The following is a 57,671-nucleotide window of genomic DNA, read 5'->3' on the forward strand; positions in this document are numbered from 1 at the left end:
GCAAGATGGATCTCTTTGACGGAGTGAGGGTCAATTGCATCAAGGTAAACCTGGCAATCAAAATCGAGGTTGAAGCTGCTGACATAAATATTGTTGAGATCGAGCAGAAGTCCGCATCCGGTGCGTTTCTGGACTGAACTCAGAAACGCCCATTCAGGAATCGTTGAGTGGTTAAAGCTCAGGTAGCTGGACGGATTTTCAACCAGTAGCTGGCGGTTCAGGGTTTCCTGTACCTGCTCGACCTTCAGGCAAAAGTGGGTCAGTGCCTCCTCGGTATAGGGCAGGGGTAGCAGGTCGTTGAAGTACTGTCCATTGACTGAACTCCAGCTCAGATGTTCGGAAACGGCTACAGGATTAATGTCATCCACTAGCCGCCTGAGTTGAGCCAGATGCTGTTTATCCAGCTTGTCGGTAGAGCCGAGTGACATTCCGACACCATGGAGGCTGACAGGATAGAGGCTGGCGATATCCCTGAGCTGCTGCCGGGCGACCGAGTGGGGAGTAAAGAAGTTCTCGCTGTGAACTTCCAGCCAGCCGATCTCTGGCTTCTCAGAAATAAACTGATGGATGTGGGGGGAGCGAAGCCCTAGCCCTACCATCTTGTGAGGGGATAGCTTGCTCACAGGTAATGATCAGATTGGTAGGTGGCTAAGGATTTTTTGATTGGATTGAACCGCCAGTAAGACGATCACACAAGCCTTTTGGAACCATAAGGAAAGCATCTTTCTGACTGTCGGTTTTCGATGAACCGGCACAAGAGGTGGTTTTGGTGGCGCAGTCATTTTTGCCTGCTTTTGCTACTCCATAGCACTTTTCTTTTTCTGCGGCTAACACGTTTGAGGTTGTTAAGGCGGTACCGGCTAGCGCGACCAAGCTGGTTACAGCGGTTGCGAGGGCAATGTTGGTGGCCTTTTTCATGCTCACCCCTCCTACGATACTGTGGAGAATTTTCAGGCAGGTGTCGCTATGAGAATTGACATCCTCTCCCTGCTGGTTCGCAGGGAGATTCCTTTACAGGGTGCTACTTTCTCACGATTTTGCACAGGTTTCTGCTTCATGGGTACGACACACAGGACTTACATTACCTCCACAGACTTTACTTCCCCTCTGCCCGAGGGTAGGTCTACAACGAGACGAAAATATCATAGCACATACCAGCCCTGACGGGCTGAAGAAATTCATCTCCCTGCTATTTCGCAGGGAGTTCTCTGAAGCCATGCCTTTCAGTCATCAAACTCAATTCATTTTCTGAGAAACATTTCTGCAAAGTGTCCTTAATAGTACTAATCTGTCAAGGTTCATCTCAATAATCATAGTCAGTTGTCGTTTTCTATAACAAGTTTGACCATGGTTATTGAGATGAACCCGCAGGATTATTTTCATTGATGGTTAATGTCGTCCCTATGAGCATCAGTTAATAAACTTTTGATTCCATAGGGATATGTCTAAACCCCTTGCAGACCAAGGGGTTAAGGAGGCTGGTCAAGTGATCCACGCTATACACAGGCTAATAGACAAAAACCTAAAACATAATCAGTTTTTTTATGCATATAAAAAATAATCGCATCGTTGCTTCTTTATTATTACCGTTTCATTATAATTTGTGGGCATTGCCCTTAGCTGAAAAAGCTGAACATGAGCAATGCGAAACGTCTGTGCATTTGTTCTCAGAAAATAATTATATTGTGAAGTACGATTTCCTTAGCTCATTATGTGAACATAAACAAACTTACAACTTTTTATTCTCAGATGATAAGTTCGAAGGTTTATTTACACTGTCATTTTCATCTATCTCAGATCGACCCGATCTAAGGGGGACTCTTACAGACTCTTTTTATACGGCAAGAGTACATGAATTCTCACTGGTTCCGGGTGCGAACAATACCTATAATTTTACACCAGTTCGGGATTACGGAAAGACTTTCTCCATTAACTTATACGACAAAAATCTTTTGTTAAGCCCTGAAAACTCCGGCTTCATAAAGTCAGATTATCATTCAACATCAGTAGTCCTGAATTCAAGTCATAAGTGCATAACCCATGACTTTTCTTGCATCTATTCCAGTTGACTCTTTAAATGCCTCATAAGGAGTCTTGTAGCCCAGGCACTTTCTTGGCCTGTTGTTCAGCTTATCCACTGCAATGATGACATCTTTTTCTGTCACGCCATTAAGCTCCATCGACTTGGGGAAATACTGCCTTAGCAAACCATTAGCATTCTCATTCTGGCCTCTTTCCCAAGAATGGTAGGGGGCAGCAAAGTAGCTGTCACATTTTAAAGCTTTGGCAATTGATTCATGCTGAACAAACTCCTTTCCATTGTCGTATGTTATTGTCTTTACAAACCTTTTCAGAGGCTTGAGTACGTCAATTATTCCCTGTTTAACCGCTTTTGCCTTCTTGCCTGGTAGAGGGACAGCAAGGCGAAGCTTGGTTTTTCGTTCATCTAATGTAGCGATGGCTCCTTTATGATTTTTACCTATTACAGTATCAGCTTCCCAGTCACCAACTCGCTCTCTGTTGTTGACCACTTCGGGGCGTTCTTCAATGCCAACCCGATTTGGTATACCGGTTCGGTTATGAGCTGAACCGTATCGCTTTCGATAAGTTTTTTTCTGGTGCCTCAAGTGCTTATAGAGCGAGCCTCCGCGCCGTTTATCATCCGCTACAAATTGATAAATCGTCTCATGATGCAGCTTGATTACACCGTCCTTTTCAAGCCTTCCAGCCACTTGTTCAGGACTCCAATCTGAACGGATATCGTTTGAAATACGTTGTTTAATGTCGTCTGTCAGCTTAATAGCTTTTGGCTTATCTTTGTGCCGCTGCCGAGCTGTGCGATTAGCCTGTTGGTGCCTGTACCCTCTTTGCCCTTTATTGCGGTTTACTTCTCGCGACACGGTAGGCTGTGAACGGCCAAGCTTTTTAGCAATTTTGTTTTGTGAAGTCCCATTTTTGAGTTCAGTTTCGATATAATATCTCTCTTCAGAGCTCAGGTGTGTATAGGCCATCCTTGGCTTCCTCTGTATGGTTTGGTTGCTTTACAGAATACCCCTGAGTTCTGATTCACTTCAAAGGTTCTGAAACAATCCTCTGGTTACAGAGGTTATGCACTTATGATACGAATTCAGGAGTTTTAATTTCTCCTGCCCAATCAGTTAGAACTACAAAGGGAGATTCTGAGTACCCTTTAGTACTATCAAGCAATGCTGAAGGCAGTGTAGACCACACTGTAACAAGCGTGCAATTGAAATTGCTTACTGACGCATATGAACTCCTGAACCCTGACACTATCCTGAAGCTGTATCAAAATAATGATGACAATCTGTACATTCCTGATGGCGGTGCATCAACACGTGACCTGTCATTAGCATTAGAAATTATCAAAAATATGATTCCAGTTTCAATACATATAATTTTTAATGAATCTACAAAAAACAAAATTGACACAATTACACCTGTTTTTAAGTCAGTAGCATCAGAAGTAACACCCATTGAAACATATAGCTTCATTCAAACCACTGAAAATATTTTACGTAGCACCCCTGCTGACAATCGAAAAGAAACGTGGACACTGGTAAAATCAATTTTCCATAGTGCTGAAAATGGAAAGTTGTCCAGGGATCAAACTTATCACCTGAAAGTATTGATTCAAATATATATTGAAAACTTGGCAACACACCTCATCAGTAGCAGTAGATACTCGAATGACAGCGTTGACCAACTAGAAAAACATCAGGAATTTGAATTAACCCAGGACACATTTTTATCCACCGATACAGACAGCACTCTACAAAATACCGAGAAAAAAACACACAGAAACAGGCGATCTATTGATATCAAACCGTTAGAGTCTGAAATCAAAAAGGCTGTTGACGATATTGAATCAGAATTATCTTATCTAAAAAATGAAGGCTATAAATCGGCTCGGGTATTGCAAAATGAGTTCAAAAAGCTGGTTGAGTATTATGAAAAAAATATAGTACCGATGTTAGTGCCTAAAGCAAATACACCCTCCACTCCGGGAACAAGCAGTATATTTCTTAATCATTCAGAGGAAAGCTTAAATCCCCACACCAGGCAAGGAGTCCAACAGTCAGGTAATAATGTCATAGTTTCCGGTAAAACAGAATTTCCCTCAACGGAGCAACCAACAGTCATAACGGAACCTGTAGTGCCGGAACGGACAAAAAACACACATGCAGCTGAACCCGACACAACGGTCAGCCAGCAAAAAACCGTTCAGCCCTCGGCTCTGTCAAACAGGCTGTCAGAGTACCCTGCTACGTTATCCTCAACAACGATTCAGACCGACGGGATGATTAAGCCGGAAATAACCAGTTCTACAGCTAGTCCGACAACGGCAGCACCGGAGCAACCAACAGTCATAACGGAACCTGTAGTGCCGGAACAGGCAAAAAACACACATGCAGCTGAACCCGACACAACGGTCAGCCAACAAAAAACCGTTCAGCCCTCGACTCTGTCAAACAGGCTGTCAGAGTACCCTGCTACGTTATCCTCAACAACGATTCAGACCGACGGGATGATTAAGTCGGAAATAACCAGTTCTACAGCTAGTCCTACAACGGCAGCTAAGTCTTCCACAACTCCGGACATCTCCGTTTCAATACTCGCACTCAAAAAAATACTCAAGAAAAACAGTAAAAATACATTACTGGGAAGATTAAAAAAAGAGCTGAAATCAGACAATGTCAATATATCAGGACGTTATAAAAGCTCTCTTCTGGAATACCTGAATGAAAGCCTGGAACTCTATGAAACAACCATTTTGGTCGAAGCACTTTCTGCGTTTGCCCACGCAATAAAGGACACCCATCCGGTAGCATCGAATTATTTCGACCAACAGCTATCCACACTACTTAAACAATTAGAGGCTTATCAAGATAGCAAGTCACAAAAAGAACGAAAAAGACTCAGAAGGTCAATTATAAAAGATTTGCAAGACATTCTTGAAAATTTTATTAAATTTGAAAGTAGTCCGATTAAATATCAAGAACTGGTAGAATTCATCAAAGGGTTTGAAGAGCAAAGAAATAATTTTATAACCGAAATGTATGGTGATAGCTTTAATGACCCAGTGATAGAAAAACTGTTTGACAAGTCTACAACCTCGGATCAAATAGCATCAAAGATATCAGAATTAAACAATCAAGTTAAAAGTTTTTTAGATAATAATGATTTCTACAATGCTGGAAAAATAACTTTTACGACTAATGCAGCCATTCTTCAGCTTATTAAAAACACTAAATCTACAACACCCTCGGTAAACTTTGAACCTTTTTATAAGAAATCATTGAAAGTATTGCTTGAAGATTTCAACAACTTAAAAGATATGCCAATAGCGACTGATGCCGAAAAACAGATCAGCCAGGTGCTTCGTTTCTCCTTTGTTTATGATACGTTTATCATCTACAAGGGGTACAACGAAATAGACCCCGGCTTTTGTTTCGCAGACGTTCTTCTTTCAGGTGTTGCAGCTGATAATGAAAACCTGCTCTTAGCTATTGATGGATTAGTTAACTCAGTGGTTAATCCGGATAAATACTTCGACAGTATGCCTTTACAAATCAGGCAGATATTCCAGTTTTACTTTATGTCTTTTAAAGGTAAAATGATTTCTGTTAATGAATTTTTAAAGCACAAGCTGAAGTCTAAAAGCCTTTACATGAATAATAATACCGCCCAAATTCATTCCACGAGAGAAGCATTAAATGCTGCAGCAGCATCATTTCAATCCATGAATCAACTCATCGACATACTGGTTAAACCTCTGGAGAATCTGCAGCCCGATGAAACTGGCAAAAACCAGATGATGATCAGGCCAAAGCCAAACCATGTCGCCTACGCTTTAAGCGAAAAACTGGGTCAACAATCATTTCGAATTATTATTACCGATATACAAACCAGCACTCACATCATTTACGCAAAAGATCTGGAGGAACTTCGTACCAAAGCACAAGATAAGCTGAAATCGTTCAGGCTGCATTACGAAATAAAAGAAACACTTACGTCAGGCAGTAGCTCAGCACCCGGTAAATTGCATGAGTATATGGATATTACTTCTGATGCCATTGACGTGATAAAAGGTTTAACACTACTACCGGGCTCGGCTTTGACAATTGAGGATATTGTCACCCATTCTGTGTCAGAACTACCCAGTATAAGCAAGGCGAGAACAGCTGAGTTTGTTAAAAATTACATTCAAAAAGTCACGTCTACAGAAAACAAAGCGAGACTGAAGAAAGCATCGGTCAGTCACGATTTCTCTGAGCCAGACCAGCAGGTTACGACGTCTGATCCGGTCATAAGCCAAATGCGGGAGGTTCTCGCAGCGCTTGAGCAAGCTGACCAGGACCCTCATTACACTATACCTGATGATGTTTTAGCTTTAAGCGCGAACGTCGCAAAGGTATTTAGTGATCTCCATGAAAGCGGTCTTCAGAATCAGGCAGGCGCCAGCAGCGCCCGTAAGGATAAAAGCGGCAAAACCAAAAATAATACCCTCAAAAATATCAAATCTTTGTCTGTATCTTCTACCGCCGATACTTCTGAAGGAATTTCTGAACTGCTGCAACTGGGACTAAAGCGAGACTTTTTAAATATTCTTAGCCCGGAATACGCTGTTGCTGATGCTCCTCGTCAATCTGGAGCTAAAAAATCTAGCAAGAAAAGAGGCAAGAATCGCACTCTGGAAAAATCATTGGAAGGCGCCTCAGGCGTTTTAGGAGGAGCAGGCGGTACGTTAGCGCTCTTGAAATGGCTAAAATCCAGGTCTTCTCAAACTGCAGAGCAGCTTGAAAATACAGAATTAAATAATGTTGATCTCACTGAGGAGGAGGTAACCCAGGAAGAAATTAACGATGCCATCAACGAAGTACTCGGAACGTCTTCAGAAAGAATGCCTGATGTTCCACAAAAAGAACCAGAAGAACCAGAAGAGCTAGAAGAGCCAGAGGAGACAGAAAGTCGTGTGCGGCGACCACAACAAGCAGAAGAGAGTCAGTCCAGAGAACCAGTACGCTGCCGACGATCAACATCAGACTCTTGTCGTAATCAGGATTCAGAAGACGACGATTCTAACACCGAAACCAATAATGATGATGCGGACGCGGACGCTGATTTAGATGTGGCAGATTCTTCTGAATTAGGCGCTGACGGGGCTGCAGCCGCTGGAGAAGGAGAAGACGCAGAAGAAGAGGGAGCAGCAGCAGGGGGAGGTGCAGGTTTAGGGGCATTCAGTTTCCTGGGAAGACTTTTTAGTCATAAAAAATCCAGCAATAATGATGAACATAAGAACAACAAAAACCACAACAATGATGCAAATAACAATAAAAACGAGGCGTTATCTGTTCCTAAACAGACCGTACAACAATCCACTGATGCAACTACTTCAAAACCCTCAACCCTTTTAGTCCATACCAGAAGGGCCAGTACTGCAATCCCGGAGGTAAAAACGGCAACCCCCACCCTCCGGCCAATAATATCCTGGATTCGATCTACCGAGGCAGAGCCGTCCAGCACCATTGGACAGACAAGTCAGACAAGCAGCACACCATCAGCGGAATCAACAACAACCTTCCGGGCTGAATCGACTTCGGCAGACCCCGTCAGCAGCACCGGGCAGACAAGCAGCACACTATCAACGGTGCCAACAACCTTCCGGGCTGAATCGACTTCGGCAGACCCCGTCAGCAGCACCGAACAGACAAGCAGCACACTATCAGCGGCGGCAACAACCTTCCGGGCTGAATCGACTTCGGCAGACCCCGTCAGCAGCACTGGGCAGACAAGCAGCGCACCATCAGCAGCGGCAACAACCTTCCGTGCTGAACCGACTTCGGCAGACCCCGTCAGCAGCACCGGGCAGGCAAGCAGCGCACCATCAGCGGCGGCAACAACCTTCCGGGCTGAATCGACTTCGGCAGACCCCGTCAGCAGCACCAGACAGACAAGCAGCGCACCATCAGCAGCGGCAACAACCTTCCGTGCTGAACCGACTTCAGCAGACCCCGTCAGCAGCACCGGGCAGACAAGCAGCACACTATCAACGGTGCCAACAACCTTCCGGGCTGAATCGACTTCGGCAGACCCCGTCAGCAGCACCGGGCAGACAAGCAGCACACCATCAGCGGAATCAACAACAACCTTCCGGGCTGAATCGACTTCGGCAGACCCCGTCAGCAGCACCGGGCAGACAAGCAGCACACCATCAGCGGAATCAACAACAACCTTCCGTGCTGAACCGACTTCGGCAGACCCCGTCATCAGCACCGGGCAGACAAGCAGCACACTATCAACGGTGCCAACAACCTTCCGGGCTGAATCGACTTCGGCAGACCCCGTCAGCAGCACCGGGCCGACAAGCAGCACACCATCAGCGGAATCAACAATAACCTTCCGGGCTGAATCGACTTCGGCAGACCCCGTCAGCAGCACCGGGCAGGCAAGCAGCGCACCATCAGCGGCGGCAACAACCTTCCGGGCTGAATCGACTTCGGCAGACCCCGTCAGCAGCACCGGGCAGACAAGCAGCACACCATCAGCGGAATCAACAATAACCTTCCGGGCTGAATCGACTTCGGCAGACCCCGTCAGCAGCACCGGGCAGACAAGCAGCGCACCATCAGCGGTGTCAACAACCTTCCGTGCTGAATCGACTTCGGCAGACCCCGTCAGCAGCACCGGGCAGGTAAGCAGCGCACCATCAGCGGCGGCAACAACCTTCCGGGCTGAATCGACTTCGGCAGACCCCGTTAGCAGCACCGGGCAGACAAGCAGCACACTATCAGCAGCGGCAACAACCTTCCGGGCTGAATCGACTTCGGCAGACCCCGTCAGCAGCACCGGGCAGGTAAGCAGCGCACCATCAGCAGCGGCAACAACCTTCCGGGCTGAATCGACTTCGGCAGACCCCGTCAGCAGCACCGGGCAGACAAGCAGCACACCATCAGCGGAATCAACAATAACCTTCCGGGCTGAATCGACTTCGGCAGACCCCGTCAGCAGCACCGGGCAGACAAGCAGCGCACCATCAGCGGTGTCAACAACCTTCCGTGCTGAATCGACTTCGGCAGACCCCGTCAGCAGCACCGGGCAGGTAAGCAGCGCACCATCAGCGGCGGCAACAACCTTCCGAACCCCCACTTCTCAGTACAGGTCTAACAGTTCTCTAACCCATAACCTGCTGACTCAAGTCGAAAAATATACTTCAAGCCAGAAATTGCTGGAACAATTTAAAAACAATGCGCAATCAATCCTTAATGAGTTTGAAAGTCATGCAAAAGAGGTTGCTTCTGCCACCTGGTTACCCACACCAAAAGTCCACAACCATTTTGATGTCTTGCTCCAGAATAAAGCCTTCCTACAAAAAGTTCTCCGCACTCATGTTGTTTCACTCTATGGATATTTAAGATTGACAAGAGCAGATATTTTCAAAATAAAAGAAAATGACACCGATTCTGTCTCAAATAAAGAATCGATAACAAAAACTGTTGAATTGCTGGACCGGGAATTCTTCAAAAATCTTAATACAATGTATAATCATTTTTGCAAATATCGGTATGAACTGTTTAACAATGCCAATTATATACCAGAGACTCTTAGAAAAACTAAGTATTATCAAGATTTTGTTAAAGAATACCATCAAAATTCTGAAGAGCGTTTTTTCAAACTGGTTAAGCTTTTCTTTAACGATGACCCGAAGCAAGGCGATTTACCGATGTACCTGAGGCATTACGTCTCAGTAGCATCTTTGCAAAAAAAGATTAATCATGAAGTTGCTAAGGCCAAAGAAGACATAATCTGGTCTGCAAAAGTCAGTACTTTGAAAATGAAACTGAAACAAGCTTCTATCAAACTGAATAACCCTCATTTTGATATGCAAGTAGGCTGGGGTGATCGCAACAAGCTTGCTATCGAAGAGCTGATTCAAACAGAAAGCTACATTTTTCTGGAAAAAATAGAGTTTGTGCGAAGCGTGTTAACCAAAGAAAAAATACTTACTATTATTCGCTAAACGTTCTTTTGTGCTCTCATGAGAAAGGGATTTCAACGTGTTTTTTTAGCGGCTTTCGCAGCCAAAGCTCTAAGCAGATTATGCTGTTCTGCAGTGACAGAGCCAAAAACAGTTTCATCAAATGAATCATCGGTTGATCTTTGATTTATTTGCTCTGTCAGTGCAGAGACTAAAGCATCATGGAACGGCTCTGTAGGATTGCTTTGTACCGATTCCAGTGGATAAGTCAGGAAGTGTGAAACTGAATTCCGAAGCTGGTGTGATAATTCTGTCGAACCCGACACTCCTCTTTCCAGCTGGGTATAACGATCAACGATTTGGTCAACGCTGTTCACATTTATCTCTTCTGTTTGTTCCGTGAACCGGACTAAGCGACTGTCGCCCGATAGTCGCCCATAAATAGACAGAAGGTTTATATAAGGCCGGATAATATCGGAGGAGGATTCAGCCCCGGAAACGGAATGACTGCGGGCATATAAAAAGTAAAGCTGACTGGCTAAAAAAGAACGGCTAAGAGATGTCGTGTAGACAGGAAGAATAGACGAAACAATGATTGACGATCGCTCCATGAAAGCAAAAACAGCCCGGTTATTCTCGCTGGAAGAATGCAACAGGGAACTCAGTGCCTCCAGTTGCAATAACACATAAATGTTCTCCAGTGTACGATCGATATGATGATCCCAGGCGACACCGGCTCCGACAGAGTCCTGATCCAGCCCTTCCAGGATAGCTCGTAAAGACTCCCTTAAAAGGGATGTTGTATCGCGAACAAGAACCGATTCTCCGCCAGTTGGACCACCCATAACCGGAGACTGAGATACAAGATGAATCAATGTCGCCAGCCGGTTCTGTAAACTATCCCCTGCTCTCTGGTTTCTATACAGCCAGCGTAAAACGTATAACAGAGGGAGCCTGTCTATAGTTTGCCCTGTGTCTCTCACCCAGGTCTGTAACCAGCTACGAACGGTGTCCCTGTCCATCAGTGCTGGTTGCTGCCCACCGGACAAGCTCCCTTGAATTGCAGTTAGCTCGTTTTGCAGAAATTCAAGCAGGTTTTGGTAAAACGGGTCCTGATTCTGAATACGGGTAGTCACTGGAGACTCCGGAGTAGCTACCCCCAATATTCCACCTACTTCACCGGAATCTGGCAGGCTGCTTTGGCCGCGAACCAAAGTCACACACTCAGTCACTGGTACCGGCTGCATGGCTTGAGCTGTGACAGACAGCAAAAAGCAATAACCTGAAACCAAATTAAGGAACTTTGCAAAATACGCCATCTTTGACCCGACTCTTCAGGCTGCTGGCTCAGGCCAGACAAAATCAGGGCGTAAGCCTTCATAGACAGGGCGACCGTCTTTGGGAGTCTCTACGCCGGTGGAGGGGTCAAAAAAAGCATGATAAGTCGCAGGCATCTGTTCAGCGTTGTATCCCATAAGGTTTGGAACAATAGCACGAATACGCCCCTGCTTATCGTTCAGCATAATAGGAGTTCCGCAGGTGGAGCAGGTACAGAGTTCCAGAGGCCCGTCCGGGTTGTTCTTATTAAAAGGTTGTCGATTTAAGTGATCGAGGTGGTCTGAAACAATATCACCGTGTTTGAAGAAAACAACATGAGTGGTGTCCTGTCCGGTGACTTGTTTGCATACCGAGCAATGACAAATGTGGTTGTCAATCGGTTCAGCGTTAGCGTGGGTGTGAATGTGATCACAGCCACCAGAATATTTAGCCATATCCCTATCTCCTTACTACTGAGTTGACAGTTGCCCGGTGAGTATAGGTTATATTGCAGAGTTCATGCGGGTCACTGATTGTGTTAGCCAATCCTCTCCTCACGTTGCTGCTTCGGTCAGTTATGAGTCTGGTGGCAGTCCTGATTCAAGCAACAATATTTCAAGCAACAATATTTCAAGCAACTATATTTCAAGCAACTTTATTTCATGCTGGATTTCATGCTGGTTCACAAAGGTTAAATACCTTTGACGGAACTTTGAGGTCAGTTTTTTATCCAATGCCCTGCTGGTTTCAGCTCAGTCAGCGGCTGGAACCTTTCTAAATGACCTCTGCGAAAAGAACGTTGAATAATGAAACAGGACAACATCAATGATCCTTGTGCAAATTATCATGGGTTCCCGTTCAGACTGGCCCACAATGCAAAAGGCCGCTGAGCTGTTAGATCAGCTTCAGGTTCCCTGGACCGCCAGGGTAGTGTCTGCTCATCGTACCCCTGACCGACTATTCAGCTTTGGCAGGCAAGCTGCGGATAAAGGCTGCAAAGTCATTATTGCCGGTGCTGGTGGTGCTGCCCACCTCCCCGGTATGGTGGCCGCCATGACCCATTTGCCGGTGATTGGTGTTCCTGTCAGAAGCAAGGCTCTGAATGGTCTTGATAGCCTGCTTTCCATTGTCCAGATGCCCAAAGGCGTTGCTGTAGCGACTCAGGCCATTGGTGAAGCCGGTGCAGCCAATGCCGGCCTGATGGCAGCCCAGATTCTTGCCACCTCGGATGACAGTCTTGCCCGGCGCCTGATCGAATGGCGTCGGCAGCAGACCGAGCAGGTGCCGGAGGACGTTGAGTAATGAAGGTTGGTATCGTAGGTTGTGGGCAGCTTTCAAGAATGCTGGCGCTGGCAGGCTGGCCTATGGGCTTCCGGTTCAGCTTTCTCGCTGATCCGGACGAGCCGGTTCGTTGCATAGAAGGACTCGGCTCTGTCGTCCGGCTGGACACAACCATGACAGCCGGTGATGTCTTCAGCGGGCTGGGTAATCCTGATGTGATCACGGTTGAGCGGGAGTCTGTCAATGTTGCCCTGCTACGACAACTGAAGGCATTTTGCCCGGTGTACCCCGATCCGGAGATTGTCTGGGCGATACAGAACCGACATCGGGAAAAAACGCTGGTGGCTGGTCTTGGTATTCCTTTATCGCCGTGGGAAGTGTTCCGGGAGCGTGAGCCGGTTCAGGAGGCTATTGCCAGAATTGGCGGGCTTCCAGTGGTCATTAAATCAACGGAAGATGGTTACGACGGACATAACCAATGGATTATCGACAGCAGTGAACAGTTGGAAGCGTTCGAAAAAGAGCGTGAAGCTTTGCTAGAACGTAAAGACTGGCTTCAGGAATCAGCCACTAAAGGTATCCATGAATGGATTGTCGAAAAGAAAATAGCGTTTGATCGTGAGATTTCAGTGATTGGTGCGCGCACGCCTGATGGTGATATCGCGATGTATACGTCTGGTGAAAATCATCATGACAAAGGCATTCTTGTCCATTCAGTGATTCCGGCTCCTGACCTGTCCGAACAACTACACAATAAAGCCCGGGATTACATCTGTCGTTTGTTGCAGGAAACCGGTTATGTGGGCGTACTGGCGGTCGAGTGCTTTGTTGCAGGTAATGAATTGCTGGTTAATGAGCTGGCACCACGGGTGCATAACAGTGGTCACTGGACGATCGATGGTGCTGCCACCAGTCAGTTTGAAAACCACCTTCGGGCGATTGCCAGCTTACCGCTGGGTAATACTGCTCATCAGGACGGAGTGGTTGGTATGTATAACCTGCTTGGGCAAAAGCATTCAGACGACAGTCAGGCTCCTGATCAGTTAATTACGAAGGGAACGTATTTGCACTGGTACAACAAAACCTCAAGACCCGGACGCAAGCTGGGGCATCTGAATATTCTGGCTGAGAATGAGGAAGAACTGAGTGGTTCTTTTGAGTCTCTGCGGAACCTGTTTCCCCCGTCGGCGTGATACGAACTCATCATTTTTGATCGTGTCACTTTTGTGAAATGGCTGTAATAATAAGGTGTATAACATTGAAATCAGCTAAACCTCCCTTTTTTATTCACACGATAAACTGCCTGTTCTTTCTCACTGCCATTGTCTTTCTGGAAAAGAGTTATGCCTTAACCAGAATATCCATTCTTCCCGGGATAGAGACAACAGTGTTTGATTCAAACAATAAAGGTGCGCTTAAAACGCTGCATCGGCATAAAGCCAGCGATAGCCCTGATGAGTTTCTTTCCATTCCCGGCGAATTAACAGTATCAACCCGGTTCGATGGTAATGCTCTACCCAATGCTGAAGCTTATTTCACGGGATGTTTTAAATCACTACAAAATAACAGTACCCATCAATTGCCACTGAACCTGAGGTTTTATAACGATCAAACAGGTGCTGCACCGGCAGAACCAAGGCCGGTGAAAACAAAAAAAAACCAGCGTTTAGTGTCCTTTACTATGACGCCTGACATGAACGACATACAGGCGACTTATGATAACTTTCACTGGAGATTTGACCCTGGTTGCTCCTCGCTCAGCGCAGGCACAAACTCTGTTACCGTGACCATTAAAGAGGCAAAAAACCTTTCGATAACATTATCGAATGGAACTTTATTGGCCAAGGTTATCGCTCCTCCCAACAAACCGTCTGAGCTATACGCATCGGGCAGCAGCCCCGGCTATGACGGCAAAAACGATTTTCCCAAAAGACCCGGGGATAGTTTGCTCGTCAAGCCTTTCTATGAATTTATTCTTAAATTGAAGTCTGAATGGTTTGCTTTACCGAACAAAAGCAGTCTAGAAGTCATAACCGAACATTTCCGCTTAATCGTCTGGACAAACAGCTGGCAATCTACGGAAATAAACATCCCCTCTTCACTCTGGCACGCCATGGTGTCGCGGGGACATCATTTGCAACCTGAATTAATACGTGCTTTCAGCATGAATCCCGATAATCCGTGGGAGACTTATCATAATTATTGTACTGGCTTCCTGACAGAACATTTTGATTCAGAATTTGTCCACAGCCATGAACCGTTAAGCACTGACCTTAAGTCACTCCATAATGACCAGATGACCGGGGTGGAACCATTAAGCCTGACGTTATTTCCCGCCTATATACCCGGATCAGTTGAGTGCCCAAACAGGGGGCCAGCGGCCACCGGTGGCGTTAACCAAAGTTATGTTGTATCCAGGCCTTCAAATAATAATGCCAGTGGAAACAGTGAAAGCGGAACCCGTTCCTACTGCTGGAGGAGTGGTGCAGGAAACTCTGGTGATGGCAATAATGGCGGTGAACCCACGGTAAACAGGTGCCATGGCGCGTCAGGTTGTCCCAACCAGCCGCTGGTTGGAACTAACCTGTGTCAGAACTGCCGGGATACACTCCCTAATTATGAGGAATCCCAGAGAGTTTACGAGCAGAGAGGAAGACAGCCCGTTCAGGATATAGCCCGGGCGGAAGCTTTGTCAGAAGAGTTCCCCGGATCGCAAATAACCTTGTCTGAAAAAATTAAAGGCACCAGAGAATTTATGCGGTGGGCTAGGGTTATAAGCCCTCACTGGGAGGAAGTCACACGTCATACTGACAAGTTTAAGAATTATGAAATAGAAATTATCCGATCAACTATACATAATCCGCTAATGAGGGCAGATCAAATGTTGAACGATTTAAAATCCAGACTGGGCACATTCGGAGACCTTGTAAAGGCAATGGAGTTGACAAGACCCAGTCTTAAGCGAGATGAGATGAATGACTGGGAGAGATTGATAGAAACGATAAAAGCATTCGCCATTTATTGAGAACCGGTCATTCCCACGAGAGTGGGAATGACCGTAAAGCAAACCTCTCTAAGCCATATCCATTACAATACGACCAGTAATCTCGTTTTTCTCCATTTGATCAAAAATCTGGTTAATTTCGTCAAGGCTTCTGACCTCGATATTGGTTTTAACTTTTCCCTGGGCTCCAAAATCAAGGCACTCAGCCAGATCCCTTCGGGTTCCAACTATGGAGCCAACAATAGTGACGCCGTTCAGAACGGTATCAAAAATGGGAATTGGCAGCTCATCAGGTGGCAGGCCAACCAGCACCATTGTCCCTCCTCTGCGGGTTGAGGCGTAGGCACTGTCAAAACCTGCTTTAGACACTGCAGTACAGATAGCAGCATGAACACCGGTATTGAGCAGACTCTGAATCTTTTCTTCCGGCTTTTCTTTCATAAAATCAATAAAATGATCGGCACCCAGATCCATACAAAGCTTCTCTACGTCGGCTCCGGTATCCACTGCGATCACATTCAGGCCCATGGCCTTGGCATATTGAATGGCCAGATGCCCCAGACCTCCGGCACCAACAATGGACACCCAGTCTCCGGGCTTGGTGTTGCTGACCTTCAGTGCTTTATAAGAGGTGACCCCTGCACAAAACAGCGGTGCGGCATCAATAAACGACAGACCGTCCGGAATTTCAACGACATAGCGGGCATCGGCAAGACAGTATTCGGCATAACCTCCATTCACCATATATCCACCGTAGACGACATCCGGGCAAAGGGTTTCTTTGCCTTCCAGGCAGTAGTCACAGTATCCGCAGGCTGAATAGAGAAACGGAATACCCACACGACTGCCTTTTTTCAGGTGAGTCACCTGACTGCCCACTTCCGTGACAACGCCTACGCCTTCATGCCCGGGAATCAGCGGCATGGTAGGTTTTACCGGCCAGTCACCCTGGCAGGCATGAAGGTCTGTATGGCAGACTCCACATGCCTTGATATTAACCAGAATATTATTAGGACCGACTTCGGGTACAGGTACATCTTCAATTTTTAACGGTTCTTTGAAGTTATGCGCAACGGCGGCTTTCATGACGAGTTTCCTCTGTGTCCAGTTGACCAGCCGTGGTTTGAAAACTGATCAACAGCAATCGTGAAAAAAACAGACAGGCATCAACCTGTGAGTTTGCGTGCGTGAAATTCAAGATGGTTATCGATAAAGCTGGATATGAAATAGTAACTGTGGTCATAGCCAGCCCTCAGATTCAGCGTTAAGGGGACATTAGCTTTAGCACAGGCTGCTTTGAAATGATCAGGCTGCAGCTGCTCTTCAAGGAATGAGTCACTGCTGCCCTGGTCGATAAGAATTGGGTCACTGACCTTAGACTGCTGCACCAACAGGGTTGCATCGTAGTTGTCCCACTGGCTTTTATCGTCGCCCAGATAGTTCTGAAAGGCTTTTTGTCCCCAGGGAACGACCGTGGGATGAACAATAGGGGAGAACGCTGATACTGAAGTATAGGCTCCGGGGTTTCGCAGGAAGATCACCAGCGCCCCATGTCCACCCATTGAATGCCCACTGATGGCTTTCTTTCCAGAGACTGCAAAAGAGCCTTCAATCAGCGCTGGCAACTCTTCGACGACATAACTGTACATCCGGTAATGATCAGACCAGGGAGACTGAGTAGCATCAACATAAAAGCCTGCTCCGGAGCCAAAGTCGTAGCTGTCGTGTTCGCCAGGCAGATCCAGCCCCCGGGGGCTGGTATCCGGGCAGACTATCGCCAGCCCCAGTTGGGCTGCCATTTTGAATGCACCGGCTTTCTGGGTGAAATTTTCATCAGTACAGGTTAATCCCGAAAGCCAGTAAATGACAGGAACCGGATGATTTTTAGCCTGTGGTGGGAGGTAAATGGCAAACACCATGTCTGTCGAAGTAGACGACGATGAATGTTGATATCGATGCAGATCGCCTTCGAAGACTCTCGTGACAGATAACTGTTCCATTGTCTGATCCCTGTTAGTAAAGAATCACGGTGCGGATACTTTTACCCTCATGCATCAGGTGGAATGCATCGTTTATTCTGTCCAGCGGCATGGTGTGGGTAATCAGTGGATCAATGTCGATCTTGTTCTGCATATACCAGTCAACAATTTTAGGAACATCGGTGCGCCCACGGGCTCCACCAAAGGCACTGCCTTTCCAGCTGCGGCCAGTGACCAGCTGGAATGGACGTGTTGAAATTTCCTGACCTGATCCGGCTACCCCAATGACGTAAGACTCTCCCCAGCCCTTATGGCAGCACTCAAGTGCCTGACGCATGACATGAACATTACCAATACATTCAAAGCTGTAATCCACACCCCCACCGGTGAGGTCGACGATAGCATCGACAATATCGTCAACGTCTTTCGGGTTCAGGAAGTCAGTCATGCCAAAGTCTTTGGCCATAGGAACCTTGTCAGGGTTCAGGTCAATACCAATGATTTTGTCAGCGCCGACCATCCGGGCTCCCTGAATCACATTCAGCCCAATGCCGCCCAGACCAAACACTGCAACGGTACTGCCCGGCTCAACCTTGGCATCAAATACTACAGCCCCCAGCCCGGTGGTGACACCGCAACCGATATAGCAGACCTTGTCAAAAGGCGCTTCCGGGTCAATTTTTGCCAGTGCTATTTCAGGCAGAACGGTAAAGTTAGAAAACGTTGAACAACCCATGTAGTGCAAGAGTGGTTTTCCATCAAGAGAAAAACGACTGGTGCCGTCAGGCATAAGGCCTCGCCCCTGAGTCGCGCGAATTGACTGACAAAGGTTGGTTTTAGGGTTCAGGCAGAAATCACATGTCCGACATTCTGGTGTGTAAAGTGGAATAACATGGTCACCTTTTTTCAGTGAGGTGACACCCTTGCCGACATCGACCACAATGCCCGCACCTTCATGACCAAGAATGACCGGAAATTCCCCTTCCGGATCATCGCCTGATAATGTGAATGAATCAGTATGGCATACGCCTGTTGCTTTCAGCTCTACCAGAACTTCTCCATCTTGTGGATCCTGTAAATCAACATCATGAATTTCTAGTGGCTTGCCTGCGGCAAAGGCGACAGCTGCACGAGTTTTCATCTTGGATCGCTCCTTAGTAGAAACCCGTCCAAGTATAGATGGTGTTTTATATGATACGCTGTTTATTACTAATGAAAGCAGTTCTGGATAGTGTGCATCTTCCGTCGTTTAAATCCCGGACGGCTGGCTGCAGGTTGAAGCATTCATTTTTTTTATTGAGAGAACGTCATTTATCGCAATAACTGCAGGATTTTTCAGTGGGCAGACTCACGTATGTGTCAGCATATTTTGCAGCTATTTCTGGTATAGAGAAACACCTCTTTCGATAATTACCTACCTTTCTCATTTGAGAATAATTATTGTTAAGCTTGAGATGACGCAGCTTCCGGCTTTAACTCACAAATGAAATGCCTTTTATAACAACATTTTCAGGGGATTCGCCGGACAATCTACTTACTTGACAGTTAACAGCCCAAATTAAAAAATCACTGCTATTAAAACGATTTCCCTCCCGATACTTGGGGGAATTTACAGATTTATTGTTAATTTATTGTTAAAAGGCTGGTATGCAGTGAGTAGTCAGACGTTAAAAAAAGCAGGACTCAAGGTCACACTTCCCCGACTAAAAGTACTGGAAGCAATGGAGTCATTGGTTGGAACCCATGTCAGTGCAGAAGATGTGTATAAACTGTTGCTGGAAACAAAGACGGATATTGGTCTGGCTACTATTTACCGCATTCTGAATCAGTTTGAAGAAGTGGGGTTATTAACCCGCCACCATTTTGATGGTGCTGTCGCCCGGTTTGAGCTGAAGTCTTCCTCACATCACGACCATATGATCTGCGCTGACAGTGGCGAAATTATTGAGTTTATTGATCCGGTCATTGAAGCAAGACAAAAAGAGATCGCCAGAGAAAAAGGCTATGAGTTACTAGGTCATAGTCTTATATTGCGTGTTAAGTCAGCAGAAAAAAGCGCTTAAAAAATCTGTCTGGCATAAAAATATCAGTAGTCGCATAAAGAATAAAAAGCCCGGAATTAATCCGGGCTTAAAGTTAAACTATTCAGCTCAGGCAGTATGATGCTTTTGCTTGCCAGAATGCAGGTTAGTGGTTTGACCGTTTTTTGCCAGTCCAATCTTTTTCCATTCAGCTCGCATCATCAGAAGGACAACCAGCGACAGGGCAATATTCGATAGCGGCACGGCCAGCCAGATACCTTTGATATCCAGATACATTGGCAGCACCAGCAGAAATGGTAGCTGTATCAGCATGTTTGCCATGGTAACGAAAGTGGCCTTGCGACCCAGTCCCAGAGACTGGAAAAAGACGCCTGCACTGAAAATCAAACCATCCAGAAACATCGCGGCCAGATGTAACCGCAGCCCCAGCTTGGCAGCATTGAAGAAGGCTGGATCATCACTGTTAAACAACAGGATAATCGGGTCCGCAAACAGGTTAACGACAATGACTGCCAATACGCCGGAACCAACAGCTACCCAGAGCATTCGGCTTACAAACTGCTTCATCCGGGCAAAACGTTCAGCACCATAATTGTAACTGATCAGGGGTTGTGTACCCGCTGCAACACCTTCTGCAAACATGTAGTAAAGTGTGGCAATGTAGCCGACCACCGCAAATGCACCGACATTGACAGCGTCACTGTATTTCATAAACAGATAGTTATGAATCGCTGTGATAAAGCTGAAATAAGAGTACATCAGCAGACTGGACAGCCCGATGGAGCAGGTGTTCAGTGACAGCTTGAATTCAAGAGTCAGATCCTTCAGGGACAGGCGAGTGTTCGCTTTGGCAGAAAAGAAATAGGTCAGCCCCAGAATCACCACCACCAGCTGGGAAACGGTAGTACCCAGTGCGGCACCTGCCAGACCCATTTGCAGATAGACAATAAAGACAGCGTTAAGAATAACGTTGGCAACAGCGCCTACCACAATCAGCCAGGTGGCGATGGTAGGCGCATTGTCATTTCGTACCATAAACGGCAATGCCATACTGCCCATTACAAATGGTGAAGCGTAAACCACAATTCTGAGGTAATTACTGGCATGCTCAAAAGCGAGACCACTGGCATCCTGTAACGCCAGCAACCAGTGTTCGGTCAGGAGCAACAGGAGGGACCCCATCAGACCCAGAAGCACCAGCAATGTCAGGCCATTTCCCAGTGCGCGCCTGGCCCGGTGCAGCTTTTTTTCGCCTCTGGCCATTGAGCTGATAGCGCCGGAGCCAACTCCGACCATCATCCCCAGTCCATACAGTGTACCTATGATCGGCCAGGCCAGATTAATTCCCGCCAGACCTTCTGCACCGATATAACGACCGATAAAAATGCCATCAATGACCTGATACAGGCCACTGACCAGCATGGCTCCAACAGTTGGCAGAACATAGTTCCAGAACTGTCGGTTAACACTTGGCATTCGTTTTTGTTCCTTTGTAGTGGACATTGTGTTCTCAATATTGGTTAGAAGTGCTAACTAAAAGGTAAAAAATTCACCTGCAATATCATCGCCAGGCTTTTATTAATATTTACTCGTCACTGATCTGGCTCTGGGCAGTTTTAGAGCTCTGGGCAGTTTTAGAACTCTGGGCAGTTTTAGAGCTCTGGGCAGTTTTAGAGCTCTGGGCAGTTTTGGCTGCCACCTTGCCTAGCAGTTGTTTTAGCTGCTTCTGGTCTTTTGCTGACAGGTTTTGCAAAAGGTTTGAAATCAACTCTTCGTAAAAAATACGATCACTGTCTACCAGTTTTTGCCCTTGTTGACTTAAGGTGACATGGACTGCCCGCCCGTCTTCAGGGCATGGCTGTCGTTTAACCAGCTTTTTTCTTTCCAGCCTTGCGACCATATTGCTGGCCGTCGGCTTGCTGACATGCATGAGCTCAGCCAGTTCAGACAGGCGCATCATGTCGGACTCTTCCAGAGTTTTCAGATAGTCGTATTCCGTATAGCTCAGACTATTGACTCCAGGGCCGGGTTGTTCACGCCAGCAGCGACTGATATAGCGCTCTATGATCATTAAGGATTGTTCAACTTTCATAGGCGGTATTTTATTAGAAAGGCTAACTAATTTTCAAGACTTGGATACTGCGTACAAAGTAGCGCTGACCGTTATTGCTGTCAGCGCTTTTCGGAGTCAGGCCCGGTCCGGTGTGCCCTCTGATTTAGCAGCCAATTGACTGTCGTCGTCTGAGTCGAGCTTGGCAAGGTACTGGTTGACCAGTTTTTGGAAAGCGACCATCTGCGAGGGATCAAGCTGTTTTCCTTTTGGCAGGGAGTAGGTCATGAAATTAACAGGCTTGTTGTTGACGTGCAGCTCAAAGTGCAGGTGTGGTCCGGTGCTGCGTCCCGTGTTACCCGTTAAAGCGACAACATCACCGATGCCAACCTTTTGCCCTTTTTTAACCAGAACTTTGCTCAAATGCAAATAGCGGGTGCTGTAAGTTTCGTTATGCTGGATGGTCATGTGAATGCCTGCCGCATGGTGGTTGCCAATACGGGTGACAACGCCATCACTGATGGCCCTGGCCCTTGTGCCTATTGGGGTGGCAAAGTCAGTACCGTTATGCGGAGAAATTCTTTTGGTGATAGGGTGATGGCGTCGTGGATTAAATTTGGAGCTGATACGGAACTTGTTAGGGATAGGTCTGCTCAGGAAGGCACGGTTCAGGCTTTGTCCTGATTCATCATAATATTGACCATCGTCGTTCAGGAAGGCGGCAAGCTGTTTACCCCGATTCACAAAGACGACAGCCTTCAGAGTTGATCGACCAGTGTGAGTGTCTCCGACATAGATGTCATCAAACAGCATCTGGAAAGTGTCACCTGCGCGTAAATCTCTGGCAAAATTGATTTTATCTTCAAACAAGCGGGATATTGTCTCGATTTCTGCCGGGCTCAACCCTGCCCTGGAAGCACTTTGATACAGGCTGTTGTTAATAACACCATCTACCTTTCTTTCAACAAGATTGGTGACGTGGGAAAGCATTTTGCCGGTGTATTCATCACCATCCCGATTAAATTCCAGCGTATGAATACTGTCGATAACTACCTGCATGCGGGTAACCAGTTGGTTTTCACCTTCTCTTACAAAGAGCAGTTGCTGGCCTGGCTTAAGATTATCGAGCTGTACGAAATCAACATCTGCATCAAGGAGTTTGTACATTGTCGCTTGAGGGAGTTGCAGTTTGGCGAAAATTGACCCAAGGGTGTCGTTGGCTTCAATGGTGTAGTCTATTTGCTCTATTTGCTCTATTTGCTCTATTTGCTCTATTTGCTCTATCTGCTCTATCTGCTCTATCTGCTCTATCTGCTTATCCTGAACTACTTCCACAGGTTCGGCTACAGACTCTTCAATAGCAGCTTGTGTTGTTAATGGTAACTCAACTTCACTGTAAGGATTCGAATCACCTGATGGCCAGAGTATTGCTGTTGTGGAAGCCAGTAAAGCCGTTAATACGATAGGTTTTCGGTGCTTTAGACAGAAATACTTTATCGATGCCATTCGTCGTTGCTCTTAAGCCTGGGGGGAAATATCCAATAAAACTAAATACAGAGGTTGGTCGCCAAGCGGTGTTTACTCGTATTGTTTTTGTATAACTGCCGTCTTTGTCAGTTATTGGCACGGTAGTTTACCATTTTGTGGGTAATTTTACGTGCCTGAAATGGTCGTTATCACAAAGCCGGTAGCACTTAATTACTGATAAGGCTTCGACAATGAATTTAAAGAAAATGTTATAATATAACTTTTGAATTTTGACAACAGGCTTTTATTACTGACTGGAAGTTGCAGCCGTTGACAGGCAAGGTTCGGTATAACCCCCTTGCCTGTTTTCAGGCAGGGTAGCAAATAATGTTTTGGAAAACGGCGCTGTTAAGGATTAACTTCTGGTTTGAACTGACGGTACTGAATTATGTTTCGAATATTTCGGCGTATATTTTCACAGAGAGGTATACAGGGCACCTCATTACCATTGGGCGGAATGATAAGACTGTACACCTATGACAGGCCTGGTCTGAATATCCAGAATCTTGCGATTGAGGCTTTCGGTCACTACACCCCTGAGCAATATGTACAGGGAAGGGCTGCTGACGATAGTTGTTTGAGATCGACAAACGCTTTTGATGTACCCGCATCAATGTTATTTGATGTGCCTGCCGAGTCGACTCTGTTTTTCTACGGCCCCCATGGAAGCACGCTAGTGTGTTGGTTGAGCATGGTTGTAACGTGCCGATACCCTTATTTTGAAGTTTGCCTGCCGGGACAGAAAGTGGTTAATTACTTCCTGAGAAACGCCTCTGTTAGTAAAGAGGGGGGGCCGATGAATGATGATGAGCGAATAAAGAACATTTTGAAGTGGTCAGCCACCTTTTTTGAGCCAGATCCTCACCATCCGTTCCTTAATTTCGATATTGTCACTATAGAACCAGGTTCTAAAGTAGAGCTTTCTAGCTTACTCCGTACTTTGAAGTCGTCGGGGCATGTTTATCAAAGAGTTCACTGTGTCTTTTGTCGTTGCAGGGAAGGCGAAAAGGATTTCGTCTATGAACCTGGCTTTAAGCGTCACCCGGGCTTTCGGGGTGTCCCCGGCTTGTCAAAATAATCTCCGTTCTGATTGGTTCTGGTATTACGAATTGAGTTCACACCCAATTCACCTCCCTGCTATTTCGCAGGGAGGTGAATTTCAGAAAGAGATAGTTTAAATTTAAGGAAAAACTTCGGTTGGTGACTGATATACCCCATCATCGGATTGTCCTCTCACAATGGATTCCCTATCCGGAGCTGCCTTATAACTTACGGACATGGTTGCGCCCAAACTGGCTGCAAAGAAAGCTCTTATTGCTGCCCTGTTTTTATACACAGCAGTTCCAGTGAGAGCGACTACAACTAAGCCTATCACAGGGCCTGCTACTGCTCCCACTATTTCTCCAGAACTCATACCAGAATTATCACCTCCTTTTTGCTTCTGAAACCCTGGATTGGAAGTCGAATTGGGGATGAAGGAAGAGTTGGTCGTAGAGACATTAGTGATTGGGCTTCTCAGCCCCGAAAAGATGACTTTCAGATTATAAAATAAATCCTCACCACTTACTTTCTGCACTCCCGGTTTATTAGCAATCAACTGGATGTCATCATTGGTTTCAATAGTGACCTGCCCGGTTACTTTTGTAATGTCAGAGGGTGAGATTGTCCTTTCTGACAGGTTCAGGATATGCCGGTTAACAGGCCAGTTTTCAGGAACCGTAACAGGCTTTAGTGTTTCCCCTCCTGTGTAGACCCCAAGGTGTAGTCCTTTCATTAACGCGTTAACAACACTGCCACCAGCCCGTGAATACTTTTCCATATTATTAAAAGCCAAGCCTATGTAGGCCATATCCTGAGTTGATATCGAGTTTTTTGTTAATCCGATATAGATACCGTCAAAATTGATATCCTCAGGGTTAATAATATCGATAACGTTACGGTATGGCATGCTCGAGTCTAAAAAAACATCGTGTACCCAGACATCCTTTGCTTTGATTTTGGAACAATTGCGCAAAGAAATTGCACTACTGCTTAAAATAGACGGTGTTTTGTGTCTGTTTTCTTGCTCAAAACTGGTTCCAACATTTTCCAGAATAATTGAGTTAGCACTTGAGACTACAAGCAAGCCTGTGCGAGAGTGGTTAGCACTGATATTCCTTAACTCCATCTCTGTTTTGCGTCCAGAGACATAAACAGGTAATGAGTGGGCGTTCTCAGTCGTTGGATCAATATTAATATTGGCCAGCAGACAGCGCTCACAGTCCTCCCATTTAAGCATCGTGTCATTTTTCTTACTCCCCTTAAGCGTTGGGTATTCTCCATGAAGACCAGCCTCAGCCTCCCCTATAATGGCAACATTTTTTGCATTTGTAATTTTGATAACATCTTCAAACTGGAACTTCCCGGGAGGAACGATATAAACAGTATTGCTACTGTACTCTCTGATAGGTTTGTCTTTTCCAAGATATTGAATACTGTATCCATATCCGGGTGCAGTAAATTCTTTACACAGTTTCCGTGAACTCTCATTATTCAACATTTTACATGTCAGTTTTTCTTCGTAATGAATGATGGTCGTATCATTAGCTCCGTAACGTTCGTGAATATTTAAAATTCCCGTACTATTATCCAGACCTCCAATTGAAATGTCTGACCCATTAATGATAATCGGAATATCTGTCCCATTAATGTTAAAATCACCATCTAAGTTAGCTGTTACAGAACCAGGTATTAAGAGAAAAGACAAAAGAGCGCTACTAAAGAAGCCTCCTTTTTTGTGAAATTTATTATATATACTTTGTTCGCGAACAAGAGGGTGAAAACAGTTGTTGTTTTTTTTAGGTCGTTTATGATTGTTAAAATTTTTCGACGGCTTTATTTTCTTTCCTATCTTAAAATCAAACATTATTAAAACCTCGGTAATACTCTATACACCAGTTTATAGCTAATTGTGTTATCTATAGCTTTTCATGATTTTAATACAGCATGAAAATAAATATTTTCGTTAAGCTGCTTTTTGATATTCCCTGCATTTTATTATTAACCTTGACATCAAATTTTGAATAGCTACAAATTTGACCCCTGAAGTGCCTGAAATAAAAGACACTTTACTTTTGTTATTTGTCATTATGCAGATAAATAACATTATAAAAAGTAGACTATGTTAAATTAGTTTATCAACATCGAATTAGCTCTTTAGGCTGAATTGACACCCAACAATCGGTGTATTGGTGGGTGTCAATTCAGTCATCATGTTAAATTCTTGCAATCAATCTTGATGGGAGTAAACAGTTTTTCAGTGGCTGACCGCGAATGCCTTATCCAGTGTGCTGTACCCCAGCCCCACTTCCTTACTGACATGAATCTGCATGGGAATACGCTCTTTCAGGGACTCAACATGAGAGATGACTCCGACCATTTTGCCGCTGGCATTCAGGCTGTCCAGGGCATTCAGGGCGATTTCCAGGGTTTCCTGATCCAGAGTTCCGAAACCTTCATCAAGGAACAGGGAATCGATGCTGGTCTTATGGCTGACCAGATCCGATAACGCCAGCGCCAGCGCCAGACTGACCAGAAAGCTCTCACCCCCGGAAAGGGTTTTGATATCTCTCTGAACCCCAGCCTGCCACTCATCAAGAATTTCCAGACTGAGTTCTTCCGATTTTTTCCGGTTCAGCTGATAGCGACCATGCAGGCGCTGAAGCTGCTGGTTGGCAAGGTAGATCAGGTGATCCAGTGTCAGCCCCTGGGCAAACTTACGGAACTTGTCGCCTTTGGCAGAGCCAATTAACGTATTGAGGTGATCCCAGAGTTCAAACTGTTTTTTCTGTGCTGAAATCTGGTCGAACAATTCAGACTGCTTCTGACGTTTGTTTTGGTCATCATTCAGTGCCTGCCGGATCTCTCCCTGACGCTGGTTAACCAACCGCTGTTCATTGTCCACACTGTGAATTTTCTCCTGCAATGCGTCGGCTGTTTCTTCTGTTAAAGGGGTGGCCTGAAGTCTGGCCAGCTCGTCTTTTATCAACAGCTCCCGCTCTGTCGTACGGGTAATAGCCTCTTCCAGATTTTGCTTAAGGTTTTGCAGGGTTTCCCGCTGTTCAGCTGGCAGGATCGCCTGTTCAAAAGCCTGTGTATCTGCAAAAGGGCTGCCTTTCAGTTGTGTTTCCCAGTGACGGGTCACCTTTTCCAGTTCGTCACCCAGCCGCTGTAATGTCTGTTCCTGCTGCTGTAAAAAACCAGACTGTTCACTGACCGTTTTCTGAGCCGCCCGGGAGCGGGCTTCAGTCTGTTTTAATGACTGATCAGCCTCCGCCACTGACGCTTCCAGACGCTGGCGTTCTTCTGCAACATCCAGATCACCCAGTAACATAAAGCGCTGTGTCCTGGCTTCTTCCAGTTGTTCAGTGAGATGTGTCAGGTTTTTCTGCTGCTCATCCAGCTGCTGTTGACTGAGGTTTTTTTGCTGCGTATTCAGGGCAAGGTCGTTTTCCTGTGCCTGCAGAGACTGTTGCAGGGTTTCTGCCTGTTGCTCCATAGCTTGCCAGGTGGTCTTCAGGCTCTCCTGATGACTCAGCCACTGCTTCTGCTGACTCAGGTCTGGCAAAGGTTCATTCAGTGACCGGGTAATCTGCTGTTCCAGATGGTTCAGCTCGTTTTGCAGTTTCTCTGCTTCCCGATGTTGTGCGTCCTGCTCTTTCTGACGCTGTTCATACTGCTGACTTTGCAGTTCCATTTGATGTTGAAGGCTGGTGGTGTTCTGCTTCTGCTCTGTCTGTTTCTGCTGTAACTGAACGAGGTTGTCACTAATCTGTTTTAGCTGCCGTGTTTTTGCTTTAAGGCTGATGCCCTCTTCCCTGGCTGTTTGCAGCCAGCTGGCAATAGTGTCCGGCTGTTGAATAGTGAGTTTTTCCCCAATCGATGCACAGAGTGTTTCCCATCCAGTCAGACAGGAGGCTTGCTGCTGACTGAGTTCAGCAATACGCTTCTCTGCCGTCTGGCAAAGCGTTTGCAGTTCGACCTGACGTGCTTTTTTCTCAGTACCTAGCCGTTCCATCTGGCTGAGAAGCTGGCGCTTTTCTTCAACCCTTTGCCGGGTTGCGTCACTGTCGATATGACTATACACGTCGATGGAAGGATGTTCCCGTGAGCCGCACAACGGGCAGGGCTCGTCTTTCTTTAAACGATTTCGGTGTTCTGTCAGGCTGACAATTTTCTGTTCCTGAAACAGCAGGGTTTCCAGATCATCCAGATGCTGTTTTTCCTGTTTGTACTGTTCGCGGTTTAGCTGTAATTCATGGCTGAGAGGTTCAAGAGCCTGTTGGCTCTGGAGAAAAGCAGCCTGTTCAGCCTGTAAGGTCTGAGTGGTGTCACGGTACTGTTGTTCAGTGTTTTTTATTTCCAGATACAGGGGGGCGATAGCATCAAAGCGTTCTTCCTGTTTCAGCAGTTGCTGCTCATCGGTGCCTTGCAGAAGTGCGGCTTTCTGGTTCTCTGCCTGTTGCAACGATACCTGTGCCTGTTCACTGTCGTGCAGGCTCTGCTGAACCTTTTGATCACTCTGCTGCATTGCCAGATGCAGCGTTGTTAATTCTTTCTGCTGCTTTTTCAGATCGGTTTGTGTCTGTTGCTTCTGTCGATTAAGCGACTCACGACGCTCAAACTGAGCGCGCCAGAGAGGCAGCTGTTCAGCCAGAAGACGGTGATGGGCATTGCCATTCAGATACTGTCTGGTGGCTGCCTGCTGTTCTATAGACGACTGACGCTGTTGTTGCAGCGAGTTAACCGTTTGCAGGTGTTCTGAAAGTTCTTTTTCAAGTCTGGTCGCCTGCTGGCTGGCCGTGGTCAGTTCTTCTTTTTTCTGCTGAATCTGCTGGTCGAGGGGAACCACCTGCTCGTTGATCAGGGTTTCTGTTTCAGTTTTTTGCTGTTTAACTGTTGTAAGGTTTTCCTGTGCTGCTGTGGTTTCGGATTGTGCCGATGTCAGCTTGTCGGAGGCCTGTTGTAACTCTGCCTGAAGCTGCTGGCACTTAGTTTCTGAATGATTAACCGCTTCTCTGGTGGACTGAAACTGGTCGAAAGCGGGTTTGATGTCCAGGGCAGGCAGTGCATGGGTAAGGCGTTCAAGCTGTTCGGCCTGTGCCGCTTTATCGTCAATCGCTTGTTGTTTGAGCTGTCCTGCCTCTTCAACGTCGGTTGTCAGCTTACTGACCTGTTGCAGCCATTCAAACTGTCCATTAAGCGTTTTTTGCAGGGCTTCCGTTTGACTGGCTTTTTCTGACAGGGTGGTTTGTTCCTGTTCGAGCTGCCCAATCACTTCGTCATCCAGCAGTTGAACCCCTTCGGATTTTGCCTGCAGCAGCTTCAGTGTTTCCTGCTCCTGGCGCATCCGTTCGAATACACGACGGGAAATATCACCGTAGATTTCTGTTCCCGTCAGCTCTTCAAGCAGTTCGGCACGATCGTTGGCAGTGGCTTCCAAAAACGCGGCAAAACCACCCTGAGCCAGCATCATCGACTTGGTAAAACGAGCAAAATCCAGCCCGGTAATGTCGCTGACCCGCTTGAGCTTCTCATTGATTTTGTGCGTGATAATGGTGCCATCGAGCTTTGCCAGCTCAACCTGCGGGTTTTGCAGTCTGCCTTCAACCTTTCCCCTGGCACGCTTCTGGGACCAGAACGCCCGGTAACCTTCACCTTTGACTTCAAACTCCACTTCCGCCAGCGACTCGGCAGTGTGGCGAGTCATCAGCTCATTGCTGCTCTGGGAGATGGTACTTAAACGGGGTGTCTGGTGATAAAGCGCCAGGCAGATAGCATCCAGCAGCGTGGTTTTTCCAGCGCCGGTTGGACCTGTAATGGCAAACAGACCATTATCGGCAAAGTCTGTTGAAGTGAAGTCGATTTTCCACTCCCCTTTCAGGGAGTTAAGATTTTTAAGACGCAGACTCAGAATTTTCATTGCGCGACTTCCTCTTCAGATACTGGTTTGCCGTCGTTTGTATCATCGTTTAAATCATCGCTCAGATGATGGTGTATAGCGTCCAGCACTTCATTAAAAGCACGGGTCAATGACTGAACTCTGTCGTCTTCCAGAGGCTCGTCTTCAAGTCGTTTTTTGAAGACATCGGAAACGTCCAGCTCTTCCAGGGTTTCACGGGCTTCCCGCACCAGACTGGCTGACCGGGTGTTACGTTGCCTTCTGATCCGGAGTACTTCCAGGGGAAGGTCGGCCACCATGTCCTGAACCGGGCTCTGGACATCACTCAGGTAGTCATCGGACGCCACTTCTATTTCCAGCCAGGGGACGAGGTCAGAGTCTGTGCTGACCTGTTTGATCTGTTGTTCGATCGCTTCGAGTGAACCTTTGATGCTTAACAGTGGGCGAAAGACCGGAACCGGTATTTCCGTGATTTCTGGTTTTGGACTGTCGCTAAACGACACCATGACGACCTGTTTGGCAGTGGCGGTTTCATCAAAGCTGAGTGGAATCGGTGATCCGGAATAACGAACATGCTCCTGTCCGGAGACTGTCTGGGGCTTATGCAGATGCCCTAGTGCAATGTAATCTGCGGGTGGAAAACCACTGGCAGGAAAGGCGTGTAGTGTACCGATATAAATTTCCCGGACAGACTCGGACAGTTGGCCATTAACAGTGGTCAGGTGTCCGGTGGCGACAACGGGCAGGTTATGTTCAGCGGCTTTGCTGAATACAGTCTGGTAATGGCTGGCAATAGCGTTCTGCAGAGCCAGCTGCTTGTCCGATTCACTGTCTCCTGAACGGCTTTCCAGAACATCGCGGGGACGAATATAAGGCACTGCACACAGGGCAACAGCGGGCTCATCGCTGGCATTTTTTAACAGTACCACCTCGTCGTCAGGGGTTTCGGATACGCCACCGACAACCGTGGTGTTCAGAAAAGCCAGCAATTCGCGGGATTCATTGAGGGTTGATACAGAATCATGGTTCCCGCCCACAATCACCAGCTGTCGGCAGCAGGTTTGCTGCAGGCTCACAATAAACTGGTTGTACAGGGTTCGCGCATAGCTGGGTGGCGTTCCGGTATCAAACACATCACCGGCAATAATCAGGGCGTCAATGCGGTGTTCATTGACTGTTACTTTTAGCCATTGCAGAAAAGCTCTGTGTTCCGCTTCCCTGCTTTTGCCCATGAAATGCTGTCCCAGGTGCCAGTCGGATGTGTGAAGAATGCGCATAATCGATTGTGGGTACTTTCTGTTGTGGAGCCGTTGTTGTAAAGAGAACTGCACAGAGAGTACAGCAGATTTTTTACCGACAGAACAGTTTTCTCTGGTCTAGTCTTACCACTCGCTGTTAACAGACAGCCAGTAAGAGTAAGGATGAAATGATAGCAGGGAAGACAGGTTTTGATTATCAGTAAAAAATTACCCTAACCATAAAAGAAAGAGCTTTATCGTCATGTCACTTGGCTACAGTTGTCTTAACTTTCAAAGAAGAGCCCTCTTCGTCTTTTGGATTTCGGTTTTGATTATTTCTAATGGGCAAGCCGCCCATCGTGAAATAATTTCCGTCGAGGCGGAGAGCGAGATTCCTTACCGGGAGGAAGGAGATGATGTTACGATTTTTTATCGTTTCAGAACCCAGGCGTATAGTCCTGAAAAACAGCCTCAAACCGTAGAGCTGTATAAACTAAGGGATCATTTCATAGGGCGTGCTTTTAACCAGACATTTCAGGTTGTCTCACCATTTGACAGTTATATCAGTGTCAATAAATCTGAATACAACATGAGTGTGATTATTTCAGAGATGGATCAATCTAAAGAGGGCGAGTATCAATTAATAATAGAAAGTGGTGATTCACGCTTAAATCATACGACAGCTGTTATAAAAATGAGGGATGCCTGTACGGAGGATTTACAGGGTCCGTTGACTGAAATAACGCCTGAGCGTAGCCGCTGGCCATTGAAAATAAAATCGCTCAGACTATGTTCTTCTAAAGAGCGTTCTTCTAAAGAGCGACCTTCTGAAGAAAATACTTTCAATCAAGGGCTTTATTGCGTCAAAAACACCAAAACTCCAACAGATTTACGGTTCGCTTTTGAATATTATGAGCACCCTGAACTGGCTAGAGACACAGTAACCGGCTTTGTTTTTTACGAGGTAAACCCCTATAAGGAACGAAGTCAGAATTATATCTTTGGTATTAGCATGGATGCGAAAACAAAAAAATACAGAAGACACGAGCGTTTAAACAGCATTTACACCGTAGCGCCTTATTACTCTGATAACGGCATAGCCTTCAGGTTCAACTTTACAAACAGTACAGAATGTACTTTGACTTATATTGGTCTGACTATGCGTAAAGAAGGCAAGAAAAATGTTTTTATGCGTTTCGCCCTCAGAACGGATTGTCACGGCAATGGCTGCGCAAACTTCGCCAGCACCCAGACAGCAGAGGCTCATACTGTTATGACAGACGGAACTTCTGTGGACACGCCTGAATATATCAGTGTGAAGCCATCAGGACATTCAGGAGGTAACCTGCAGTCAGGTATTCAAACGGCTGTCATCATGGCGGCCTTTCTGGTTTCGCAGATTCTGAGCCAGTCGGAGTAGGGGCTTATTGGTTACTGCCCGCACAGTGATCTGAAGCAGCAAAGATGCAACCGGGAGTTAAAACCCTGACATTTGTTGCTCTGCACAGCCTTTATCATTTGTTAAATGAGTAAGTGCTAACAGGAAAGTCGCCGTGAACCAATGGTTTGCTCCATTATGGATGATCACAACGGGAGGTTGACTGGACTGCCGTATAGCTTCTCTCCAGTCACTTTCTGCTTGCCCGTTTGAATGAATATAGCCAACATCAACGGTGGATCCACCGGGAACTATCTGGAGCAGGGGGCGTTCAAAAATAATGGCCAACAGAGGAAGGGAGGAAATATCAAGCCATTCACCAAAGTTGTTAACACTATCTAAGAACTGCTCAGCCATTTGATAAGTAATCGGTGAATTGGAATCAGGATCCAATAAATGATCCATGTTGATAAATCTCTCCCTGTATTCGTCAACATCACTTTGCCTGAGCAAGCCTCTACCTCCTGATGCGGTCACCTCATTTCGGGACATTAGATAAGTGTTCATAAAGTCCTGAATTCTGGTACGAATATCCTCAATGCTCGATCCGAGTTCATTGTCGTATAGTACATGGTATAAGCAGAAGTTATCATGAGGGACATCCCTGGCTTCAATATTATTTGAAGCCAAAAAATGTCTTAAATTGGATCGATACAGCAACGAATTTTCTGTTAACTCTGAATCGTGCCAGTCAATTGAATTTAGAACGTTTGACCAGTAATCGTCATCGGTAGTTTCCAGATGTCTTAATCGGTTTAAATTCTCACCAGAATATTCCTGCATTAATTCACTTACAGTTACCAGACCCTCCATTCTTTCGTTCTTATATCTTGCTGCAGCATACAGTACCTGCGTAGCAACAGAAATCCATCGTGGGTATTTTTCAGCCAGTTCCTGGTAGTTGTCAATAAATTTCTGAATATAATCTGCTGATACAAGGTCATCTGCGTATTCATATCTTTCAGATAACGCACCGGGTTTTTGTAACAAAAACAGCAGGGTTAGTAATTGTAAAACTGAGTCTTCTTGCTCTTGCGGTTTGCCAACTAATTTAATCAGGCTGTCTCGTTCTGCTTCGATACAGTCCAATATGTCGGATGTTTCGATTCGGGTTTCTTTATTAATAGTGATATTCTTAAAATGGCATTCAATGAAACGACAGCAATACAGTTTAGTGCCTCTGAAATCGGTGTTTTTAAAATCACAATCTTCAAATGACATTCCTTTAATCAATGAATCAGCAAATGGGAAACCATCAAACGTTATACTATGGAAGCCTGCTGGTGAGAGTTGTCTTTGTTCATCATAGTTTTCGGGTTGCCTTAAAAAAGCTACTTCTTTAGTCGTTATATGCCCTGATAACAGCACGCTAACTATTTCCGCATAGTGTAACCAGAGTGTGGGAATAGTCACCATTTTACTGCTAGAAGTGATAGTGTTGTTTTCTTCAGCATATGTATAGCAATGGCAAGTGGCCAGAGCATTAATCAGTTGACTTTTATTAATTTCATTAAAGTTCTCTAGCCTGTCGTCTATAAAATAAGGGTCGTATGTCTTTTGACTGATAATCTCATGGATGATTAATCCAAGGGGGGCAACAGCAAGGAGTTGAGTATCTTTTTGTAAATAATCCCAAAACGCCGAAGCTTGAGTGAACTCAGGTAAAATAGCCCTTATATTTCTCTTATTGATTTTCTTAAGAGTTTTTGGAAAGTCATTTTCCGGATCCAGCCTGGTGTCTTCACCGCCCTCTCTTTGTAACGCATTCAGGTTGAGTTCATCCCAGAGCGCCGCGTTCAAACTTCGTAAATATCTGATGGAGTCCTTATCAGGTGTTTTGGAATTACCAGGGCCAGCAAGAGCCCCCTCGCCCTGAATTAATAAAACAAAGAGAAGCATAGTAAACGCAATGCGCATGACGACTCCGTACATAGAGGTTATTGGCTCTTTTGAATTTTAAGTGGGAAAGCAATTTCCTGAAAAAGGCGGTATCCAGTGTAGAGTAAAATATTAATATGTCTTGAAAATTACCTCTTCCTGACTCTGTCAATGGGAATAAGGAAGAGGTAGCTAAGGTGGGTGAAGGTGGTTAATAAAGCACCCGGCAGCGAATGGTACCTTCAATTTCCCGCAGTTTTTCCTGCGCAATTTCACTGCGCTCTGCATCCACATCAATCACCACGTAACCGACCTGCTCGTTAGTCTGCAGGTACTGGCCGCTGATATTGATATTGTTGTCGGAAAAGACCTGGTTAATAGAGCCCAGAACGCCTGGAATGTTTTTGTGGATGTGCAGCAAACGGTGCTTTCCGGTATGGGTTGGCAGTGCCACTTCCGGGAAGTTAACAGACGATAGGGTTGTACCGGTATCGCTGTACTTGATGAACTTGTCGACGACTTCGGCACCAATGTTTTCCTGGGCTTCCTGTGTGCTGCCACCAATGTGCGGAGTCAGGAGAACGTTGTTCATACCGCGCAACTGGCTTATGAACTCATCGTTATTAGAGCGGGGTTCTTCAGGGAATACGTCAATGGCGGCTCCCAGCAGTTTGCCGGCTTCAAGGGCTGAAGCCAGAGCTTCGATGTCAACCACTGTACCTCTGGAAGCATTGATTAATACACTGCCGTCTTTCATGGCTTCAAGCTGCTCTTTACCCATCATCCATTTAGTTGCGGCGGTTTCCGGTACATGCAGGCTGACCACGTCAGACATTGCCAGCAGCTGGTTAAGGTCTGACACGGGTTTGGCGTTACCCATGGGCAGCTTGGTGACGGTGTCGTAGAAATAGACGTCCATGCCCAGAGATTCAGCAAGAATGCTCAGCTGGCTGCCAATGTTGCCATAGCCGACAATACCCAGCTTTTTGCCTCGGCTTTCGTAAGAGTTGACAGCGCTTTTCTGCCATCCGCCACTGTGGGCCAGGGCATTTTTTTCGGGAATACCGCGCAGTAGCAGAATAGCTTCTGCCAGCACCAGTTCTGCCACAGAACGGGTGTTGGAATAAGGCGCGTTGAAGACCGGAATCCCCCGGACTGTAGCGGCATTGAGGTCAACCTGGTTGGTGCCAATACAGAAACAGCCCACTGCGATCAGTTTGTGGGCTGATTCGAAAATGTCTTCCGTCAGCTGGGTTCGGGAGCGAATGCCAAGAAAGTGAGCGTCTGACAGGCGTGCTTTCAGTTCTTCCGTGGGTAAGGACTTGGTGACGTAGTCAATATTGTTGTAACCGGCAGCTTCCAGTACTTCTACGGCTGAAGGGTGTACACCTTCAAGCAGAAGGAATTTGATCTTGCTCTTGTCCAGAGATGTGGATGGCATAGTATTCGCTCAGTTGTTTTTTTCTATGGGCTTTGGCGTTAATGGGACCGTGCATCCGGTTCAGGGCATAATAGCTGGGATCCGTACCAGCTGCCTGATAAGAATGTAGTTATGGTTGTCCGAGCAGAAAATGATACCACAGCGACAGCTGGAAGCTGCCGTTTTTGCTCATGATTTCAATGATCAGCTGTCGCTTTGTGGTTTTGCTACTTATGAAACTACTACTTATGAAGGCTTAAACCTGTGGTCAGGAAAGGTTAACATACCTCGCAGGACTTAAATGCCGATACTGGACAGGGTGGTCATCACCTGCCTGATGGCCTGGGATAGCGCAGGATGTGCTTCGCTGAAGCGTATAGCCTCCTGTTCCAGCTGTTCGTTGTACTCCTGCAGTGGAATGTCACCTTCTGCCTGTGCCAGTGCAATCTGGATTTCGTCGGTGATCTGTTTCAGTGAACCAGCCGTGCAATCATCAACAGGCTGACCTTGCAGCAAGTCGTGCAGATCCTGGATATTGAGATGGAGTTCTTCTGACATGGTTCTCTCCTTCGGCTTGGAAGCCTGATGGAATAATTCAGGGCCAATGGTTATCTTGTTGGGCTCCGGGCTGCCGGGAACGTATCGGCCACATTACAATGATAAGATAAAAAGGAAGCCTAGATGAAGTACAGGCACCGCTGGCTTAGTGGCGACCGTATTGACCTTCCAACGGGTAAAATTGTCTGTGTTGGCAGAAACTATGCCGAACACGCTGAAGAACTAAACAATCCGCTGCCGGATGACCCGGTGTTGTTTATTAAACCAACAAGCTCTGTCGTACACCTGGAGCTGCCGTTTAAAATTCCCCGGAACCGGGGCGACGTGCATTTTGAAACAGAGATTGCCCTGCTGATTGATAAACCTCTCTGCAATGCCAGTGAGCATGAAGCGACAGATGCTATTAAGGCGTTAGGGCTGGCTCTGGACCTGACCCTCAGAGACCTGCAGGCAAAAATGAAAAGCCGGGGGCTGCCCTGGGAGGTAGCCAAGGCTTTTGATGGCAGCTGTCCGGTCTCATCGTTTGTCGCGAAAGAACACCTGCCTGATCTCGAAAACATAGCCTTCAGTCTGAAAATAAATGGTGAAGTCCGGCAGCAGGACACCAGCGCTAATATGCTGACGTCTATTCCGGGGCTGTTGAGTTACATCAGCCGGCACTTCACTCTGGAACCAGGGGATATAGTGCTTTCCGGTACCCCTAAAGGAGTGGCGCCGCTGTACGCAGGTGATCGTCTGGAACTGGCAATAAAGGATGTTTTTTCTGTCGAAACCTCTTGTCGGGCGTCCTAAAGATTTGCCCTGGGTGCCAGATAGTTAAATAGGTAGTTTTAAATAGATAGTTTTAAATAGATAGTTAATCTGCCGAAAGGGCTATCTGGTGTCAGAAACACTGCCTGACTTTAAACTCAAAATCCTGGTCGCAGAAGACAACCCGGTTAATCAGATGGTGGCGCAGGCACTGCTGAAAAAACTGGGTTGCTCTGTGATCATCGTAGAAAATGGAGAAGCTGCCGTTCAGAAAGTAGCGCAGGAGTCATTCGACCTGGTGTTGATGGATTGCATCATGCCGGTTATGGATGGCATGGAAGCCACCCGAACCATCAGGGCATCCGGCCAGTCTTATGACCAGATCCCTATTATTGCTTTTACCGCCAACGTTACGGATGAAGACCAGCAGGCTTTTCAACAGGCCGGCATGGATGATTTCATCGACAAGCCCGTGACGGTTGATAAAATGACCGGACTGTTACAACGCTGGTCTGACAAACTCAACGGTTAATGCGTTGAGTACTGCCTGAGCCATCAACCGCCACAAAGACCATTGAGGTTTCTGTCAGCTTTTTCTGTGAAACAGAGTCGCCGTTGTCGTTTTCTATCCAGGCTTCCACAATCACCCGGATGGATGTTTTGCCCACTTCTGTTACCCGGCTGTACAAGCCAATAATGTCACCAACCTGTACCGGCCGCATAAAGCTCATAGCACCAATGCTGACGGTAACGACTCTGCCTTTGGCAACTTTTCTGGCCTGAATTTCTCCAGCCTGGTCGACATTCATCGCTACCCAGCCAGCAAATACATCGCCGGTGTGATTGGTGGATTGGTTATCTGCCAGTACCTTCAGAGTCAGTTCCCCCTGAGGTACTGGGTTGTCATCGTTCACGAGATTCATTCATTCTCTCCCGGTCTTCTTCTTATTGTCTGCTGCGGGTTCAGCTTTTGCTCTTTTAACAAAAATTGTTTTTATGGCGCATCAGCCATAGATGTGTGCTGGCAGCCAGGTGGCCAACTGTGGCCAGACTGCCAATGCGACCAGCATAATCAGCTGAATGGCGATAAAAGGCACTACGCCTTTGTAGATATCCGCTGTTGCCACCTCTTTTGGAGCAACCCCTCGCAGGTAAAACAGGGCAAAGCCAAAAGGAGGGGTTAAAAAAGAGGTTTGCAAGTTAACAGCAATCATAATGCCAAGCCAGACCGGGTCTACACCCATAGCCAGCAGGACGGGCCCCACCATTGGCACGATAACAAAGGTGATCTCAATGAAATCAAGAATAAAGCCGAGCAGAAACATGACCACCATCACCAGCAGTACCGCTGTGAAAACACCGCCGGGCAGGCTTTTAAACAGAGACTGAATCAGCTCTTCACCACCAAACCCCCGGAACACCAGCGAGAACACCGACGCTCCGATAAGAATCAGGAACACCATGCAGGTGATTTTGGTGGTACAGGTCACCACTTCATGCAGAATCTCACGATGAATCTGCCGCCGTGCAGCTGCAAGGGCAATAGCGCCCAAAGCGCCGACGCCTGCAGCTTCTGTTGGTGTGGCAATGCCTGTGAGGATAGACCCGAGTACAACGATAATCAGCAGCACCGGAGGCAGCAGCGTCATCAACAATGGGGTCTGGCTGCCTTCATCAAACTGTTTAATCTCCTCATCGGTTAACGCAGGTGCTGACTCAGGTTTCAGCCATGCCACGGCCATGATATACACCGAGTAAGCAAGAACCAGCAACAGTCCCGGAATCAGTGCCCCCACAAACAGGTCGCCAACCGATACGGTTTTGGGAGAGAAAATTCCCATATTCAGCTGAGCCTGCTGATAGGCGGTGGACAACACGTCCCCTAACAAAACCAGTGCAATGGAAGGAGGAATAATTTGTCCAAGGCTGCCAGTCGCACAGATGGTGCCGGTAGCCAGCTGGGCAGAATAGCCTCTGCGCAGCATGGTCGGTAGCGATAACAGTCCCATAGTGACCACTGTGGCACCGACAATACCGGTACTGGCTGCTAACAACATACCCACCACTGTTACGGAAAGCCCCAGTCCCCCACGCAGCTGACCAAAGAGCCGGGCCATGCTTTCCAGCAGGTTTTCTGCAACTCTGGACTTTTCAAGCATGACGCCCATAAAAACAAACAGTGGAACCGCCAGTAACGTCTGGTTGCCAACAATGCCAAATAAACGACTGGGTAAGGCTGTCAGGAAAGAGTCGTCAAAGTGTCCTGTTAGTGTACCGATGGCTGCGAAAATCAGGGCGGTACCTGCCAGGGAAAAAGCGACCGGATAGCCAATCATCAGCACAGCGCAGACACAGGCGAACATAACCAGGGGGATAAACTCAGCTATTAATTCAGCCATGCTGCACCTCCTGTACGTCAGCCAGTAGCATTAATGAGCGGAGGAGTTCAGCAATACCCTGTAAAAACAGGGTGAAGGCCAGAAACAGGATCAGGCTTTTCAGCAGGAAAACAGCAGGCAAGCCTCCCGGGTCCGTGGAGGTTTCCATAATGCTCCAGGACTGCATTACGTATTCCCAGCTCATAAACCCAATAAACAGGCAAACAGGAATGAGCAGAAATAGCGTACCCATACTGTTCACCAGAGCCTGACCTTTTGGCGACAGGCGCCGGTAAAATACATCAACCCTGACGTGTTCCTGGTGTTTAAGGGTGTAACCGCTGGCCCCGAGAAAGATCAGCGCATGGAAGTACATGGCGGTTTCCTGCAGGGCAATAGAGCCAACATTAAGAAAGTAACGCAGCAAAACCACAAGACAGACGGACAGAACCAGTAAGAGATTAAACCAACTGATCAGTTGACCGGTTTTTTCCGTCAACTGATCGATCCCGGCTACAACTTTGTGCAGCACAATCCAGCCGGATTTCATGAGATTCCCCTGACTTATTATTGTTATGGTGGTTTTGGATTATACCCAGCCACAGCCTGAACCTGCAAAACGATGGACAGGCTCTACTTACAAAAAGTCTATACATCCCCATCACCCTCGCTGTAATCTTATCGCCACTGTTTTTTGAGTGCAGAGGGAGAGGGTTATTCCTTACCCTGCCCTATTTAATTTTTATACCCTGCCCTATTTACTTTTTATACCCTAATATATTTATATTTTTTACCCTACATTATTTTCATTTTTTACCCCACATTATTTGTATTTTTTACCCCTGTCACTATACTCAGAATTAACTATTTAAATGCCTGAATTTTGGAGTCTTAAGCTTTGGCATACATAAAAAGAGACATTGAAAACAAGATTTTAGATGCTCTCACCGACACTCCGGTTGTTGCTATTATTGGCCCAAGGCAATCAGGTAAAACAACTACAGCCAGACACATAGTCAAAAATGCAAGCTATATCACGCTAGATGATGAAGATAGCTTGATGCTGGCTAAGACTGATCCTCAAGGTCTTCTCAGGACACTAAAAAAGCCAGCGATCATAGATGAGATCCAACGTTGTCCGGAAATAATGGCCACAATAAAGCTGCTGGTTGATGAAGATCGGCAGCCAGGCTCATTCGTACTAACCGGATCTGCAGACCTGCTTGCAGTACCCCGGTTGTCAGATTCTATGGCTGGCAGGATTGAATTTCTAACGTTGCTGCCATTTTCACAGTCAGAGCTGGCAGGCGGAACCAGTTCATTTCTAAAAAGGCTGGAATCAAACGATTTTACTGAGATTGAAGGTACTACCAGTCAGGAAGAGTTATTTGACAAAATTACGATGGGTGGGTATCCGGAGATATCACAGCGCATAAAAAGACGGCGAAAAGCATGGTTTTCTGCCTACTCTACTGCATTGATTAATCGTGACATTACGCAAGTTTTTGAGCTGTCAAAAGCAGCAGAACTGACGCAAATGTTCACAGCTTTGGCCGCACTGACGTCCTCTGTGCTGAATATAAACGCTCTATCGCGGTCAGCCGGCCTTAGTGCCGCGACAGTTACCAAATACTTATCAGCCCTGGAAAGTATGTTTCTGGTGAAAAAAATACCGGTCTGGCATGCAAACGAGTTAAAGAGGCAAACCAAGGCTCCGAAAGTCCATTTTTTAGATACGGGATTATTATGCGCTACCCGTCAGCTTACTGCGGATGACTTTGTGAAAAACAGGAATTTGCTAGGAAATGTTTTTGAAACGTTTGTTGTCTCTGAGGTTTTTAAACAGATTACAAATTCAGAAAATGAGTACCAGATTTTTCACTATCGGGATCGGAAAAAAAATGAGGTTGATGTGATTCTATCCGGACCCAAATGCAGCACGGCAATAGAAATAAAATCGAGTATGAGCATCAGCAGCGCTAATTTTGGTACTCTGTATAAGCTAGTCGAAACAGGCGGAATTGAGCGTGGGATAGTTGTATACACTGGTAGTAAAGTCGTGAAACTAAGCGACAGAATTACTGCAGTGCCATTCGATGTGCTCTTCAGCTAGCGGTGGAGCATAAGGGAATCAAAGCATGAGTGGCCCTTTCCTCTCTCAACCCCAACGTAATTTAAACTCTGTCTCATAGCAGCGAACGATTATTCAAGGATTAACCGTTGGTTTTCCTGCTGTTCACATAATTGTCATATTCCCTCCCTATGATTTCAGCCATCAGACAATTTTATTACCATGAACATTTGTTCCTGCATGCGAAGCTGGCAAGTCCGTTCATGGCTGTTGGGTCTGTATCGTCTCAAACGCGGAATAGAACGCAACGAATAACAAGAACCCTCTCAGGAGAGACCAACCAATGAAACTGAAAGCGCTTATCACTGCTGTGGCTCTGGTAACAGGAGTTGCTGGAATGCAGACCGCAGTGGCCAGCCAGATTGACGCCGATATGCCGGTCTATAAAAAATCCAGTGGTGTATCCGGAAACCTGTCCAGTGTTGGTTCCGATACACTGGCCAACCTGATGACCCTTTGGGCTGAAGACTTCAAGCGCGAATACCCGAATGTCAACGTACAGATTCAGGCTGCCGGTTCTTCGACTGCGCCTCCTGCCCTGACGGAAGGCACTTCCAACATTGGCCCCATGAGCCGGAAGATGAAGGACAAAGAGCTGGAAGCTTTTGAAAAACGTTACGGTTACAAGCCTACGCCGGTTCCTGTAGCGATTGATGCCCTGGCCGTCTTTGTGAACAAGGATAACCCCATCAAGGGGCTGACTATGGCGCAGGTGGACGCCATCTTCTCCACAACCCGCCGGTGTGGTGGCGACCAGAACATTACTACCTGGGGGCAGGCTGGTCTGGGAGGCCCCTGGGAAAATCGTTCTATCCAGCTTTATGGGCGTAACTCTGTATCCGGAACCTACGGGTACTTCAAGAAAGTGGCACTGTGCAAAGGCGACTTCCGCAACAATGTCAACGAACAGCCCGGCTCGGCGTCTGTCGTGCAGTCGGTTTCTGCCTCCATCAACGGGCTGGGTTACTCTGGTATCGGTTACAAGACGTCCAGCGTCCGTACCGTTCCTCTGGCGAAGAAAGCGGGTGGTGATTTTGTTGATGCAACGCCAGCGAATGCAGTGAACAACAGCTACCCACTGGCTCGCTTCCTTTATGTTTATGTGAACAAGCAGCCAAACAAGGCGCTTCCTCCGCTGGAGCGTGAATTTTTGAAGATGGTTCTGTCACGTCAGGGGCAGGAAGTCGTGGTTAAGGATGGTTATATTCCACTGCCAACCACTGTCGTTGAAAAATACCTGAGTGCGCTGGAACTCTGATCACTCCAGTCTGCTGAAATAAAAAATCCCCGCATACCTGAGGCAGTGCGGGGATTTTTTATTCAGTGTTTTTACAAAACCATTGCCGCAATCCAGCCAAAGATAATCATTGGCAGGTTGTAGTGCAGGAAGGTCGGAAGAACGGAGTCGCGAATGTGGTCGTGCTGTCCATCAGCATTCAGGCCTGCTGTTGGACCAATGGTGGAGTCAGACGCTGGAGAACCCGCATCACCCAGACCACCCGCAGTACCTACCAGTGCAGCAGTTGCCAGTGGCGAAAAGCCCAGCGCCATAGCCAGAGGGACGTACAGGGTGGCGATGATTGGCACTGTGGAGAACGAGGAGCCGATCCCCATGGTGATCATCAGGCCAACCAGGAGCATCATCAGTGCCGCCATGGGCTGACTGCCACCAACCAGATCCTGAACCATATTCACCAGAACCGGAATGTCGCCAGTGGTGCGCAGCACTTCGGCAAAACCGGCTGCAGTGATCATGATAAAACCACAGGCTGCCATCATACGCAGACCCTGGGCAAACACGTCATCCGCTTCGCGCCAGCACACGACCCGACCCAGAATCATAATGATGAAACCGGTAGCGGCACCCAGAGCCATGGAGCCTGTACTGAGTTGAATACCCAGTGCTGAAGCAACGGCCAGTACGACAGAAACGACACTTGCTGTGTTCAGGGTCACTTCTTCGTTCTGGGCCAGCTGGCTTTTTTCAACGTGGTAGGAGCGAGGTTTGCGATAGGTGACAAATAGCGCAAACAGCAGGCCCAGGAACATACCACTCACTGGTATCATCATGGCAGAAGGCATCAGGCTCAGGTCGATATCCAGACCGTTTTTCTGCAGATTGCCACCCAGAATCTGCATCAGGTAGATATTACCGAAGCCAACAGGTACGAGCATGTAAGTGGCTGTCAAACCAAACGTCAGGAGGCAGGCAATCTGACGACGGTCGATGTTCATGGCACTAAAGGCAGACAGCAACGGTGGAATCAGTACTGGAATAAAGGCAATGTGGACAGGCACAAGGTTCTGAGAGGAAAATGCCATCAGAAGAACCATGACAAACACGCCATACTTCAGTGAATTTCTGCCATTTGTCCTGGCATTACTTTTCACTTTTTTGATAATCTTGCCTGCCATCCACTCAGGCACGCCAGAGCGTGAAATGGCAACGGCAAAAGCACCCAGCATGGCGTAGCTCAGGGCAATGCCTGCACCGCCGCCAAGACCTTCAGAAAAAGCGGCTATGGTTTCGTGGATATCCAGTCCACCGGACAGACCACCCGTGAGGGCTCCCAGAAACAGTGCCAATACAACGTTTACGCGCATTAAACTCAGCGCAAGCATCACTGTAACGGCCAGAATTACTGCGTTCATTGAATTTCCTGATTGTTATTTCCAGCTAACTGAATGTTTGTTTATATTATTTATTGCAGTCAGCTTTTACTTAACCACTATCCAATATGGACTAATTTTGTGGCGTTGAATGTTTTAGCCGTATCAAAACAGAAAAGATCAGACTAAAGAATGTTATAACGAAAGGGTTCCCGGAGGGAATCAATGGTGAGAGTGATGATGTCGGTGGGAGTGCAGGGAGGTAAGATATTCCTGATAATATTGCCCACTTTGTGAGCTTAATTGTTGTATTAGCATGGCTTTTATTAACATGAAAGGACTCGATTAATGTACTGCGCCCTTAGCGCGAGTTACTTAAAATACTGATTTTTCCAATTCGGTGCAAACGTAATATTTGCACCGATTAAAGTTTGGGCGAATTCAGAATGTTTTGACAACTGGCAACACGATAGTTCACTTTTTTTCCTGTTGTAACATTTTTGTCACATGTTCGTTTTATCTTACGCTCATTAATTCGTGCGACCAGAGCCATGTACCAAAAAACGATAGAAAGCAGCCCTGGTGTCGATTTCAACACCCCGGCCCTGAGAAGAAAGCGCTCTTTGCGCTTTTTAAAAGACAATATCGCCCGGTGGGCTGTTGCTGTAGGTGGGCTTGGGGTTATTGCCGCCATAACCCTTATATTTTTCTACCTTGTGTACGAAGTAGCGCCACTATTCAGGGGAGCGTCGGTTATCCCGCAAAGCACATGGACCCAGAGTATTGATCAGGACAACCCTCCGCTCTATCTGAGCATGGAAGAACAGGGTGAGATAGCCCTGAGCATCAACCGTACTGGTGAGCTTGATTTTCGCTCAGCCCGAACTGGCGACAATAATTCGCGCTTTTATCTGCCTCTGCCTGCCGGTACAGAAGTAACAACCCTGGCCAGTGACCCTGCGAATTCCAGCCTGATGGCGGCTGGATTAAGCAATGGTCAGGCAATAGTTTTCAAGATTGGGCATAAAATCAGCTGGCCTGATGACCAGCGGGTTATTACGCCTGTTGTTGAGTACCCATACGGCAAACAGCTTCTGACGCTATCAGACAATAGCCTCAGTGACATTACCCTGGCTGATAACGACAGGCAGTTGTTTATCGCTGCGGTCAGCAGTGACAGGATGGTTTCAACAGCGTTCAGCAAGGAAGAAAACTTTCTGACAGAAGAAGTGACTCTGGAACAACAGGCCGTCACGCTGCCAGCCATTCCCGGCACCCCTGAGCAGTTAAAAATCGATCCAGACCAGCGCTGGCTGTTTGTAAGAATGGCTGGCGATGAAATGGCAATTATCAACGTTGCGAACCTGAGTCAGCTGTATCTGCATTCGATTACTGACCTGACAGTTGGGGATGCCAGTATCACTGAAATTGAGTTTCTTCTGGGCGGGGTTTCGCTCCTTGCAGGCGATGATAGTGGTTTAATCAGTCAGTGGTTTATGGTTCGTGATGACCAGAATGAATGGTCTTTGCAGCGGGTTCGTGACTTCAAACTGCTGGACAGCCCGATTACCTCGATAAAACCTGAACATCGTCGTAAAGGCTTTCTGGCGGCTGATGAAGAAGGCAATGTTGGTGTATTTTATACGACTTCCGGCCGGTCTCTTATAAAACAACAGTTGTCCGATGGTTCCATTAACCAAATGGCCATTTCGCCAAGAAGCAACTACCTGCTGGTGGATGGGCAGGAAGGCGTTGAATTCTTCAGGGTTGAGAATGAACACCCTGAAGTATCGTTTTCTGCTTTATGGCAAAAGGTCTGGTATGAAGGCTATGAACAACCTGAATACATCTGGCAATCCTCAGCTTCAAACAACGACTTTGAGCCGAAGCTCAGTCTGACCCCCCTCTCTTTCGGTACCCTGAAAGCAGCCTTTTATGCCATGTTGCTGGCCACACCTCTGGCGATTGCGGGTGCCATTTATACCGCTTACTTTATGGCTCCGGGTATGCGCCGAAAGGTGAAGCCTATGATCGAACTGATGGAGGCGTTGCCTACCGTTATCCTTGGTTTTCTGGCGGGTTTGTGGCTGGCACCACTGATTGAGAATAATTTGCCGGGTATTTTTGCCCTGCTGCTGTTTGTGCCGGTGGGTATTCTTCTGTTTGCTTTTATCTGGGATTCATTACCGGGCAGAATCCGTCATACCATTCCGGAAGGCTGGCAGGCTGCTTTGTTGATACCTGTCGTCCTGTTCAGTGGCGCTGTTGCCTTCTCAATGAATGGCGTGCTGGAAGTCACTTTCTTTGATGGCGATATGCGTACCTGGCTGACATCGGAACTGGGTATTCCCTACGACCAGCGTAATGCCCTGGTGGTAGGGCTGGCCATGGGCTTTGCGGTTATTCCCACCATTTTTTCCATTGCCGAAGACGCTATTTTCAGTGTCCCCAAACATCTCAGTTACGGCTCTCTGGCACTGGGCGCAACCCCCTGGCAAACCCTGGTTCGAGTGGTTCTGCTGACTGCCAGTCCGGGGATTTTCTCTGCCGTTATGATTGGCATGGGACGAGCGGTGGGTGAAACCATGATTGTGCTGATGGCAACGGGTAATACCCCCATTATGGATGCCAATATCTTTGAAGGTATGCGAACACTGGCGGCCAATATTGCGGTAGAAATGCCGGAATCGGAAGTGGGCAGCAGCCATTACCGCATTCTGTTTCTGGCGGCACTGGTTCTGTTCCTGTTTACCTTCGTCGTTAATACCGCAGCTGAAATTGTCCGCCATCGTCTGCGCAAGAAATACAGCTCACTGTAAAAGGAATCATGTCAATGAAAACAGTGACAAACAAAGCGTCAGTGGGAAGATGGTTCAGCAGTGGTTCTCCCTGGGTCTGGTTAAACGCCGGAGCCGTAGCAATCAGCGTGATTCTTGTTGTCGGTCTGCTGGCATTGATCGCCGTTCGGGGGCTGGGGCATTTCTGGCCGGGCAGTATTATCGTGACGGAATACCAGATTCCCGGGCAGGAACCCAGAGACATTGCCGGTGAGATCGTGGAGTCAGAAGAGGTTCCGGCTGCACGCCTGAAGGCAGCGGGTTTACCCATTGAAGATAATGAAGATGAAGTGGTGCGTGACCTGTTGAAAGTTGGCAACCGGGACATCTACGGCTCCGATTTTGCCTGGGTTGTGGATCGCTGGCTGTTTAAGCGCAAATACCCTGAAGACATTATGGCGCTTGAACGCCGAGAATGGGGCAACCTTTATGGCTATTTGCAGAGCATCAAGGAAGAAGGTGTTGTGGTGGCCACGGGGGCAGGGGCATGGGACGAGCTGCAAACCCGCCTGAATAGAGCCCTGGACATCCACAAACAGATTTATGCCATTGAGAAACACGATATCGGTTCGGTAAATGCCAGACTGGAACGGTTGCGACTGCAACAGCGAAGCCTTGAGTTGAATAACCGGCTGACACCAGAAAGACTGATGGATATAGAGTCTCAGCGTCGTGTTTATCAGGCGGAATACAAGGTCATGGAAGAACGACTGGCGCAGCTTTATACCGCCTTTAACCGCGACAGCTTTGTTGCTACAACGGTTGAAGGACGCGAAATTGAGCAGTCTTTCAGCAAGATTGTCAGGGCATACCAGCCTAACGCTATGTCGGTCTGGCAGAAAATCGGTTTTTACTTCAGCAAACTGAAAGAGTTCGTCACCGAAGACCCACGAGAAGCGAATACCGAAGGTGGTGTATTCCCTGCCATCTTCGGTACGGTCATGATGGTCATCCTGATGTCGATTATTGTGACGCCCTTTGGTGTCGTGGCTGCTGTTTATCTGCGAGAGTACGCCTCTCAGGGATGGCTGACCCGTGCCATTCGTATTGCGGTCAATAACCTTGCCGGTGTGCCATCGATTGTTTATGGCGTATTTGGTCTGGGCTTTTTCATCTATTTCGCAGGTGGACAGATTGATCAGCTGTTTTTCCCGGAAGCGTTGCCTGCCCCAACGTTTGGTACGCCGGGGCTGCTCTGGGCATCCATTACACTGGCGCTGCTGACCCTGCCGGTGGTGATTGTGGCAACAGAAGAAGGTTTATCACGCATTCCGCGCTCGGTACGTGAAGGTAGTCTGGCGTTGGGGGCGACGAAAGCAGAAACTTTGTGGCGCGTTGTACTGCCCATGGCGAGCCCGGCAATGATGACTGGTTTGATTCTGGCGGTGGCTCGTGCTGCTGGTGAGGTGGCACCGTTGATGCTGGTTGGTGTGGTGAAATTGGCCCCCAGTCTTCCGCTTGACGCTAACTATCCTTTCCTGCATCTGGACCAGAAGTTTATGCATCTGGGCTTCCACATTTACGATGTTGGCTTCCAGAGCCCGAACGTTGAAGCGGCAAGACCGCTGGTGTATGCCACAGCGTTGCTACTGGTCGTTGTGATTGCGGTGCTGAATTTGTCAGCGGTGGCTATCCGCAATCAACTGCGCGAGAAGTACAAGAGTCTGGAAGCATGATGGCCTTGAATAATTGGGTTGCTTTCAGTCACAGAATAAAACTTTTAAATGGTATATGGTGTAGATAATCACATGCTGAATGAGGCACTGGACGTGAGCACATCATCCCGGACCGGGGAGGGGCAACAGGCTGCCCGGACTGCGACGACGGAATCCTCCAGCCCGGCGTTTAATCTGGAAAGCCTGGGGCGCAGCCGTCGTAAGCTGTATCTGGATCAGGAAGAAACCTGTTTCAGTGTCGAACAGCTGAATCTGCAATATGGCAGGAAGCAGGCTTTGTTCGATATTTCCATGAAGATTCCCAAGAAGCGGGTGACTGCTTTTATCGGGCCTTCTGGCTGTGGTAAATCAACCTTGTTGCGGACAATGAACCGCATGAATGACCTGGTTGAAGGGTGCAGTGTTACCGGCAAAATTCTGCTGGATAATCAGGATATCTATGAAAAAGGTGTGAATGCCGCCGACCTGCGCCGACGGGTAGGGATGGTTTTCCAGAAACCCAACCCATTTCCCAAGAGCATTTATGAAAACGTAGCTTATGGCCTTCGTATTCAGGGGATCAATAAAAAGCGGGTTCTGGATGAGGTGGTTGAGTGGGCGCTGAAAAGTGCTGCGCTCTGGGATGAAGTCAAAGACCGGCTGCATGAAAGCGCTTTAAGCATGTCGGGTGGTCAGCAGCAGCGACTGGTGATTGCCCGTACCATTGCGGTTGAACCTGAGGTTTTGCTGCTGGATGAACCGGCTTCAGCGCTGGACCCGATATCAACGTTGAAAATCGAAGAGCTGATCAACAAACTGAAATCAAAATTCACTATTGTGATTGTGACGCACAACATGCAGCAGGCAGCGCGTGTGTCTGATTACACTGCTTTTATGTACATGGGCGAGTTAATAGAGTTTGGTGATACCGACACGGTATTCACTAACCCGGCCCGGAAGCAGACCGAAGACTATATTACCGGCCGTTACGGCTGAGGCAGAATAAGTATATGGATACTAAAACAGACCTTATGACCCATCATATTTCCCAGCAGTTCAACACCGAACTGGAGGAGCTGAGGAATAACCTGTTGTCTATGGGGGGGCAGGTTGAGAAGCAGGTGTCGGATGCTATTGATGCCCTGGTAAATGCAGACAGCGAAGGGGCGATCTCGGTGTGTGAAAAAGACACCGATATTAACGCCATGGAACTGACTATTGATGACGAGTGCAGCCGCATTCTTGCCCGGCGCCAGCCTGCTGCCAGTGACCTGAGACTGGTACTGGCCTGCACCAAGGCTTCGACAGACCTTGAGCGTATTGGTGATGAAGCCGCCAAAATTGCCCGTTTTGCCATTTCCCTGACAGAGCAGGGTGAAGCGCCTAAAGGCTATATTGAAGCCCGTCATATTGGCAACCATGTCCGTCAGATGGTTCAGGATGCCCTGAATGCCTTTGCCCGTTTTGACGCAGATCTGGCGTTAGCTGTGGCCAAAGAAGACAAGTCTGTGGATCGCGAGTACAAAAGTGCGACCCGTGAACTGGTGACTTACATGATGGAAGACCCGCGCTCTATCACTCGTGTGCTGAACATTATGTGGGTACTGCGTTCACTGGAACGAATTGGCGACCATGCCCGCAATATTGCAGAGTATGTGATTTATCTGGTGAAGGGTAAGGATGTTCGGCATATCGGTATCAAGCGTATTCAGGCAGAAGTGTTTGATAAATAACGGCAGCTGTCATTACTTCCATCAATATTTCTGACATTTCAGAGTATAAGCGTGCAGGTTCAACGGATACCAATGGCTGAAGGTTTAAATCAGTGCCATTGAAACAAGGATGTTCTCGTTGAAATCAGTGCTGAAGGGGGTCAACAAAGAGGTTTTCAGGCAGTAGTCGTTTTACATTCGGAGTGAGTTGGGTGTAACGTTGCTCCGGGCTGGGGAGGTAATGTCCTGAGTTATGATTCCAGCGGACTAATTTACTCCCACGAAACTCTAAATCTCCGGCGTATAAAGCATCACCCCCTAAGGATACGGAGGCGTGTCCCCGAACCCCCAGTCGATAATCGTAATTTAAGTTTGTTCGATCTGCTGCCACCATAACCTGTTGTGGATGGTCCGCTACGATGACGTACACAAACAGGCCGTCAAAAAGTGGTGGGGGGCTAAGGTTCGTTCTGCCAAATAAGGGGCTCGGTAATAAATAGTAATTCTCTCCACACTTTTCCAGCAGAAAAATATTGTGCTCGTTCCCGGGTTGTTGTGGAAACCCCCGCATCTTCAGTGGCGTTATCTTACTTAAGTCATCGAACAACTTTTCCAGATCAGGATAATTCATAAAAAGCTCCTTTTTAATTACTCCAATGAGTCAGACAGCGAGTCGGGGGAATCTTCCGGTGACTAGAATCATTGTCCCGCACTGCGTATTCGGAACATAAAGTTTTGCAGAACTGCTGGATAGAGCTGGAAAAAGGCTGCTTGCGACAAGAGTCGATGCGGCTTTTAATAGTGATCTTCTTGTTTTTGACTCCGGGAATTTGTTCTGCATTTTTAATCCAGTAATAAACGTTCTTTTGCCAGGAAAATATAGTTCGACAATTCAGTTATTTGACGGAAAAAGACCAAAGTTTTAAAAAAGAAAAAGATTGCGACGGCTAGTACAAGAGCAGTCTTTTACCGGCTATCGTCATTACTAATAAAGTTGATTCTTTTTTACTTTTTTGCAGAGAGTCACTTTTGGCAAAGTAGTCTGTTTTAATTTCGTATTCATTGGCAGGGATCCATGGATCAGACAATTGTAGCGACTGAGGACTGGGGCGTACCAGAGCAAGACCAACTGGAATTTGATCCTTTACTGGAGTGCCTGGCTTTCCTGACACGTCATTACGGCAAACCTTATTCTCACGATTCTCTCAGGGCAGGACTGCCTCTTGAAGAGGGTTTATTTAATGCCGATCTGTTTATTCGTTCAGCCAACCGTGCCGGTTTGGCCAGTAAGGTACATAAACGGGACCTGGCGGATATTTCCCCACTGGTTACCCCCGTGGTTCTGTTTCTCAAGAAACGAAAGGCCTGTATTCTGCTGGACATAGATCACGAGGAAGGTCATGCCAGAGTGGTTCTTCCTGAAACAGGTGAAGGCGTTAAGCGTATTTCTGTGGACGATCTGGCTGAGCATTACACAGGCTATGCGATTTACGTTCGGGAAAAACACCGTTACGACAAGCGCAGCCCGACCACTCTGAATGTGAAATCCAGGCACTGGTTCTGGGGAACCATTCTGGGTTCCTGGCGCATTTACCGCGATGTATTGCTGGCTTCCCTGATGATCAACCTGTTTGTCGTCGCTAGCCCGCTGTTTGTGATGAACGTGTACGATCGGGTGGTTCCCAATCAGGCCTTTGACACCCTGTGGGTGCTGGCTGTGGGGGCGATTATTGTATTCAGCTTCGATTTCATTCTGAAAATGATTCGAAGTTATTTCATTGATCTGGCAGGGAAAAAGTCCGATATTCTGCTGTCGTCCAGAATCATGGAGCGGGTTCTTGGGTTGAGCATGTCAGCACGCCCTGCTTCTGTTGGCTCTTTTGCCAAGAACCTTCAGGACTTTGAAAGCATTCGGGAATTCATCACTTCTTCAACCGTTACGGCTCTGGTTGATCTGCCTTTCACCTTTATCATTCTGATGGTTATTTTCATGCTGGGTGGGCCACTCGCCTTTATCCCGCTGTTCTGTATGTTCCTGATTGGTGTGTACAGTTTTGCCATTCAGGGGCCACTGCGCCGTTCGGTTGAAAAGACCCTGCGTTCTAATTCCCAGAAAAGTGCCACGTTGATTGAGAGTCTGACGGGCATGGAAGCATTGAAAATTGCCCAGGCTGAAAGCGATATACAGTACAAATGGGAGAAGTCTGTTGGTCATATTGCGACCTGGAGCATTCGCACTAAATTATTGAGTTCATCGGCTTCAACCGTAAGCGCTTATGTTCAGCAAATGTGTAACATTGGTCTGGTGGCTTCGGGTGTTTTCCTGATTTCAGAAGGTGAGTTGAGTATGGGGGGGCTGATTGCCTCCGTCATGCTGGCAGGTCGCTGCCTTGCTCCCATGGCTCAGGTAGCCGGTCTGGCGACACGATACAATCAGGCAAAGTCTGCGCTTGATGGATTGAACCAGGTGATGGAAATGCCTGTTGAACGTCACGAAGACCGGGATTATGTTAATCGCCCGGAACTGAAAGGCGGCATTGAGTTTGACCAGGTTGATTTCACCTACCCTGAGCAGGAAATTCAGGCACTCCGTGGCATTTCCCTCAATATCAAGGCGGGTGAAAAAGTTGCGATCATCGGGCGCATAGGCTCAGGCAAAACCACCATTGAAAAGCTGATTCTTGGTCTTTATGAGCCAGAAAATGGTGCGATTCGTATTGACGGTATCGATCTGAGACAGCTTAACCCTTCTGACCTTCGCAGCAGTATTGGTTGTGTTTCTCAGGATATCACCCTGTTCTACGGTTCCATCAAAGATAACATCACTCTGGGTGCCAGCTTCATTGATGATGAGGCTCTGCTGAAAGCCGCTGAAATTGCCGGTGTTACTGAGTTTGCCAATAAACACCCCAATGGTTTGGATATGGTGGTGGGTGAGCGTGGACAGAATCTTTCCGGAGGGCAGAGGCAGAGTATTGCTCTGGCAAGAGCCCTGTTGATGGATCCACCGATTCTGGTACTCGATGAGCCCTCCAGCTCTATGGACAATACGACTGAGCAGCGCATGAAGGAGCAGCTCAAGACTCGTTGCAAAGATAAAACCATTGTTCTTGTCACTCACAAAGCCTCTATGTTGGATATGGTGGACAGGCTGGTGGTGGTGGATAACGGCAAAGTGGTTGCAGACGGACCCAAGGAACAGGTGCATGCTGCTCTGAAGCAGGGCAAGCTGAAGATTGATTAATAAATGGTATTCCAATGAGCGATCAAAAGGACACTGATCCAGGCAAGCAGAATGAACAGCAGGCTCTGCAAGAGCAGGACGTTCTGGAACCTGATGAAACGGCAGCAGAGGCTGATGGAGAAGACAATGTTGAATCTTCTCTGGAAGAGCATGTAAAGCCTGAAGATCTGGAATATATGTCAGATACCAGCGCCGCCATGCTGATGAAAACACCGAGAGGTGGCCGGTTGCTGATTTACATGATGCTTCTGGCAGTTTTTTCTGCTGTTATCTGGGCCAGCGTGGCTGAACTTGACGAAATCACCCGTGGCATGGGTAAAGTGATTCCCTCATCCCGGCTACAGGTCGTTCAGAACCTTGAAGGCGGTATTCTTCAGGAACTTTATGTTCAGGAAGGCGAGCTGGTTGAAGAAGGTCAATTACTGCTCAGACTGGATGACACCCGTTTTCGCTCCACCTACCGTGAAAGTGCTGTTGAGTACTACAGCGAACTGGCCAGGGCAGCACGCCTGAAAGCCGAATTGAGCGGCAAAGACATCTATTTCCCGTCAGAACTTGATGATTATCAAGAGTACATCAAGCGTGAAGAAACGATATACGAAAACCGGAAAGATGGTTTGAGGGCAGAACTGGATATTGCTAACCGGCAGTCGAGTCAGGCAAAACATGAATTGTCAGCGTCAGAAGCCCAGCTGGAATTTCTTACAACCAGTCTTGATCTGGGAGAAGAAGAACTGGAATTAACCAAACCGCTTGCCAGGCAGGGTGTGGTGTCTCACGTAGAGATGATTCAGTTGAAACAGCGGGTTAATGACCTTGCTTCCGAGAGGAAAATGACGGAATTGTCTATTCCCAAGTTAAAGTCAGCCTATGAAGAAGCGCTTGCCCGCAAAAGAGAGCTGACGGTTAAATTCAGGGAAGAAGTAGTTCAGGAATTGAGAGAAACAGAATTAAAGCTCGACCAGATGACTGAGTCTCATACCAGTCTTGAAGATCAGGTTAACCGGACGCTGGTTCGTTCACCGGTTCCGGGTATCGTTAAGAAAATCAATATTAATACCATTGGTGGTGTTATTCAGCCAGGCATGGATTTGCTGGAGATTGTACCGGTTGAAGATAATCTGCTCATTGAAGCAGAAATCAGCCCTAAGGACATTGGTTTTTTACGGGAGGGTATGCCTTCGGTCGTGAAATTAACCGCTTATGATTTTGCTATTTATGGTGGCCTGAAAGGAACACTCGAGCATATTGGTGCAGATACAGTTGAAAACGAAAAAGGCGAAAGCTTCTACGTCGTCCATATTCGTACAGACAAAAACTACCTTGGTAATGAAGAAACATCGCTGGAAATTATTCCCGGAATGAAAACCAATGTTGATATTCTTACCGGAAAGAAAACCTTAATGGATTATTTGCTTAAGCCTATCCTGAAAGCCAAGCAGAATGCATTAACTGAGCGATAAATTTGCTACCAGTCTGTAATGAAATATTTCAAATTCCCCTCCTGTGGAACTCAATTAAGTTGTTTCATGTGGTTTATTTAAAATAAACCACACTCTTGCTATTTATATTCCCATTTTAATTTCAATTTACTATATAAATTAGGGCGCATTACACGCTTATATCTGACTATTCTGAAATTAATAAACGTTTTATTTATTTTTAATAAATAAGGTGCGAAGGGAATTCGCCCTACCCTGCGTTTCGTTTTCCTGCCACAACGCTTAATTCGAATTCCCATTGCTCCTATGGATTGAGAGTGAGCATAAACACTATGAACTCTAACTCTGGAAGCTCTACGCCTGTTATCGGTGAAATCACAGCGGCTACAGGTACAGTCATTGTTATTAAACCGGATGGAACTAAAAAAGTTCTCGAAAAAGGGTCAAAAGTTTATCTTAATGACCGGGTTGTTACGGAGAATGGGGGGTCTGTTGTTATTACAACAGCCAGCAACCAGGTCATGGAACTGGGTGCACAGCAGCAACTTATTCTCACTGATAGCATGCTGTCCACAACGAATGATGAACCTGATGAGGATCTGTCTTTTGAGGAAGTTCAGGCTGCTATTGCAGAGGGCGCTGACCCTGCCGCGATTGCACAGGCTGCCTCCGCAGGCGATGAGCCGGGATCATCTGATGAAGGAAGTTCTGATGTTGTAACGATTCAGCGAAAACCCCTTGATATACCGATTATTGAGAATGAAGGGATTTTGCAGAGAGAGTTAAATCCTGATGATGACCCTTCATTAGCAGCTACTGGCTCAGAGGAGACTTCGGCTGCTACCAGCCAGCCTGGTGATCAGCTCGAAGAGGAAGCCGAGGAAGCTGAAGAAGCTGATCGAATTTCCTACAAGCCAATAGCCCAAAGCTCCGAAATGGTTGCCACCGAAGATGCCTCTGTGCTTAAGGGGCAATTGTATGCAACGGATGAGAATCCTGATGAAATAATGACGTTCTCGCTGGTTTCGCCGCCAGAAGCCGGTTCTCTTAGTATTGCTGCTGATGGTTCGTTTGAATTCAGTCCTGAGGGCGATTTTGAATATCTGGCAGAAGGTGAAAGCCAGACAGTTACTTTTGTTTTTGCGGTAACCGATCCCCAGGGAAACACGAGTCAATCATCCGTTGAGATCAAAATAGAAGGCGTCAATGATACACCTGAGGTAGAGGCGCCGATCATTCTTGATGCCACTCAGAATGATGCCAGCATTAACTTGAACCTCCTGCAGAATGCCAGTGACATGGATGTCACTGATGAACTTTCAGTCACCAGCCTACGACTGGTTTCCGGTAATGAAGCTGGCATCAACATCGGTGAAAATGGTTCTGAGCTGGTTATTGATCCTGAGGCTTATAAGTATCTTGCTGTCGGAGAGACAGAAACCCTTACCTATGAATACCGGGTAACGGATCCACAGGGAGATTACACCACCCAAACCGCTACCATTACTCTGGCGGGAAGTAATGACCTTCCGGTGATTGATAATGCCATTGTACTGAGTACTGACCAGAACTCGGCATTACAGGATATTGATTTACTCGCAGGTGCCAGCGATGTTGATGGTACAGATACGATCAATGTGGTGAACTTGCAGCTGACCGCCGGTGATCCGGTAGGCATCAGTATTTCGGACGATGGCAATAACCTGTCACTGGATGCGTCCAATTATGACCATCTGGCGGAAGGTGAATCAGAAACACTCGAATACACCTATGACATTGATGACGGTCATGGTGAAACGGTCAGTCAGACCGCCTCAGTAACGATCGAAGGTCGCAACGATGCACCTGAAGACGTACAGCTTAGCAATACTGCCGTTGATGAAAATGCTACAGGCGCTGTTATAGGCACTCTCTCAACTACAGATATTGATGTTTCTGATACTCATACCTACACAGTGGATGATAACCGGTTTGAAATTGTAGATAACGAACTCCGGCTAAAAACCGGTATCTTCCTTGACCATGAAACAGAAGAAACCGTCACCGTTAACGTTACCACGACAGATAACAACGGAGCTGCTTTTACTGAGCCATTTACTGTCAATGTCAATGACATTAATGAAGCACCCGAAACTTCCGCCAGTTCTCAAACCATACCGGAAGACAGCCTGTATCGCTTTAAACTTACCGATTTTCCCTACAGCGATACGGATGATGGAGACATTCTTGAATCGGTATTTATT

At 47.1% G+C, this 57,671-nt stretch carries 41 protein-coding genes (2 of these 41 running past the window's edge); 18 read left to right on the forward strand and 23 right to left on the reverse strand.

All coding sequences use genetic code 11. From position 1 onward, the window contains the following. The 4 genes from bufB to NX722_RS20155 form a co-directional block, all read right to left on the reverse strand. Positions 1 to 623, reverse strand: partial view of an MNIO family bufferin maturase gene (bufB, locus tag NX722_RS20140; RefSeq protein ID WP_262564645.1) — the 5' portion only. The gene continues 280 nt to the left of window position 1, outside the view; only the first 623 of its 903 coding nucleotides appear in the window; it begins with the start codon at positions 621 to 623; the stop codon falls past the left edge of the window. Positions 624 to 648: 25 nt separating this feature from the next. Then, positions 649 to 918, reverse strand: a complete 270-nt coding sequence (locus tag NX722_RS20145) for a BufA1 family periplasmic bufferin-type metallophore (protein WP_262564646.1) — start codon at positions 916 to 918, stop codon at positions 649 to 651. A 1,100-nt stretch (positions 919 to 2,018) separates the two neighbouring features. After that, on the reverse strand, positions 2,019 to 3,011 hold the full coding sequence (locus tag NX722_RS20150) for an IS30 family transposase (protein ID WP_262563592.1): 993 nt from the start codon (positions 3,009 to 3,011) through the stop codon (positions 2,019 to 2,021). Positions 3,012 to 3,306: 295 nt separating this feature from the next. Beyond that, positions 3,307 to 3,513, reverse strand: a complete 207-nt coding sequence (locus NX722_RS20155) for a hypothetical protein (RefSeq protein ID WP_262564647.1) — start codon at positions 3,511 to 3,513, stop codon at positions 3,307 to 3,309. Positions 3,514 to 4,174: 661 nt separating this feature from the next. Here NX722_RS20155 and NX722_RS20160 point away from each other — a divergent pair. Then, positions 4,175 to 10,039 (forward strand): hypothetical protein, encoded by a 5,865-nt coding sequence (locus tag NX722_RS20160; protein WP_262564648.1) that lies wholly within the window; start codon positions 4,175 to 4,177, stop codon positions 10,037 to 10,039. 32 nt (positions 10,040 to 10,071) lie between these two features. Here NX722_RS20160 and NX722_RS20165 read toward each other — a convergent pair whose 3' ends face one another. Both NX722_RS20165 and NX722_RS20170 read right to left on the reverse strand, forming a co-directional pair. Continuing rightward, positions 10,072 to 11,268 (reverse strand): hypothetical protein, encoded by a 1,197-nt coding sequence (locus NX722_RS20165; protein ID WP_262564649.1) that lies wholly within the window; start codon positions 11,266 to 11,268, stop codon positions 10,072 to 10,074. 63 nt (positions 11,269 to 11,331) lie between these two features. After that, positions 11,332 to 11,769 carry a GFA family protein gene (locus NX722_RS20170; protein WP_262564650.1) on the reverse strand — a complete coding sequence of 146 codons (438 nt, stop codon included), beginning with the start codon at positions 11,767 to 11,769 and terminating at the stop codon, positions 11,332 to 11,334. A gap of 370 nt (positions 11,770 to 12,139) precedes the next feature. Between NX722_RS20170 and purE the strand changes: the two genes are divergently transcribed. The 3 genes from purE (at position 12,140) to NX722_RS20185 (ending at position 15,620) form a co-directional block, all read left to right on the forward strand. Continuing rightward, positions 12,140 to 12,616, forward strand: a complete 477-nt coding sequence (gene purE / locus NX722_RS20175) for a 5-(carboxyamino)imidazole ribonucleotide mutase (RefSeq protein ID WP_262564651.1) — start codon at positions 12,140 to 12,142, stop codon at positions 12,614 to 12,616. Beyond that, entirely contained in the window at positions 12,616 to 13,788 is a 1,173-nt protein-coding gene (locus NX722_RS20180) for a 5-(carboxyamino)imidazole ribonucleotide synthase (protein WP_262564652.1), read from the forward strand. The genes purE and NX722_RS20180 overlap by 1 nt, the downstream gene beginning before the upstream one ends. A 65-nt stretch (positions 13,789 to 13,853) precedes the next feature. After that, on the forward strand, positions 13,854 to 15,620 hold the full coding sequence (locus NX722_RS20185) for a hypothetical protein (RefSeq protein ID WP_262564654.1): 1,767 nt from the start codon (positions 13,854 to 13,856) through the stop codon (positions 15,618 to 15,620). 48 nt (positions 15,621 to 15,668) lie between these two features. Here the strand turns inward: NX722_RS20185 and adhP are convergent, their stop codons facing one another. From adhP to NX722_RS20200, 3 genes are all read right to left on the reverse strand, one after another. Continuing rightward, positions 15,669 to 16,685, reverse strand: a complete 1,017-nt coding sequence (gene adhP, locus NX722_RS20190) for an alcohol dehydrogenase AdhP (protein WP_262564655.1) — start codon at positions 16,683 to 16,685, stop codon at positions 15,669 to 15,671. A gap of 80 nt (positions 16,686 to 16,765) precedes the next feature. Further along, positions 16,766 to 17,599: an S-formylglutathione hydrolase gene (gene fghA / locus NX722_RS20195; protein WP_262564656.1), complete on the reverse strand. Its 834-nt coding sequence runs from the start codon at positions 17,597 to 17,599 to the stop codon at positions 16,766 to 16,768. A gap of 13 nt (positions 17,600 to 17,612) precedes the next feature. Then, entirely contained in the window at positions 17,613 to 18,719 is a 1,107-nt protein-coding gene (locus NX722_RS20200; protein WP_262564657.1) for an S-(hydroxymethyl)glutathione dehydrogenase/class III alcohol dehydrogenase, read from the reverse strand. Between the two features lie 511 nt (positions 18,720 to 19,230). Between NX722_RS20200 and fur the strand changes: the two genes are divergently transcribed. Beyond that, positions 19,231 to 19,641 carry a ferric iron uptake transcriptional regulator gene (gene fur / locus NX722_RS20205; protein WP_262564658.1) on the forward strand — a complete coding sequence of 137 codons (411 nt, stop codon included), beginning with the start codon at positions 19,231 to 19,233 and terminating at the stop codon, positions 19,639 to 19,641. Between the two features lie 87 nt (positions 19,642 to 19,728). Here fur and NX722_RS20210 read toward each other — a convergent pair whose 3' ends face one another. From NX722_RS20210 to NX722_RS20220, 3 genes are all read right to left on the reverse strand, one after another. Beyond that, positions 19,729 to 21,096: an MATE family efflux transporter gene (locus NX722_RS20210; RefSeq protein WP_262564659.1), complete on the reverse strand. Its 1,368-nt coding sequence runs from the start codon at positions 21,094 to 21,096 to the stop codon at positions 19,729 to 19,731. Between the two features lie 109 nt (positions 21,097 to 21,205). After that, a complete protein-coding gene (locus NX722_RS20215; RefSeq protein WP_262564660.1) occupies positions 21,206 to 21,712 on the reverse strand; it encodes a MarR family winged helix-turn-helix transcriptional regulator in 507 nt (168 codons plus the stop codon). 96 nt (positions 21,713 to 21,808) lie between these two features. Then, positions 21,809 to 23,176, reverse strand: coding sequence for a peptidoglycan DD-metalloendopeptidase family protein (locus NX722_RS20220; protein ID WP_262564661.1), 1,368 nt, complete (start codon positions 23,174 to 23,176; stop codon positions 21,809 to 21,811). 478 nt (positions 23,177 to 23,654) lie between these two features. On the opposite strand from NX722_RS20220, the gene NX722_RS28975 reads away from it, so the two are divergent. After that, positions 23,655 to 24,275, forward strand: coding sequence for a putative adhesin (locus NX722_RS28975; protein WP_407648016.1), 621 nt, complete (start codon positions 23,655 to 23,657; stop codon positions 24,273 to 24,275). Between the two features lie 102 nt (positions 24,276 to 24,377). On the opposite strand, the gene NX722_RS20225 is transcribed toward NX722_RS28975, so the two are convergent. From NX722_RS20225 to sbcD, 3 genes are all read right to left on the reverse strand, one after another. Beyond that, positions 24,378 to 26,102: a hypothetical protein gene (locus NX722_RS20225; RefSeq protein ID WP_262564662.1), complete on the reverse strand. Its 1,725-nt coding sequence runs from the start codon at positions 26,100 to 26,102 to the stop codon at positions 24,378 to 24,380. 390 nt (positions 26,103 to 26,492) lie between these two features. Continuing rightward, positions 26,493 to 30,158, reverse strand: a complete 3,666-nt coding sequence (locus NX722_RS20230; protein ID WP_262564663.1) for an AAA family ATPase — start codon at positions 30,156 to 30,158, stop codon at positions 26,493 to 26,495. Continuing rightward, on the reverse strand, positions 30,155 to 31,414 hold the full coding sequence (sbcD, locus tag NX722_RS20235; RefSeq protein WP_262564664.1) for an exonuclease subunit SbcD: 1,260 nt from the start codon (positions 31,412 to 31,414) through the stop codon (positions 30,155 to 30,157). Before sbcD ends, NX722_RS20230 begins: the two co-directional genes overlap by 4 nt. A gap of 223 nt (positions 31,415 to 31,637) precedes the next feature. Between sbcD and NX722_RS20240 the strand changes: the two genes are divergently transcribed. Then, the gene (locus tag NX722_RS20240; protein WP_262564666.1) at positions 31,638 to 32,795 is read left to right on the forward strand and encodes a hypothetical protein; all 1,158 of its coding nucleotides are present in this window, start codon (positions 31,638 to 31,640) and stop codon (positions 32,793 to 32,795) included. A gap of 57 nt (positions 32,796 to 32,852) precedes the next feature. Here NX722_RS20240 and NX722_RS20245 read toward each other — a convergent pair whose 3' ends face one another. The 3 genes from NX722_RS20245 to NX722_RS20255 form a co-directional block, all read right to left on the reverse strand. Next, positions 32,853 to 34,730, reverse strand: a complete 1,878-nt coding sequence (locus NX722_RS20245; protein WP_262564667.1) for a pentapeptide repeat-containing protein — start codon at positions 34,728 to 34,730, stop codon at positions 32,853 to 32,855. Between the two features lie 172 nt (positions 34,731 to 34,902). Continuing rightward, positions 34,903 to 36,132 carry a phosphoglycerate dehydrogenase gene (gene serA / locus NX722_RS20250; RefSeq protein ID WP_262564668.1) on the reverse strand — a complete coding sequence of 410 codons (1,230 nt, stop codon included), beginning with the start codon at positions 36,130 to 36,132 and terminating at the stop codon, positions 34,903 to 34,905. A 276-nt stretch (positions 36,133 to 36,408) separates the two neighbouring features. Continuing rightward, entirely contained in the window at positions 36,409 to 36,669 is a 261-nt protein-coding gene (locus tag NX722_RS20255; RefSeq protein WP_262564669.1) for a DUF4404 family protein, read from the reverse strand. Between the two features lie 123 nt (positions 36,670 to 36,792). On the opposite strand from NX722_RS20255, the gene NX722_RS20260 reads away from it, so the two are divergent. Both NX722_RS20260 and NX722_RS20265 read left to right on the forward strand, forming a co-directional pair. Further along, the gene (locus NX722_RS20260; protein WP_262564670.1) at positions 36,793 to 37,461 is read left to right on the forward strand and encodes a fumarylacetoacetate hydrolase family protein; all 669 of its coding nucleotides are present in this window, start codon (positions 36,793 to 36,795) and stop codon (positions 37,459 to 37,461) included. 88 nt (positions 37,462 to 37,549) lie between these two features. Next, positions 37,550 to 37,951, forward strand: coding sequence for a response regulator (locus NX722_RS20265; RefSeq protein ID WP_262564671.1), 402 nt, complete (start codon positions 37,550 to 37,552; stop codon positions 37,949 to 37,951). Here NX722_RS20265 and NX722_RS20270 read toward each other — a convergent pair. From NX722_RS20270 to NX722_RS20280, 3 genes are all read right to left on the reverse strand, one after another. Further along, positions 37,941 to 38,342, reverse strand: coding sequence for an acyl-CoA thioesterase (locus NX722_RS20270; RefSeq protein WP_262564672.1), 402 nt, complete (start codon positions 38,340 to 38,342; stop codon positions 37,941 to 37,943). The genes NX722_RS20265 and NX722_RS20270 overlap by 11 nt on opposite strands. Positions 38,343 to 38,423: 81 nt before the next feature. Next, positions 38,424 to 39,818 (reverse strand): TRAP transporter large permease, encoded by a 1,395-nt coding sequence (locus NX722_RS20275; protein ID WP_407648018.1) that lies wholly within the window; start codon positions 39,816 to 39,818, stop codon positions 38,424 to 38,426. Then, positions 39,811 to 40,347 (reverse strand): TRAP transporter small permease subunit, encoded by a 537-nt coding sequence (locus tag NX722_RS20280; RefSeq protein WP_262564673.1) that lies wholly within the window; start codon positions 40,345 to 40,347, stop codon positions 39,811 to 39,813. The genes NX722_RS20275 and NX722_RS20280 overlap by 8 nt, the downstream gene beginning before the upstream one ends. Before the next feature lie 348 nt (positions 40,348 to 40,695). Between NX722_RS20280 and NX722_RS20285 the strand changes: the two genes are divergently transcribed. After that, positions 40,696 to 41,910: an ATP-binding protein gene (locus NX722_RS20285; protein ID WP_262564674.1), complete on the forward strand. Its 1,215-nt coding sequence runs from the start codon at positions 40,696 to 40,698 to the stop codon at positions 41,908 to 41,910. A gap of 355 nt (positions 41,911 to 42,265) precedes the next feature. Beyond that, entirely contained in the window at positions 42,266 to 43,186 is a 921-nt protein-coding gene (locus NX722_RS20290; RefSeq protein WP_407648079.1) for a PstS family phosphate ABC transporter substrate-binding protein, read from the forward strand. Between the two features lie 71 nt (positions 43,187 to 43,257). Here NX722_RS20290 and NX722_RS20295 read toward each other — a convergent pair whose 3' ends face one another. Next, positions 43,258 to 44,580, reverse strand: a complete 1,323-nt coding sequence (locus tag NX722_RS20295) for a Na+/H+ antiporter family protein (protein WP_262564676.1) — start codon at positions 44,578 to 44,580, stop codon at positions 43,258 to 43,260. Positions 44,581 to 45,089: 509 nt separating this feature from the next. On the opposite strand from NX722_RS20295, the gene NX722_RS20300 reads away from it, so the two are divergent. The 4 genes from NX722_RS20300 (at position 45,090) to phoU (ending at position 50,763) form a co-directional block, all read left to right on the forward strand. Continuing rightward, positions 45,090 to 47,357 (forward strand): ABC transporter permease subunit, encoded by a 2,268-nt coding sequence (locus NX722_RS20300; RefSeq protein WP_262564677.1) that lies wholly within the window; start codon positions 45,090 to 45,092, stop codon positions 47,355 to 47,357. Positions 47,358 to 47,365: 8 nt separating this feature from the next. Next, the gene (gene pstA / locus NX722_RS20305) at positions 47,366 to 49,051 is read left to right on the forward strand and encodes a phosphate ABC transporter permease PstA (RefSeq protein WP_262564678.1); all 1,686 of its coding nucleotides are present in this window, start codon (positions 47,366 to 47,368) and stop codon (positions 49,049 to 49,051) included. A gap of 204 nt (positions 49,052 to 49,255) precedes the next feature. Beyond that, positions 49,256 to 50,026, forward strand: a complete 771-nt coding sequence (pstB, locus tag NX722_RS20310) for a phosphate ABC transporter ATP-binding protein PstB (protein WP_322740980.1) — start codon at positions 49,256 to 49,258, stop codon at positions 50,024 to 50,026. A 14-nt stretch (positions 50,027 to 50,040) separates the two neighbouring features. Beyond that, on the forward strand, positions 50,041 to 50,763 hold the full coding sequence (gene phoU, locus NX722_RS20315; protein ID WP_262564679.1) for a phosphate signaling complex protein PhoU: 723 nt from the start codon (positions 50,041 to 50,043) through the stop codon (positions 50,761 to 50,763). 124 nt (positions 50,764 to 50,887) lie between these two features. On the opposite strand, the gene NX722_RS20320 is transcribed toward phoU, so the two are convergent. Further along, positions 50,888 to 51,373, reverse strand: coding sequence for a hypothetical protein (locus NX722_RS20320; protein WP_262564680.1), 486 nt, complete (start codon positions 51,371 to 51,373; stop codon positions 50,888 to 50,890). 444 nt (positions 51,374 to 51,817) lie between these two features. On the opposite strand from NX722_RS20320, the gene NX722_RS20325 reads away from it, so the two are divergent. From NX722_RS20325 to NX722_RS20335, 3 genes are all read left to right on the forward strand, one after another. Beyond that, positions 51,818 to 53,986: a type I secretion system permease/ATPase gene (locus NX722_RS20325; RefSeq protein ID WP_262564681.1), complete on the forward strand. Its 2,169-nt coding sequence runs from the start codon at positions 51,818 to 51,820 to the stop codon at positions 53,984 to 53,986. 14 nt (positions 53,987 to 54,000) lie between these two features. Then, a complete protein-coding gene (locus NX722_RS20330; RefSeq protein WP_262564682.1) occupies positions 54,001 to 55,449 on the forward strand; it encodes an HlyD family type I secretion periplasmic adaptor subunit in 1,449 nt (482 codons plus the stop codon). A gap of 311 nt (positions 55,450 to 55,760) precedes the next feature. Next, positions 55,761 to 57,671 carry the 5' end (the start) of a VCBS domain-containing protein gene (locus NX722_RS20335; protein WP_262564683.1) on the forward strand. The gene runs 24,183 nt beyond the window's last position, so 1,911 of the gene's 26,094 nt are visible here — the first part of the coding sequence; its start codon is at positions 55,761 to 55,763; its stop codon lies off the right edge, out of view.

This window comes from Endozoicomonas gorgoniicola, assembly GCF_025562715.2.
In the GTDB taxonomy this organism is placed as follows: Bacteria; Pseudomonadota; Gammaproteobacteria; order Pseudomonadales; family Endozoicomonadaceae; genus Endozoicomonas_A; species Endozoicomonas_A gorgoniicola.

Bases quoted from the DNA above. Each gene is read 5' to 3' on its own strand.
- NX722_RS20230 (WP_262564663.1), bottom strand. From the start codon at position 30,158: ATGAAAATTCTGAGTCTGCGTCTTAAAAATCTTAACTCCCTGAAAGGG.
- NX722_RS20290 (WP_407648079.1), top strand. From the start codon at position 42,266: ATGCAGACCGCAGTGGCCAGCCAGATTGACGCCGATATGCCGGTCTAT.
- sbcD (WP_262564664.1), bottom strand. From the start codon at position 31,414: ATGCGCATTCTTCACACATCCGACTGGCACCTGGGACAGCATTTCATG.
- NX722_RS20210 (WP_262564659.1), bottom strand. From the start codon at position 21,096: ATGCCAAGTGTTAACCGACAGTTCTGGAACTATGTTCTGCCAACTGTT.
- NX722_RS20300 (WP_262564677.1), top strand. From the start codon at position 45,090: ATGTACCAAAAAACGATAGAAAGCAGCCCTGGTGTCGATTTCAACACC.
- NX722_RS28975 (WP_407648016.1), top strand. From the start codon at position 23,655: ATGATAAGACTGTACACCTATGACAGGCCTGGTCTGAATATCCAGAAT.
- NX722_RS20270 (WP_262564672.1), bottom strand. From the start codon at position 38,342: ATGAATCTCGTGAACGATGACAACCCAGTACCTCAGGGGGAACTGACT.
- NX722_RS20295 (WP_262564676.1), bottom strand. From the start codon at position 44,580: ATGAACGCAGTAATTCTGGCCGTTACAGTGATGCTTGCGCTGAGTTTA.
- NX722_RS20170 (WP_262564650.1), bottom strand. From the start codon at position 11,769: ATGGCTAAATATTCTGGTGGCTGTGATCACATTCACACCCACGCTAAC.
- purE (WP_262564651.1), top strand. From the start codon at position 12,140: ATGATCCTTGTGCAAATTATCATGGGTTCCCGTTCAGACTGGCCCACA.
- adhP (WP_262564655.1), bottom strand. From the start codon at position 16,685: ATGAAAGCCGCCGTTGCGCATAACTTCAAAGAACCGTTAAAAATTGAA.
- NX722_RS20145 (WP_262564646.1), bottom strand. From the start codon at position 918: ATGAAAAAGGCCACCAACATTGCCCTCGCAACCGCTGTAACCAGCTTG.
- NX722_RS20255 (WP_262564669.1), bottom strand. From the start codon at position 36,669: ATGTCAGAAGAACTCCATCTCAATATCCAGGATCTGCACGACTTGCTG.
- phoU (WP_262564679.1), top strand. From the start codon at position 50,041: ATGGATACTAAAACAGACCTTATGACCCATCATATTTCCCAGCAGTTC.
- NX722_RS20155 (WP_262564647.1), bottom strand. From the start codon at position 3,513: ATGAAGCTATATGTTTCAATGGGTGTTACTTCTGATGCTACTGACTTA.
- NX722_RS20320 (WP_262564680.1), bottom strand. From the start codon at position 51,373: ATGAATTATCCTGATCTGGAAAAGTTGTTCGATGACTTAAGTAAGATA.
- NX722_RS20180 (WP_262564652.1), top strand. From the start codon at position 12,616: ATGAAGGTTGGTATCGTAGGTTGTGGGCAGCTTTCAAGAATGCTGGCG.
- NX722_RS20150 (WP_262563592.1), bottom strand. From the start codon at position 3,011: ATGGCCTATACACACCTGAGCTCTGAAGAGAGATATTATATCGAAACT.
- NX722_RS20240 (WP_262564666.1), top strand. From the start codon at position 31,638: ATGTCACTTGGCTACAGTTGTCTTAACTTTCAAAGAAGAGCCCTCTTC.
- serA (WP_262564668.1), bottom strand. From the start codon at position 36,132: ATGCCATCCACATCTCTGGACAAGAGCAAGATCAAATTCCTTCTGCTT.
- NX722_RS20280 (WP_262564673.1), bottom strand. From the start codon at position 40,347: ATGAAATCCGGCTGGATTGTGCTGCACAAAGTTGTAGCCGGGATCGAT.
- NX722_RS20220 (WP_262564661.1), bottom strand. From the start codon at position 23,176: ATGGCATCGATAAAGTATTTCTGTCTAAAGCACCGAAAACCTATCGTA.
- fghA (WP_262564656.1), bottom strand. From the start codon at position 17,599: ATGGAACAGTTATCTGTCACGAGAGTCTTCGAAGGCGATCTGCATCGA.
- NX722_RS20225 (WP_262564662.1), bottom strand. From the start codon at position 26,102: ATGTTTGATTTTAAGATAGGAAAGAAAATAAAGCCGTCGAAAAATTTT.
- NX722_RS20275 (WP_407648018.1), bottom strand. From the start codon at position 39,818: ATGGCTGAATTAATAGCTGAGTTTATCCCCCTGGTTATGTTCGCCTGT.
- NX722_RS20200 (WP_262564657.1), bottom strand. From the start codon at position 18,719: ATGAAAACTCGTGCAGCTGTCGCCTTTGCCGCAGGCAAGCCACTAGAA.
- NX722_RS20330 (WP_262564682.1), top strand. From the start codon at position 54,001: ATGAGCGATCAAAAGGACACTGATCCAGGCAAGCAGAATGAACAGCAG.
- pstA (WP_262564678.1), top strand. From the start codon at position 47,366: ATGTCAATGAAAACAGTGACAAACAAAGCGTCAGTGGGAAGATGGTTC.
- NX722_RS20325 (WP_262564681.1), top strand. From the start codon at position 51,818: ATGGATCAGACAATTGTAGCGACTGAGGACTGGGGCGTACCAGAGCAA.
- NX722_RS20260 (WP_262564670.1), top strand. From the start codon at position 36,793: ATGAAGTACAGGCACCGCTGGCTTAGTGGCGACCGTATTGACCTTCCA.
- NX722_RS20215 (WP_262564660.1), bottom strand. From the start codon at position 21,712: ATGAAAGTTGAACAATCCTTAATGATCATAGAGCGCTATATCAGTCGC.
- NX722_RS20245 (WP_262564667.1), bottom strand. From the start codon at position 34,730: ATGCGCATTGCGTTTACTATGCTTCTCTTTGTTTTATTAATTCAGGGC.